The following is a 56,557-nucleotide window of genomic DNA, read 5'->3' as shown; positions in this document are numbered from 1 at the left end:
GGACGTGGACGTCCGCCGCTATACCGGTCTCTATGACCACCTGCGGGCCGCGGCGCTGAGCGTCGTCGAGTCCCGGGCGTTGATAGTCAACTATGCGGAGGCGTACCAGAGATGAGCACCAAGACCCTGACCGTCGACCCGGCCTGGCGCAAGAGCAGCCACAGTGGCGGCAACGGCGCTTGCGTGGAGGTCGCGGTCCCGGCGTCCAGCACGGTCGCGGTCCGCGACTCAAAGGACCCTGAGGGTCCGCAGTTGCGCTTCTCGCCCACCGCCTGGGCCGCCTTCGCGATCGCCGCGGGCGCCGGGGAGTTCGGGGCGGCTTGAGTCCGGAGGCCACCCGTCCGGCCCGGGGGCGGGCCCGGCGGGTGGCCTCCGGCACCGCAACTAATTCAACAGCACGGCCGGCAAGGACCGCACCGGCTGGGCCAGTGCGGTCCTGCTCACCGCGCTCGGCCTGCCGCGGGACACCGTCATGGCCGACTACCTGGCCAGCAACACCTACCGGGCCGCTCAGAACGCGGCCACCCTGGCCCAGCTGCCCCCGGCTACCAGGCCGTCTACAAGCCGCTGCTGGCCGCCGACCCGGCGTACCTGAGCGCCGGCTTCGCGCAGGTGCGGCAGAGCTTCGACTCCTTCGACAGCTACCTGGAGCAGGGCCTCGGCCTGGACCTGCGCGACCTGCGCGACCTGCGCGACCTGCGCGACCTGCGCAGCCAGCTGCTGGTCGGCTGACCCCGGACTCGGGGCGGGGACCGGCGAATCCGGTCGGCCCCCGCCCGCACCGGCTCACACCACGTCGGCGAGGTCCCGCAGCAGCCGGGCCTTGGCCCGCGCCCCCACCATCGACTTCACCGGCTCGCCGCCGCGGAACACCATCAGGGTCGGCATCGACAGCACCCCGTAGGCCGCCTGGGTCTCCGGGTTGCGGTCCACGTCCAACGTCACCACCTTGAGCCGCCCCGCCTCCTCCTCCGCCAGCTCGGCCAGCACCGGCGCGATCATCCGGCACGGCGCGCACCAGTCCGCCGTGAAGTCCACCAGGACCGGCCCGTCCGCCGCCAGCACCTCCGCCGCGAAGGTCCGGTCGGTCACCTCTGCCACGTTCCCCGCCATCGCCGTACGTCCTCTCACTCGCCCTCGGGTGTCAGCTCGCACCGGGGCCCGGCGGTGCCGGCCGCCAGCTCCGCGCTGGCCCGCTCGGCGCTGGCCAGCTGGGCGGCGACCCGCTCGCGGACCTCGCCCAGCCGGGCCAGGCAGGCGTCCAGCTCGGCCAGCTTGCGGCGGTAGACCACCAGCGAGGCCGGGCAGGAGTCGCCGGCCGGGTAGCCGGCCCGCAGGCACTCCACGAACGGGCGGGTGTCCTCCAGCTCGAAGCCGAAGTCCTGCAGCAGCCTGATCTGCCGCAGCAGGTCGAGGTCCGCCTCGTCGTAGCTGCGGTAGCCGTTCCCGGTGCGCCGAGCGGTCAGCAGGCCGCGCGACTCGTAGTAGCGCAGCGTGCGGGTGGTCGTCCCGGCCCGCTCGGCCAGCTCTCCGATCCGCATGGCGTCCTCCCTCTGCTCGGTGCTCCGACGCTAGACCTTGCCGTCGGCGTCAACGCCAGCGCGCGGCGGATCAGTCCAGTACCGGCAGCAGCTTCGGCAGGTGGCCGTCCGAGGCGAGGGCGGCGGCCCGGCGCTCGGGCGGGACCTCCCCGTAGAGGGTGGTGCGCTGGCGGGACGGGCGCCCGGCGGCGGTCGCGATCGCCTCCAGGTCGCGGACCGACTTGTAGCTGCCGTAGGCCGAGCCGGCCATCCGCGAGATGGTCTCCTCCATCAGCGTGCCGCCCAGGTCGTTGGCGCCGCTGCGGAGCATCTCGGCGGCGCCCTCCGCGCCCAGCTTCACCCAGCTGGTCTGGATGTTGCGGATGTGCGGGTGCAGCAGCAGCCGGGCCATCGCCACCACCACCCGGTTGTCGCGCGCGGTCGGGCCGGGCCGGGCGATCCCGGCCAGGTAGACCGGCGCGTTGGTGTGGATGAACGGCAGCGTGACGAACTCGGTGAAGCCCCCGGTGCGCTGCTGGATCCCGGCCAGCAGGCGCAGGTGACCGAGCCAGTGCGCGGGGGTGTCCACGTGGCCGTACATCATCGTCGAGGAGGAGCGCAGGCCCAGCTCGTGGGCGGTGCTGACGACCTCGACCCAGGTGGCGGCCGGCAGCTTGCCCTTGGTGAGCACCCAGCGGACCTCGTCGTCCAGGATCTCGGCGGCGGTGCCCGGGATGCTGTCCAGGCCGGCCTCCTTGGCCCGCTGCAGCCAGTCCCGGATCGACAGGCCGGTCCGGGTGGCGCCGTTGACCACCTCCATCGGCGAGAAGGCGTGCACGTGCATGCCGGGCACCCGCTCCTTCACCGCGCGGGCGATGTCGAAGTAGGCGGTGCCGGGCAGGTCCGGGTGGATCCCGCCCTGCATGCACACCTCGGTGGCACCGACCTCCCAGGCCTGCGCGGCCCGGTCGGCCACCTGGTCGAGCGACAGGGTGTAGGCGTCGGCGTCGGTGCGGCGCTGGGCGAAGGCGCAGAACCGGCAGCCGGTGTAACAGACGTTGGTGAAGTTGATGTTCCGGGTGACGCAGTAGGTGACGGTGTCGCCGACGGCGTCGCGGCGGACCGCGTCGGCGATCGCGCAGAGCGCGTCCAGCGCCGGGCCGTCGGCGTGCAGCAGGGCCAGCGCCTGCTGGTCGGTCAGCCGGGTGGGGTCGTCCGCGGCCGTCGCGAGGGCGGACCGGAGGTCACCGTCGATCCGCTCCGGCGCCATCGCCCGGACCTGCTCGCGCAGCGCCTCCCAGTCGCCGTAGACCTCCTCGAAGTCGGCCCGGCGGTCGGCGGATCTGCCCTCGGTGTCGATGGTCCGGTGCAGGTCGGTACGGCCGGCGGCGGCCGGCAGCTGCTCCGGCTCCTGCCAGCGCAGGCCGACCGGCCGGGCCTCCTCCCGGGCCAGCAGGGTCTCCGGGTCGACCAGCGCCTCGACGTGCGGCCGCAGCCGCGGGTCCAGCCAGGGCTCGCCGCGCTTCAGGAACTCCGGATAGATGGTCAGCCGCTCGCGCAGCTGGAAGCCCTGGGCCGCGGTCAGCTCGGCCAGTCGCTCGATCTGCGGCCAGGGGCGCTCCGGGTTGACGTGGTCGGGGGTGAGCGGGGAGACACCGCCCCAGTCGTCGATGCCGGCGCCGATGATCAGCGGGTACTGGTCGTCCACCAGGTTCGGCGGCGCCTGCACCCGGGCGGACGGGCCGAGCACCACCCGGGTGACCGCGATCGTCGCGGCCAGCTCCTCGAGTTCGGCGTCCGGCACGTCGCGCATCGCGGTGTCCGGCTTGGCCCGGAAGTTCTGGATGATCACTTCCTGGACGCCCTGGTACTGCCGGGCGATCCGGCGGATCGCGAAGATCGACTCGGCGCGCTCCAGGTGGGTCTCGCCGATGCCGATCAGCAGCCCGGTGGTGTACGGGACGGCGCTGCGCCCGGCGTCCTCCAGCGCCCGGAGCCGGACGGCCGGCTCCTTGTCCGGGGAGCCGTGGTGCGGGCCGGAGGGCTCGGACCAGAGCCGGGTCGCGGTGGTCTCCAGCATCATCCCCATCGAGGGCGAGACCGGCTTCAGGCGCTGGAAGTCGGTCCAGCTCAACACGCCCGGGTTGAGGTGCGGCAGCAGGCCGGTCTCCTCCAGGATCCGCACCGAGATCGCCCGGACGTAGGCGATGGTGTCGTCGTAACCGTGCGCGTCCAGCCACTCGCGGGCCTCCGACCAGCGGTCCTCGGGCCGGTCGCCGAGCGTGAACAGGGCCTCCTTGCAGCCCAGTTCAGCGCCCCGGCGGGCGATGTCCAGCACCTCGTCGGGGGACATGTAGAGCCCGTGGCCGTCCCGCCGCAGCTTGCCGGGCACGGTGACGAAGGTGCAGTAGTGACAGCGGTTGCGGCAGAGCCGGGTGAGCGGGACGAACACCTTCTTGGAGTAGGTGATGATCCCTGACCGGCCGACCGCCGCCAGGCCCGCGTCGCGCAGCCGGGAGGCGGTCGCGCAGAGGTCGCCCAGGTCGTCCCCCCGGGCCTGCAGCAGCACGGCGGCCTCGGCGGTGTCCAGCGCGACCCCGTCGCGGGCCCGGCGCAGGGCCCGGCGCATGGCGGTGGCGGTCGGCGGGGCGGGGCGGGTGGAGTCCATGGCCAGACCCTAGCCCAGCGGGAGGACGCCCGTACGCCGGGAGGAGGACCCCTCCCCCACCGCGACCCTGAGACCGGGTCAGGGTCGGATGCCCCCGGAGATGTACCGAGTCTTGGACCCGTGGGGCGATGCCGTGAACGGGCGGCTGCCATCTAATGGAGTGAGATCAGCGGAATGCCGACGGAGGGCGGGACATGACGCAGTACGCGGGGTTCGAGGACTTCGAGGACGCGGAGACCGGCCAGGTCTTCCACGCCCGGCGGCGTACGGCCGTCCGGGTGCTGGTGCCGGTGGCCATCGCGGCGGTGGCGGCGACCGGCATCGGTCTGGTACCGGCGCTGGCCGACTCCGGCGCACCAGCGCTGCCGCAGCTGACGGCCCAGCAGCTGGTGGCCAAGGCACTGAGCGGCGGTGCCCAGCAGCTGAGCGGGACGGTCCAGGTCTCCGCCGACCTCGGCATCCCCGCCGAGCTGCTGGACGCGGCGGGCCACGGTGGCGCGGCGGCCGCCGTGACGGGCACCGCGGGCGCGGCCGGCGGCAGCGGCCAGGCCCAGCAGGGCGACAACGCGGCCGCCGCCTCACCGGAGTCCCGGCTGACCACCCTGTTGGCCGGCGACCACACCCTGCGGGTCTCGGCGGACGGCCCGGACCGGCAGCGGGTGGCCCTGGTCGAGAGCCTGGCCGAGTACGACCTGATCCACAACGGCGACCAGCTCTGGGCCTGGGACAGCGCGAGCGACCAGGCGGTGCACCTGACGGCCCCGCAGGACCACACCGCGCGGGACCACCGGCCGCAGCTCCCGACCAACCTGCCGACCACGCCCGCGCAGGCCGCCCAGCAGCTCCTCGCCGACTCCGCGAGCACCAGCACGGTCACCGTGGCCGCCACCACCACGGTGGCCGGGCGCAGCGCGTACCAGCTGAGCGTGAAGCCCAGGCAGGCCGGTTCCACCATCGGCGAGGTGCGGATCGCGGTGGACGCCGCCAACGGCACGCCGCTGGCCGTGGTGGCCACCTCGACCGGCGGCTCGACCGTGCTGGACGTCCACTTCAGCGACGTCTCGTTCACCGCGCCGGCCGCCAGTACCTTCACCTTCACGCCCCCGAAGGGCGCCAAGGTGACCGAGCAGCCGGCCGGTCCCGAGAAGCCGAGGACCGGTGGGAAGGCCGGGACCGGCGGCCACGGCGTGTCGGTCACCGGGACCGGCTGGACCACCGTGCTCTCGCTCCAGCTGCCCACCGACCAGACCGCCGAGGCGGTCACCGGCAACGACCGGGCCGGCCGGGCCAAGGGCCGTCACCAGGGCGTCCCGAGCGCCTCCGCGCTGGTCAAGTCGTTCGGCAAGCCGGTCGACGGCGGCACGCTGATCAGCACCAACGTGGTCAACGTGCTGATCACCAACGACGACCACGTGTACGCCGGCGCGGTCACCCTGCCGGTCCTCCAGGCCGCGGCCGGGGTGAAGTAGTGACCGGAGCTCCGCCGCTGGAGACCACGACGGGGGGCCGGGCGGCCGAGGCCGGCCCGGCCCCCGCCGGGGGTGCTCCGGTGATCCGTACCCGGGGGCTGACCAAGCGTTTCGCCGGCGGCCAGCTCGCCGTGGACGGGCTGGACCTGACGGTCCCGCGGGGCAGCGTCTTCGGCTTCCTGGGCCCCAACGGCTCGGGCAAGACCACCACCATCCGGATGCTGATGGGCCTGATCGCCCCGACCTCGGGCGTGGCGACGGTGCTCGGCGCCTCGATGCCGCAGTCGGTGGGCAGCGTGCTGCCCCGGGTGGGCGCGCTGATCGAGGGCCCGGCGCTGTACGGCTTCCTCTCCGGGCGGGACAACCTCGCCCGGTACGACGCCGCCGACCCGACCGCCGACCCGCGCACCCGGGGGCGCCGGATCGCCGAGGCGCTCGACCGGGTCGGCCTGACCGCGGCGGCCGGCAAGAAGGCCCGGGCCTACTCGCTCGGCATGAAACAGCGGCTCGGTCTCGCCTCGGCGCTGCTCCAGCCGCGCGAGCTGCTGGTGCTGGACGAGCCGACCAACGGCCTCGACCCGCAGGGCATGCGGGAGATCCGGGCGCTGGTCCGCGAGGTGGCGGCGGAGGGCACCACGGTCTTCCTCTCCTCGCACCTGTTGGACGAGATCGAGCAGGTGTGCACGCACGCCGCCGTGATGTCCAAGGGCCGGCTGGTGGTGCAGGGCACGGTCGCCGAGCTGGCCGCCCGGGCCAAGGGCCGGCTGGTGGTGCGCACCCCGGACACCGAGCGGGCCACCGAGGTGCTGGCCGCCCACCGGGTGACCGACCTGCGGGCCGGCGAGGGCCGGGTGGACGGCGAGGCGGCCGGCCCGGACGAGACCCTGCTGCCCGGGCTCTGCGCCGCACTGGTCGAGGCCGGGGTGCGGGTGCACGGCTTCGGCCTGGAGCGGGGCACGTTGGAGGACGCCTTCGTGGCGCTGACCGGGGAGGGTTTCGATGTCGCAGGTTGAGGCCGCGCCGACCGGGGCGGCCGAGCCGACCGCCGCCGCGCCGCCGGCCGGCCCTCGGCCGCAGACGGCGGCCGGGTTCCTGGCGCTGTTCGCCAGCGAGCTGCGGCTGACCTTCCGACGGACCAGGACGCTGGTCCTGCTGGGCTTCCTGGCCGCGCTGCCGGTGCTGATCGGCGTCGTGGTGAAGATGGAGACCGGCGGCACGCACGGCGGCGACGGCGGCCCGGCGTTCCTCGCCCAGGTCACCCAGAACGGCGTCTTCCTGACCTTCACCGCGCTGGCCGTCTCGCTGCCGGTCTTCCTGCCGATGACGGTGGGCGTGGTGGCCGGTGACGCGGTGGCCGGCGAGGCCGCCACCGGGACGCTGCGCTACCTGCTGGTGGCGCCGGCCGGGCGGAACCGGCTGCTGGCGGCCAAGTTCACCGCCGTACTGACGTTCTGCGCGGCGGCCACGGCGACGGTCTCGCTCGCCGCGCTGGCCACCGGCGCCGCGCTCTTCCCGGTGGGGCGGGTGACACTGCTCTCCGGCGACACCATCGGTCTGGGCCAGGCGCTGCTGCGGGCCCTGCTGATCGCCGTGGTGGTGGCGCTCTCGTTGTCCGGGCTGGCCGCGATCGGGCTCTTCGTCTCCACCCTGACCGGCAGCGGGATCGCCGCGATGGCGACCACGGTCGGCCTGGTGGTGATCGTCCAGGTGCTGGACAGCTTCCCGCAGCTGGCCGCGATCCAGCCCTGGCTCTTCACCCACCAGTGGCTGAGCTTCGCCGACCTGCTGCGACAGCCGATGTACTGGGACGGGGTACTGCGCGACCTCGGACTGCAGGCGCTCTACGTGGCCGTCTTCGGCTCGGCCGCCTGGGCCCGCTTCACCACCCGGGACATCACCGCCTAGGGGGCTGGTCCGGGGCCCTCAGCGGGTGACCGCCGGGGCGGCCCCGGCACCCTCGGCGGGCACCGCGCGGGCCGTCGCGCGCTCCGCCCTCACCCGGCGCAGCGCGTCCCAGCTGAGCACCGCCAGCGCGACCCAGACCAGGCCGAACCCGGCCCAGCGCTCCGGCGGCATCGACTCGTGGAAGTACGCGACCCCGATCGCGAACTGGAACACCGGCGCCAGGTACTGCAACAGCCCCATGGTGGAGAGCGGCACCCGGATCGCCGAGGCGCCGAAGCAGAGCAGCGGGATCGCGGTGATCAGACCGCTGAGCATCAGCAACGCGGTGTGGCCGGCACCGTGCCCGAAGGTGGTGTGACCGGTGCCGCCCAGGTAGAGCAGGTAGCCGAGCGCGAAGGGGAAGATGAAGGCGGTCTCCAGCGCGAAGCTCTCCGCGCCGCCCAGCCCGACCTGCTTCTTGAACAGGCCGTAGAGCGCGAAGGAGAACGCCAGGGTGAGCGCGATCCAGGGCAGCCGGCCGTAGCCCAGGGTCAGCACCACCACGGCGAGCCCGCCGATCCCGACGGCGACCCACTGCACCCGGCGCAGCCGCTCCTTCAGCACCAGCACGCCCAAGGCGATGGTGACCAGCGGGTTGATGAAGTAGCCCAGGCTGGTCTCGACGACGTGGCCGGAGTTCACGCCCCAGATGTAGGTGCCCCAGTTGATCGAGATCACCGCGGCGGCCGCGGCCGACATGGCGAGCCGGCGGGGCTGGCGCAGCATCGGCCGCAGCCAGGCCCAGCGCCGCTGGACGGTGAGGATCAGCAGCGCGACGACCAGCGACCAGACCATTCGATGGGCCAGGATCTCGCCGGAACCGCTGGGCTCCAGCAGCGGCCAGTAGAGCGGGAAGAGGCCCCACATCCCGTACGCGGCGGCGCCGAGCCAGAGGCCGCGGCCCTGCTCGTCACCGTCACGGGAGCGGCCGGGCGGCCGTCGGGACTCCTGCGTCGACATCGTGTCCCTCCCTGCTGACCGGCGCTGATCCGTGCCGACGGTAGCGGCCGCGAGCCACCGCTGTCATCTCCATAACCAGAGTTTGGTCATGACAGTGACGCCGGGTGACGGAGCGTGGCGACCCGGCCCCCGCTCATCCGGCCGACGGGCGCAGGCCCGCCAGCTTCTCCGGATTGAGCTGGGCCCGCAGCGCCTGGATCCGGCCGTCCACCAGGTCGAGGGTGAGCGCGCCGGCCGGCGCACCGCCGTACGAGAAGACCACGCCCAGCTGCCCGTTGACCTCGGCCGGCTCGGCCACGATCCCCTGCGCGGCGGGCTTGGCCAGCACCCCGAGCAGCCAGCGGGCCACGTGGTCGGGGCCGTACAGCGGGCGGCGGGCCGCGCTGACGATGCCGCCGCCGTCCGACCAGGCCACCACGTCCGGCGCGAGCAGCTCCAGGACGGCGGACAGGTCGCCGCCCGCGCAGGCGGCCATGAACCGTTCGGTGACCCGGCGGCGCTGCTCGGGATCGGTGTCGTAGCGCGGGCGCCGGTCCCGGACGTGCGCCTTGGCCCGGTGCGCGATCTGCCGCACCGCCGGCTCCGGACGACCCAGCACCTCGGCGATCTCGGCGTGCGCGTAACCGAACACCTCGCGCAGCACGAAGACCGCCCGCTCGACCGGCCCGAGCGTCTCCAGCACCACCAGCAGCGCGGTCGAGACCGAGTCGGCCCGCACCGCCTCCTCGGCGGTGTCCGGTGCGGTCAGCAGCGGCTCGGGCAGCCACGGCCCGACGTACGCCTCGCGGCGCAGCTGCGCCGACCGCAGCCGGTTGATCGCCAGGTTGGTCACCGCCTTGACCAGGTACGCCTTCGGGTTGGCGACCGACGCCCGGTCCACCGCGGACCACCTGAGCCAGGTGTCCTGGAGGATGTCCTCCGCCTCGGCCACGCTGCCGAGCATCCGGTAGGCCGTGCCGAAGAGCAGCCGGCGGTGCTGGAGGAACGGGTCGGTGGCGTCCTGAGCGGTCGCGGAGTCGATCACCCGTTCAGGCTGCCAGTCGACCCGGTGCCCGGCAAGCGGCTGCCGGGCACCGGGGCGAGGACCGTCAGTCGACCGTCCAGGTGTCGCTGCCGGCCAGCAGCGCGGCCAGATCGCCCGGCCCGCTCCGGTCCACCGCGGCGGCCAGCTGATCGGCCATCAACGAGTCGTAGACCGGGCGTTCGACGCTGCGCAGCACCCCGATCGGGGTGTGGTCCAGGGTGTGCGCGTCGGCGAGGCGGGAGAGCGCGAAGGCGGTGGCCGGATCGGCGGCGTGCGCGTCGTGCACCAGCACCTCGCCCTCGTTGGCCGCCGTCACCTCCGCGGTGAACAGCGTGCCGCTGGCCGGGTCACGGAAGACGCCCTGGTCGGCGAAGCGGATCGGCTGGCCGTGCTCCAGCCGGATCAGCGCCCGCTCCGCGGTGCTGGCGTCCTTGAGCACCTCGAACGCGCCGTCGTTGAAGATGTTGCAGTTCTGGTAGATCTCCACGAACGCGGTGCCCTCGTGCTCGGCCGCCGCGCGCAGCACCGACTGCAGGTGCTTGCGGTCGGAGTCGATGGTCCGGGCGACGAAGCCGGCCTCCGCACCGATCGCCAGCGAGAGCGGGTTGAACGGCGCGTCCAGCGACCCCATCGGCGTGGACTTGGTGATCTTGCCGAGCTCCGAGGTCGGCGAGTACTGGCCCTTGGTCAGCCCGTAGATCCGGTTGTTGAAGAGCAGGATCTTCAGGTTGACGTTCCGGCGCAGCGCGTGGATCAGGTGGTTGCCACCGATCGAGAGCGCGTCGCCGTCCCCGGTGACCACCCAGACACTGAGGTCGGTGCGCGAGGTGGCCAGCCCGGTCGCGATGGCCGGCGCGCGGCCGTGGATCGAGTGCATCCCGTAGGTGTTCATGTAGTACGGGAACCGCGACGAGCAGCCGATCCCGGAGACGAAGACGGTGTTCTCCCGGCGGATGCCCAGCTCGGGCATGAAGGCCTGCACGGCGGCCAGGATCGCGTAGTCCCCGCAGCCGGGGCACCAGCGGACCTCCTGGTCGGTCTTGAAGTCCTTGGCGCTCTGCGGCGATTCGGCCTTCGGGACCAGCTTGAGCGAACGGTAAGGCGTCTCGGTCATGGCGGTCACTCCCCTTCCAGCGCGCCAAGGGCGGCCCACAGCACATCGGCCAACTGGGCTGCCTTGAAGGGCAGTCCGCGGACCTGGTTGTAGGACTGCGCGTCCACCAGGTACTTGGCGCGCAACAGCAGGGCGAGTTGCCCCAGGTTCATCTCCGGCACGACCACCTTGTCGTAACCGGCCAGCACCGTACCGAGGTTGGCCGGGAAGGGGTTGAGGTGGCGCAGGTGCGCCTGGGCGACCTTCCCGCCGTCCGTCCGGACCCGGCGCACCGCGGCGGTGATCGGCCCGTAGGTCGAGCCCCACCCCAGCACCAGCACCCGGGAGTCGCCGTCCGGATCGTCAACGGTCAGCTCCGGCACGGTGATGCCGTCCACCTTGGCCTGCCGGGTGCGGACCATCAGGTCGTGGTTGGCCGGGTCGTAGGAGATGTTCCCGGTGCCGTCCTGCTTCTCGATGCCGCCCACCCGGTGCTCCAGGCCGGGGGTCCCGGGGATCGCCCACGGCCGGGCCAGCGTGCGCGGGTCGCGCTGGTAGGGCCGGAAGACCTCGCTGCCGTCCTCCAGCACGTGGTTCGGCCCGGTGGCGAACCCGGGCTCGATGGCCGGCAGTTCGTCCGTCTCGGGGATCCGCCACGGCTCCGAGCCGTTGGCCAGGTAGCCGTCCGAGAGCAGCATCACCGGGGTGCGGTAGGTGACCGCGATCCGGGCCGCCTCCAGCGCGGCCGTGAAGCACTCGGCCGGGGTGGCCGGGGCCACGATCGGCACCGGCGCCTCACCGTTGCGCCCGAACATCGCCTGCAACAGGTCGGCCTGCTCGGTCTTGGTCGGCAGCCCGGTGGACGGCCCGCCGCGCTGGATGTCCACCACCAGCAACGGCAGTTCGAGCGAGACCGCCAGGCCGATGGTCTCCGACTTCAGCGCCACGCCCGGCCCGGACGTGGTGGTCACACCCAGCGAACCGCCGAAGGCCGCACCGAGCGCGGCGCCGATGCCGGCGATCTCGTCCTCGGCCTGGAAGGTCCGCACGCCGAAGTTCTTGTGCTTGGACAGCTCGTGCAGGATGTCCGAGGCCGGCGTGATCGGGTACGAGCCGAGGAAGAGCGGCAGCCCCGACCGCTCGGAGGCGGCCACCAGCCCGTACGCCAACGCCAGGTTGCCGGAGATGTTGCGGTACCGCCCGGGCGCCAGCTTGGCCGGCGGCACCTCGTAGGAGACCGCGAACTCCTCCGTCGTCTCCCCGAAGTTCCAACCCGCCCGGAACGCCGTGATGTTCGCCTCGGCGACCAGCGGCTTCTTGGCGAACTTCTTCCGCAGGAAGCTTTCGGTGCTCTTGGTCGGCCGGTGGTACATCCACGACAGCAACCCGAGCGCGAACATGTTCTTCGCCCGCTCGGCGTCCCTGCGGGCCAGCCCGCTGTCCTTGAGCGCCTCCAGGGTCAGCGTGGTCAGCGGCACCTTGTGCAGCCGGTAGGCACTCAGCGAGTCGTCACCCAGCGGGTCGGCGGCGTACCCGACCTTGGCCAGTGCCCGCTTGGTGAACTCGTCGGTGTTGACGATGATCCCGGCGCCGCGCGGCAGGTCCCCCAGGTTCGCCTTGAGCGCCGCCGGGTTCATCGCGACCAGCACGTCGGGAGCGTCACCAGGGGTCAGGATGTCGTGGTCGGCGAAGTGCAACTGGAAACTGGAGACGCCCGGCAGGGTGCCGGCGGGCGCCCGGATCTCGGCCGGGAAGTTCGGCAGGGTGGACAGGTCGTTGCCGAACGAGGCGGTCTCCGAGGTGAACCGGTCACCGGTGAGCTGCATTCCGTCGCCGCTGTCCCCGGCGAACCGGATGATCACCCGGTCCAGCCGGCGGATCGGCTTGCCGCGCACCGCCGCATCCGGCTCCGCACGGCCCTTCGGGCCGCCCGGACCACCGCTCGCTGTCTCTGCCTGATCGACCTCGCTGGTCACTGCCGCGGACCTCCCTCAGGGGCACCAGCCGCGGGCGTGAGCCGTGTGCCCCGTCCGCCTGGTGCACCGAATCGCATCCTATGCGGCTAGAGATTTCCTGGGTTGTATCTAAAACCCTGCGTCCTCAACCTGCGTTCGGTGTCAACAATCCGTGCCGCAAAGGCATTCCCGCGGGAGCCTGGCCCCTCAGGAGTCGAGGTACCTGAGCACCGCCAGCACCCGGCGGTGGTCCTCCGGGCTCTGCGCCAGCCCGAGCTTGAGGAAGATGTTGCTGACGTGCTTCTCCACCGCGCCGTCCGAGACCACCAGCTGCCTGGCCACCGCGGCGTTGGTGCGCCCCTCGGCCATCAGCCCCAGCACCTCGCGCTCCCGCGGGGTGAGCCCGGCCAACGCGTCGCCGCGCCGGCTGCGGATCAGCAGCTGCTGCACCACCTCCGGGTCCAGCGCGGTGCCGCCGCCGGCCACCCGGACCACCGCGTCGACGAACTCGCGCACCTCGGCCACCCGGTCCTTGAGCAGGTAGCCGATCCCCCGGGTGGAGCCGGCCAGCAGCTCCGAGGCGTAACTCTGCTCGACGTACTGCGAGAGCACCAGCACCCCCAGCTCCGGGTACCACCCGCGGAGCGCCACGCAGGCCCGGACGCCCTCGTCGGTGTGGGTCGGCGGCATCCGGACGTCCGCCACCACCACGTCGGGCAGCGCGCCGGCCGCCGCCAGCTCGCCGACCACCCGCAGCAGCGACTCGCCGTCGCCGACCCCGGCCACCACCTCCAGGCCGCGGTCGCTGAGCAGCCGGGTCAGGCCCTCCCGGAGCAGGACCGAGTCCTCGGCGATGACGACGCGCAGCATGGGTGGCCTTCCCCCGTGAGTGGTTGAACGCTCACATGGTACGGATCGCCACGGTGTCGCAGAGGCCCTGCAACGCCGCCTTGGCCGGCCCCTCCGGCAGCGGGTCGAGCAGCGCGCGGGCCTCCTCCGCGTAGCGCAGCGTCTCCCGACGGGCCCGCTCCAGCGCCGGGTGGCGGCGCAGCAGGCGCAGCGCCTCGGCGTGCCGCCGGTCGTCGGTGAGGTCCTGCCGGAGCAGCTCGCGCAGCCGGGCGTCCTCCGGGTCGCTCCCGTCCACCGGCATCGACTCCAGCAGCAGCACGGGCAGCGTCGGCACGCCCTCGCGCAGGTCGGTGCCGGGGGTCTTGCCGGACTCGTGGCCGTCGCTGGCGATGTCCAGCACGTCGTCGGCCAGCTGGAAGGCGGTGCCCATCCGCTCGCCGTACTGGGTGAGGATGTCCACCACCCACGGCTCGGCGCCGGCCATCAGCGCGCCGAACCGGCCGGAGACGGCGATCAGCGAGCCGGTCTTGCCGGCGATCACGTCCAGGTAGTGGGTGAGCGGGTCGTCGCCGGGGCGCGGGCCGGCGGTCTCCAGGATCTGGCCGGTGACCAGACGCTCGAAGGCGTCGGCCTGGATCCGGACCGCCTCCGGGCCGAGGTCGGCCAGCACCTGGGAGGCGCGCGAGAAGAGGAAGTCGCCGGTGAGGATGGCCACCGAGTTGTCCCAGCGGGCGTTGGCGCTGGGCGCGCCGCGCCGGACCGGGGCCTCGTCCATCACGTCGTCGTGGTACAGCGTGGCCAGGTGGGTCAGCTCGACCACCACGGCGGCCGGCACCACGCCGGGCGCGTACGGGTCGCCGAACTGGGCGGCCAGCATCACCAGCAGCGGACGGAAGCGCTTGCCGCCGGCCTCGATGAGGTGGCTGGCGGTGATGGTGATGAACGGCACGTCGCTCTTCACCGCCTCGCTGAGCGCCGCCTCCACCGCCGCCATCCCGGCCTGGACGTCACGGGTCAGATCGCGGTCCTGCACGCTGAGCCCGAAGGGTCCCACGACGGTCACGAAGACCACTCCTGTCGCCGGTCGATCATGCGGTCCGGTCCCTGATGCCGCCGCTGCCGTTCCCCAGCAGCGTATCCGGTCGTGAGTGGATCACTGCACGGGCGTGCGGGTACGGGGGCGAAGAACGGTCCGGGCCAGGGGCCTGACGCCCCGGACCCGGACCGTGCGACACGCGCTACCTGACGAACAGGGCGGCCTTGGAGGCGAGATCCAGGAAGTACTGCGGGAGCACTCCCAGACCCACTGTCACCAGCACACCGAGCGTGATGGCCGCGGCCGTGAAACCGCTCGGGATCACCACCGCCGGGCCGTTCGGCTGCGGGTCGGAGAAGAACATCAACACGATCACCCGGATGTAGAAGAACGCCGCCACCGCGGAACTCAGCACACCCACGATGACCAGCGGGGTCGCCCCGCCCGCCGCCGCGGCCTGGAACACCGCGAACTTCCCGGTGAATCCGCTGGTCAGTGGGATCCCGGCGAAGGCCAGCAGGAAGAGCGCGAAGACCGCCGCGACCAGCGGCGAGCGCCGGCCCAGCCCGGCCCAGCTGGACAGGTGGGTGGCCTCGCCCCGGGAGTCGCGCACCAGGGTGACCACGGCGAACGCGCCGAGCGTCACGAAGGAGTACGCCAGCAGGTAGAAGAGCACCGCGCCCAGGCCCTGCCGGTTGGTGGCGATCACGCCGGTCAGGATGAACCCGGCGTGCGCGATCGAGGAGTACGCCAGCAGCCGCTTGACGTCCTGCTGGGTGACCGCGAGCAGCGCCCCGGCCACCATGGTCAGGATCGCCACGCCCCACATGACCGGTCGCCAGTCCCAGCGCAGGCCGGGGAAGGCGACGTAGAACAGCCGCAGCAGCGCACCGAAGGCGGCCACCTTGGTGGCGGCGGCCATGAACCCGGTGACCGGGGTCGGGGCGCCCTGGTAGACGTCCGGGGTCCAGGCCTGGAACGGGACGGCGCCGACCTTGAAGAGCAGGCCCACCGCGACCATCGCCAGCCCGATCAGCAGCAGCGCGTCGTTCTGCGTGGTGTTCGCCAGCGCCGGGGTGACCGGGGCGACCCCGGAGATCACGTCCGCGATGTCCGGCAGCCGGAAGCTGCCCGCGTAGCCGTACAGCAGCGCGCTGCCGAACAGGAAGAACGCCGAGGCGAAGGCGCCCAGCAGGAAGTACTTGACGGCCGCCTCCTGGGAGAGCAGCCGGCGCCGCCGGGCCAGCGCGCAGAGCAGGTAGAGCGGCAGCGAGAGGACCTCCAGCGCCACGAACATGGTCAGCAGGTCGTTGGCGGCCGGGAAGAGCAGCATCCCGCCGACCGCGAACAGGGTCAGCGGGTACACCTCGGTGGTGCGGAAGCCGGCCCTGGTCGCCTCCCGTTCCTGCTCGCCGCCCGGGGTGGCCGCGCCCTGGGCGGTGAAGGCGTCGGCGGCCGCGCCCTCGGTCCGCGGGTCGAGCGCGCGCTCCGCGTAGGTCAGCACGGCGACCACCGAGACCAGCAGGATCACGCCCTGCAGGAAGAGCGCCGGGCCGTCCAGCGCCACCGAACCCATCGCCAGCAGACCGCTCTTGGTGCCCGCGTAGCCCTGCGTGGCCAGCACGACCACCATGGCGAAGGCGGCCAGCAGCCCGGCCAGCGCCAGCGGGATCTGCACGGCGCGGCGGGCCCGGCGCGGCACGAAGGCCTCCACCAGGACGCCCGCCACCGCGGTGCCGAAGACGATCAGCATCGGGGACAACTGGTGGTACTCGATCTGCGGCGCCGGGATGCTCACGGTGCTGCCGGGCCCGGCGGCCATCCACAGGCTGTGGACGGTGGCCGTGGGGGCTGCGCTCACTTCTGCTCACCTCCTGCGGTGATGGCCACCGGGTGGGCCGGGGCCGGGTCGGTGCGGTGGACCTGCGAGAGCGTGGCGGCCACCGCCGGGTTCACCAGGTCGGTGAGCGGCTTCGGGTAGACGCCGAGCGCCACGGTCAGCGCCACCAGCGGTGCCACCACGAGGAGTTCGCGCGCCCTGAGGTCCGGCATGGCGCGCACCGCGGGCCGCACCGGACCGGTCATGGTGCGCTGGTAGAGCACCAGCACGTACAGCGCTGCCAGCACGATGCCCAGGGTGGCGATGATGCCGAGCGCCGGGTAGCGGGTGAAGGTGCCGACCAGCACCAGGAACTCACTGACGAACGGCCCGAGTCCGGGCAGCGACAGGGTGGCCAGGCCGCCGATCAGGAAGGTCCCGGCCAGCACCGGGGCGACCTTCTGCACGCCGCCGTAGTCGGCGATCAGCCGCGAGCCGCGGCGGGAGATCAGGAACCCGGCGATCAGCATCAACAGCGCGGTGGAGATGCCGTGGTTGACCATGTAGAGGGTGGCGCCGCTCTGGCCCTGGCTGGTCATCGCGAAGATGCCCATGATGATGAAGCCGAAGTGCGAGATCGAGGCGTAGGCGACCAGTCGCTTGATGTCCTTCTGGCCGACCGCGAGCAGCGCGCCGTAGATGATCCCGACCACCGCGAGCACCAGGATCGCCGGCGCGAAGAACTTCGAGGCGGCGGGGAAGAGGCCCAGGCAGAACCGGAGCATCGCGAAGGTGCCGACCTTGTCGACCACCGCGGTGATCAGTACGGCCGTGCCGGGGGTCGACTCGCCCATCGCGTTCGGCAGCCAGGTGTGCAGCGGCCAGAGCGGGGCCTTCACCGCGAAGGCGAAGAAGAAGCCCAGGAAGAGCGCCCGTTCGGCGGTCGGGTCGAGGGTGAGCTTTCCGTCCGCGACCGCCGTGGTCAGGCTCTGCAGGTCGAAGGTGCCGACCCCCTGGTTCTGCGCCAGCACGTACAGCCCGATCACCGCGGCCAGCATGACCAGCCCGCCGAGCAGGTTGTAGAGCAGGAACTTGACGGCGGCGTACGAGCGTTGGCGCGCGGCCTCGGCGCCGCCGATCCGGTCGCCGAAGCCGCCGATCAGGAAGTACATCGGGATCAGCATGGCTTCGAAGAAGACGTAGAACAGGAAGACGTCGGTGGCCAGGAACGAGACGATGACCATCGCCTCCACGGCCAGGATCAGCGCGAAGAAGCCCTGGGTGCGGCGCCTGTTCTCGAACGAGCCGTCGGGGCTCGGTTTGGGCCCCTGCTGCCCGGAGGCGGGCGGATCCGCGTCGTGCCAGGAGGCCAGCATCACGAAGGGCACCAGCACCGCGGTGAGCAGCACCAGCACCACGCCGATGCCGTCCACCCCGAGCGAGAAGGTGATCCCGAACGAGCGGATCCAGCTGTGGGACTCGGTGAGTTGGAACCGCGCGCCGCCCGGCTTGAACTCGGCGGCCACCGCGGCGGCCAGGCCCAGGGTCAGCACGGAGACGCCGAGCGCGATCGACTTGGTGGTCCGCCGCCGGGCGTCCGTGGTGCCCGCCGGCAGGGCCGCGGTCAGGATCGCCCCGGCGGCCGGCACGGCGCAGGTGGCGGTCAGCAGTTGGCTCATACCGACCTCATCAGGAGAGTGGTGGCGACCAGCACCAGCGTGCCGCCGAACATGGAGAGGGCGTAGGAGCGGACGTAGCCGGTCTGCACCCGGCGCAGCCGGCTGGAGACCCCGCCGATGGTGGCGGCCAGTCCGTTGACGAAGCCGTCCAGGCCCTTGCTGTCGAAGTAGACCAGCGCGGCGGTGAGCCCCGAGCCCGGCCGGACCAGCACGGCGTGGTTGAACTCGTCCTGCAGCAGGTCGCGACGGGCGGCCCGGGTGAGTGCCGAGCCGACCGGCGGGGCGACCGGCACCGGGTCGCGCCCGTACACCAGGTAGGCGACCCCGACGCCGGCCAGCATGCAGACCGTGGCGATCAGCGAGACCGCGATCGACGACAGCGGCGAGTGGCCCTCGCTGTGCCCGGTGACCGGCTCCAGCCAGTGCAGGAAGGAGCTGTTGAGGGCGAACAGACCGCCGGCGAAGACCGAGCCGAAGGCCAGCAGGATCATCGGCAGCGTCATGACGCTCGGCGACTCGTGCGGGTGCGGCTCCTCGCCGGTGACCGGGTCGGGCTGCCAGCGCTTCTCGCCGAAGAAGGTCAGGATCATCACCCGGGTCATGTAGAACGCGGTGATCGCGGCGCCCAGCAGGGTGACCGTGCCGAGGATCCAGCCCTCGGTGCCGCCCGTCGCGAAGGCCGCCTCGATGATCTTGTCCTTGGAGAAGAAGCCGGACAACCCGGGGAACCCGATGATCGCCAGGTAGCCGAGGCCGAAGGTGACGAAGGTGATCGGCATCGACTTCCGCAGGCCGCCGTAGTGCCGCATGTTCACCTCGTCGTTCATGCCGTGCATGACCGACCCGGCGCCGAGGAACAGCCCGGCCTTGAAGAAGCCGTGGGTGACCAGGTGCATGATCGCGAAGACGTAGCCGACCGGGCCGAGACCGGCCGCCAGCACCATGTAGCCGATCTGCGACATGGTCGAGCCGGCCAGCGCCTTCTTGATGTCGTCCTTGGCGCAACCGACGATCGCACCGAAGAGCAGCGTCACCGCACCGACGCAGACCACCGCGGTCCGGGCGTCCGGCGCGAGGTCGAAGATCACGTTAGAGCGGGTGATCAGGTAGACGCCGGCGGTCACCATGGTCGCCGCGTGGATCAGCGCGGAGACCGGGGTCGGGCCCTCCATCGCGTCCCCGAGCCAGGACTGCAGCGGCACCTGGGCCGACTTGCCGCAGGCCGCCAGCAGCAGCATCAGCGCGATCGCGGTCAGCCGGCCCTGGCTGGCCTGGCCCGCCGTGGCGAAGACCGGGCCGAACGCGAAGCTGCCGAACTGGGCGAACATCAGCATGATCGCGATCGACAGTCCCATGTCGCCGACCCGGTTGACGATGAAGGCCTTCTTGGCCGCGGTGGCCGCGCTGGGCTTGTGCTGCCAGAACCCGATCAGCAGGTACGAGGCGAGCCCGACACCCTCCCAACCGACGTACAACAGCAGGTAGTTGTCGGCCAGCACGAGCAGCAGCATGGCGGCCAGGAAGAGGTTGAGGTAGCCGAAGAACCGGCGCCTGCGCTCGTCGTGCGCCATGTAACCCACCGAGTAGAGGTGGATCAGGGTGCCGACACCGGTGATCAGCAGCACGAAGGTCATCGACAGCTGGTCGAGCTGGAAGGCCACGTCGGCCCGGAACCCGGCGACCGGCACCCAGCTGAACAGGTGGACGTGGACCGGGCGTTGGCCGGTGCTTCGGCCCAGCATGCTCGCGAAGAGGGCCAGCCCGAAGCCGAACGAGAGCGCGGCGGCCAGCGTGCCCAGCCAGGGTCCGACCCGGTCCAGCGCACGGCCGCCGAGCAGCAGCAGGGCGGCACCGAGCAGCGGCGCCGCGACCAGCAGCGGAATGAGAGAGTTCACCGTGGGCCCTCCGCCTACAGCTTCATCAGGTTGCTGTCGTCGACCGAGGACGAGTGCCTGGTCCGGAAGATGCTCACGATGATGGCCAGCCCGACCACGACCTCGGCCGCCGCGACCACCATGGTGAAGAAGGCGAAGACCTGGCCGTCCAGGTTGCCGTGCAGCCGGGAGAAGGTGACCAGGGCGAGGTTCGAGGCGTTGAGCATCAGCTCGACGCACATGAAGAGCACGATGGCGTTCCGTCGGATCAGCACCCCGCTGGCCCCGATCGTGAACAACAGGGCCGCCAGGTACAGGTAGTTGACCGGATTCACTCCGACTCCTCCTCGGCTCCCGGCACCAGCTCGCGGCGGGACTCCGGCGCCCGTTCGACGCCCGGCCGCGGCCGGGCGGACGGCGGGCGGCCCAACCAGTCGGCCGTGCTGCTCTCCAGCTCCGCCATCCGGCCGAGCATGTCCTGGCTGACGTCACGGATCTGACCGCGCTCGCGCAGCGTGCCCATCACCGAGTCCTCGGCGATGGTGCCGTCCGGCAGCAGCCCGGCGATGTCCACCGCGTTGTGCCGGGCGTAGACGCCGGGCGCGGGCAGCGGCGGCACCTGCTTGTTCTCCCGCACCCGCTGGGCGGCCAACTCCCGCTGGCTGCTTGGGGCCTTGACGTGCTCGCGGTGGGTGAGCACCATCGCGCCGACCGCCGCGGTGATCAGCAGCGCGCCGGTGACCTCGAAGGCCCAGACGTACTTGGTGAAGATCAGCCGGGCCAGGCCCTGCACGTTGCCCTCGGCGTTCGCGTCGGCCAGACCGGTGAAGGCGTGCAGCCTGGCGTTGGCCAGGCCGGCGATCAGCAGCACGCCGAAGCCGAGCCCGCAGAGCACCGCGGCGACCCGCTGGCCCTTCAGTTGCTCCTTCAGCGAGTCGGCGCTGCTGACGCCGACCAGCATCACCACGAAGAGGAAGAGCATCATGATCGCGCCGGTGTAGACCACGATCTGCACCACGCCCAGGAAGACCGCGCCCTCGGCCAGGTAGCAGACCGCCAACGCCAGCATGGTGGCGGCCAGGCAGAGCGCGCTGTGCACGGCCTTGCGCATGGTCAGCATGCCCAGCGCGCCGCCGACCGCGATCACCGCCAACACCCAGAACTGGACCGCCTCGCCGGTGGAGGTCATGAGGTCACCTCGCGTTCGTGCTTCGGCTGGGTCACCGTGCCGGGCGCCGCGTGGGTGACCTCACCCCGGTAGTAGGCGCCCTCGTCGGTCCCCGGGTACATCACGTGCGGCGGCTCGACCATGCCCTCGGTGAGGCCGACCAGCAGCTGCTCCTTGGTGTAGATCAGGTTCTCCCGGGAGGAGTCGGCCAGCTCGTAGTCGTTGGTCATGGTGAGCGCCCGGGTCGGGCAGGCCTCGATGCAGAGCCCGCAGAGGATGCACCGGGCGTAGTTGATCTGGTAGACCACGCCGTAGCGCTCGCCCGGGGAGTAACGCTCCTCCTCGGTGTTGTCGGCGCCCTCGACGTAGATCGCGTCGGCCGGGCAGGCCCACGCGCACAGCTCGCAGCCGACGCACTTCTCCAGGCCGTCCGGATGCCGGTTGAGCTGGTGGCGGCCGTGGAAGCGGGGCGCGGTGGGCTTCTTCTGCTCCGGGTACTGCTCGGTCAGCCGCTTCTTGAACATGGCCTTGAAGGTCACGCCGAAGCCTGCGGCCGGTCCCAGGATTGACGGCTTCTCGTCCGGTTCTGGCATCTCGGTTCAGCTCCCCTCGGAATGGTCGGCGCCGTTCAGCGCGTCCTGGAGTTGGCGCGCCCGGCTGCGGCGGCGCGGCACCGGCGGCAACTGCTGCCCGGGCAGCGGCGGGACGGGGTAGCCACCCGCCATCGGGTCGAACTCGGCCGCGGGGCCCGCTTCCTCCTGCCTGCCGGGCTCGGCCCGGAAGGCGTCCCAGATCAGCGAGAGCAGCAGCACCGCGCCGACCGGCGCGCCCACGTAGAGCACCACCTGGCCGAAGCCGTGACCCTCGTTGCGCAGCGCCCGGACGCTGGCCACCATCACCAGCCAGACCAGCGAGACCGGGATCAGCACCTTCCACCCGAGCTTCATGAACTGGTCGTAGCGCAGCCGGGGCAGCGTGCCGCGCAGCCAGATGAAGAAGAACAGCAGCAGCTGGATCTTGATCACGATCCAGAGCAGTGGCCACCAGCCGTGGTTGGCGCCGGCCCAGAACAGCGAGATCGGGTACGGCGCCCGCCAGCCGCCCAGGAAGAGCGTGCTGGCGACCGCCGAGACGGTGACCATGTTGATGTACTCGGCCAGCATGAACATCGCGAACTTCAGCGAGCTGTACTCGGTGTTGAAGCCGCCCACCAGCTCGCCCTCGGCCTCCGGCAGGTCGAACGGCGCACGGTTGGTCTCGCCGACCATCGAGACGATGTAGACCATGAACGAGACCGGCAGCAACACCGCGAACCAGGTGGGCTGTTGGGCCGCGACGATCTCCGAGGTGGACATCGAGCCGGAGTAGATGAAGACCGCGGCGAAGGAGAGACCCATCGCGATCTCGTAGGAGATCATCTGCGCCGAGGAGCGCAGCCCGCCGAGCAGCGGGTAGGTCGAGCCGGAGGACCAGCCGGCCAGCACGATCCCGTAGATCCCGATCGAGGCGGTGGCCAGGATGTAGAGCAGCGCCACCGGCAGGTCGGTGAGCTGCATCGGGGTACGGGTGCCGAAGATCGAGATCTCGTTGTCGGCCGGACCGAACGGGATCACCGCGATCGCCATGAAGGCCGGGATCGCGCAGATCACCGGCGCCAGGACGTAGACCACCTTGTCGGCGCCGCGGACCACCAGGTCCTCCTTGAGCGCCAGCTTCACGCCGTCGGCCAGCGACTGCAGCATGCCCCACGGCCCGTGCCGGTTGGGGCCGATCCGCAGCTGCATCCAGGCGACGACCTTGCGCTCCCAGACGATCGCGATCAGCACGGTGAGCACCAGGAAGGCGAAGCAGAACACCGCCTTGAGCAGGATCAGCCACCACGGGTCCCGGCCGAAGAATCCGAGCGTCTCGTAGGCGGCGAGGTTCGCGTAGCCCATCACTCCTCCTCCCCTGCCGGGGCGATGGTCACCAGGTGGCCGACCGTGGTGCCGAGGGTGCGGTGGGCACCGCCCTCGGTGCTGTTCAGCGGGATCCAGACCGTGCGGTCCGGCAGCTCGGGGGTGATCTCCAGCGGCAGGCGCAGCGAGCCGGCCGGCCCGGTGACCCGCAGCAGCCCGGTGGCGCCGATCTCCGCCGCGGTGGTCGGCGAGAGCCGGGCGACGGCCGGGTGCCGGGTGCCCGCCAGGTGCGGGTCGCCCTCCTGCAGCACGCCGCGGTCCAGCAGCAGCCGCCAGCCGGCCAGCACCGCCTGGCCGGTGGCCGGCCGGGGCAGCGGGGCCGGGTGGCCGGCCGGTGCGGCCGGGCGGTCGCCGGTCCACGGCGGCAGGGCGTCCAGCTCCAGCCGCGCGGTCCGGACGTCGGGCAGGCCGAGCCGGTGGCCCAGCGCGTCCGCCAGCATGCTCAACACCCGGACGTCCGGGGCGAGATGGCCACCCATCCGCTGGTCGGGCTTGAGCGCGGCCTCGAACATCCGGACCCGGCCCTCCCAGTCCAGGAAGGTGCCGGCCTTCTCGGGCACCGCGGCGACCGGCAGCACCACGTCGGCGTGCGCGGTGACGGCGGAGGGGCGCAGCTCCAGCGAGATCACGAAGCCCACCCGGGTCAGCGCCTCCTCGGCCAGCGCCGGGTCCGGCAGGTCGTCCAGGTCGACGCCGCCGACCAGCAGCGCGTCCAGGTCACCGTGCGCGGCGGCGGCCAGGATCTGGCCGGTGTCCCGACCGAGCCTGGCCGGCAGCTCGGCGACGCCCCAGGCGGCGGCGACCTCGGCCCGGGCGGCCGGCACGGTGACCGGACGGCCTCCGGGCAGCAGTCCGGGCAGCGCGCCGGCCTCCAGCGCGCCACGCTCGCCGGCCCGTCGCGGCACCCAGGCCAGCGCGGCTCCGGTGGCGTGCGCGAGCCGCAGCGCCGCGGTGAGCGCGCCGGAGACGGTGGCCAGCCGCTCGCCGACCAGGATCACCGCGCCCGGTCGGCGGAGCAGCTCGGCGGCCCGGCCGGCGTCGTCGCTGAGCGGCTCCTCGGCGGCCAGCGCGCCCAGCCACTCGGCCTCGGTGCCGGGCGCGGCGGGCAGCAGCGTGCCGCCGAGCTTGGCCAGCCCGCGCGAGCGGTGGCTGGCCACCGAGAAAACCGGCAGGCCGGCCCGGTTGGCCTTGCGCAGCCGCAGGAAGACGATCGGCGACTCCTCCTCCGGCTCGAAGCCGGCCAGCAGCACCACCGGCGCGCTCTCCAGCGCCCGGTAGGTCACTCCGTACCCGGTGAGGTCGACCCCGCGGCCGGCCACCGCGGCGGCCAGGAAGTCGGCCTCCTCGGCGCTGTGCGGCCGGGCCCGGAAGTCCACGTCATTGGTGCCGAGCACCACCCGGGCGAACTTGGCGTAGCCGTAGGCGTCCTCGACGGTGACCCGGCCACCGGTGAGCACGGCGGTGCGCGAGCCGGTCAGCCCCTCCGCGGCGGCGGCCAGCGCCTGGGGCCAGGAGGCCTCGACCAGCTCACCGCTGGCCCGGTCGCGGACCAGCGGGGTGGCGAGCCGGTCGCGCTGCTGCGCGTAGCGGAAGGCGAACCGGCCCTTGTCGCAGTTCCACTCCTCGTTCACCTCGGGCTCCTCGCCGGCCAGCCGGCGCAGCACCTTGCCGCGCCGGTGGTCGGTGCGCTGCGCGCAGCCGGAGGCACAGTGCTCGCAGACGCCGGGCGAGGAGACCAGGTCGAACGGGCGGGAGCGGAACCGGTAGGCGGCCGAGGTGAGCGCGCCGACCGGGCAGATCTGGATGGTGTTGCCGGAGAAGTACGACCGGAAGTCGTCCCCCTCGCCGATCCCGACCTGCTCCAGCGCGCCGCGTTCCAGCAGCTCGATGAAGGGGTCGCCGGCGACCTGCTGGGAGAACCGGGTGCAGCGGGCGCAGAGCACGCAGCGCTCGCGGTCCAGCAGCACCTGGCTGCTGATCGGGACCGGCTTCTGGTACGTCCGCTTGAGGCCCTCGAAGCGCGAGTCCGCCTGGCCGTTGGACATCGCCTGGTTCTGCAGCGGGCACTCGCCGCCCTTGTCGCAGATCGGGCAGTCCAGCGGGTGGTTGATCAGCAGCAGCTCCATCACGCCGCGCTGGGCCTTCTCCGCCACCGGCGAGGTCACCTGGGTGCGGACCACCATGCCCTCGGCGACCGGGATGGTGCAGGAGGCGACCGGCTTGCGCTGGCCCTCGATCTCCACGATGCACTGCCGGCAGGCGCCGGCCGGTTCGAGCAGCGGGTGGTCGCAGAACCGGGGGATCTGGACGCCGATCCGCTCGGCCGCGCGGATCACCAGGGTTCCCTTGGGGACCTGGAGTTCGACGCCGTCGATGGTGAGCGTGACGAGGTCGGTGGCGACCTTCGCGGTCGGCTCGGTCATCGTCATGCGTGCACCTCCCTCTCGGTGGCGGGCTGGGGGGTGGGGCCGCGGTCGGTGTCCGCCCAGACGGTGGCGGCGGCCGGGTCGAACGGGCAACGCCGCTCGGTCAGATGCCGCTCGTACTCGGCGCGGAAGTACTGCAGCGAGGAGGCGATCGGGCTGGCCGCGCCGTCGCCGAGCGCGCAGAACGACTTGCCGTTGATGTTGTCGGCGATGTCGAGCAGCTGCTCCAGATCACCGTCGACGCCCTCACCGGCCTCGATCCGCCGCAGCAACTGCACCAGCCAGTACGTTCCCTCCCGGCACGGGGTGCACTTGCCGCAGGACTCGTGGGCGTAGAACTCGGTCCACCGGGTGACCGCGCGGACCACGCAGGTGGTCTCGTCGAAGATCTGCAGCGCCTTGGTGCCGAGCATCGAGCCGGCCGCGCCGACGCCCTCGTAGTCAAGTGGCACGTCGAGGTGCTCGTCGGTCAGCATCGGCGTCGAACTGCCGCCGGGGGTCCAGAACTTGAGCTGATGGCCGGAGCGGACCCCGCCGCTGACGTCGAGCAGCTGACGTAGCGTCACCCCGAGTGGTGCCTCGTACTGGCCGGGGTTGGTGACGTGCCCGGAGAGCGAGTAGAGCGTGAAGCCCGGGGACTTCTCGGTGCCGAGCGAGGTGAACCACTCCTTGCCGCGGGCCAGGATGGCCGGCACCGAGGCGATCGACTCGACGTTGTTCACCACGGTCGGGCAGGCGTACAGGCCCGCGATGGCCGGGAAGGGCGGGCGCAGCCTGGGCTGGCCGCGGCGGCCCTCCAGGGAGTCGAGCAGCGCGGTCTCCTCGCCGCAGATGTACGCCCCGGCGCCGGCGTGCACGGTGACGTCCAGGTTCAGGCCGGAGCCGAGGATGTCCCTGCCGAGGTAGCCCGCCGCGTACGCCTCGGCGACCGCCGCGTGCAGCCGACGCAGCACCGGGACCACCTCGCCACGCAGGTAGACGAAGGCGTGGTCGCAGCGGATCGCGTAGGAGGCGATCACCATGCCCTCGATCAGCGCGTGCGGGTTGGCGAAGAGCAGCGGGATGTCCTTGCAGGTGCCCGGCTCGCTCTCGTCCGCGTTGACCACCAGGTAGTGCGGCTTGCCGTCGCCCTGCGGGATGAACTGCCACTTCATCCCGGTCGGGAACCCGGCGCCGCCGCGCCCGCGCAGCCCGGACTCCTTGACCAGGGCGATCAGCGCGTCCGGCTCCATCGCCAGGGCGTTGCGCAGCCCCTGGTAGCCGTCGTGGCGCAGGTAGCTCTCCAGGGTCCACGGCCGGTGGTCGTCCCAGTGGGCGGAGAGCACCGGGGTGAGCAGCTTCTCGGCGGGTTCGGTGGCGTTCATCGCTGCTCCGTCCCCTCGTTGCGCGGCGAGACCACCCGGGCGCCGGCGGTGCCGGGCAGGCTCTCGCCCTTGGCGAGGCGCAGGCCGGCCAGCGAGGGCGCGCCGCCCGCGCCGGAGGCGTCCACCACGCCGGGGCGCTCGTCCGGGAAACCGGCCAGGATCCGGGCGGTCTGCCTGAAGGTGCAGAGCGCGGCGCCACGGGTGGGCTGCACCTCGGCACCCGCCCGCAGGTCGTCCACCAGCTGCGTGGCGCTCTGCGGGGTCTGGTTGTCGAAGAACTCCCAGTTGACCATCACCACCGGGGCGTAGTCGCAGGCCGCGTTGCACTCGATGTGCTCGATCGAGATCCGGCCGTCCTCGGTGGTCTCGTTGTTGCGGATGCCCAGGTGCTGCTGGAGTTCGGCGAAGATCTGGTCGCCGCCGAGCACCGCGCAGAGCGTGTTGGTGCACACCCCGACGTGGTACTCACCGGCCGGGTGGCGCCGGTACATGGTGTAGAAGGTCGCGACCGCGGTCACCTCGGCCGTGGTGAGGCCGACCTGTTCGGCGCAGAACCGGATCCCGGTGGCGCTGACGTACCCCTCCTCGGCCTGCACCAGGTGCAGCAGCGGCAGCAGCGCGGAGCGGGCCTGCGGGTAGCGGGCGATCAGCTCCGCGGCGTCCGCCGCCAGCCGCTCGTGCACCTCCGGCGGATACGGTTCGGCCGGCATCGCCGGCAGGCCGAGTTCGACATTGCTCACCGGTCCACGCCTCCCATCACCGGGTCGATCCCGGCCACCGCCACGATCACGTCGGCCACCTGGCCGCCCTCGCACATCGCCGCCATCGTCTGCAGGTTGGTGAACGACGGGTCGCGGAAGTGCACCCGGTAGGGGCGGGTCCCGCCGTCGCTCACCACGTGCACGCCGAGCTCGCCCTTGGGCGACTCGACCGCCGCGTACGCCTGCCCGACCGGCACCCGGAACCCCTCGGTGACCAGCTTGAAGTGGTGGATCAGGGCCTCCATCGAGGTGCCCATGATCTTCCGGATGTGGTCCAGCGAGTTGCCCATGCCGTCCGGCCCGATGGCGAGTTGGGCCGGCCAGGCGATCTTCTTGTCGGCCACCATGACCGGTCCGGGCCGCAGCCGGTCCAGACACTGCTCGACGATCCGCAGGGACTGCCGGATCTCCTCCAGCCGGATCAGGAACCGCCCGTAGGAGTCCGCGGTGTCGGCCACCGCCACCTCGAAGTCGTAGTCCTCGTAGCCGCAGTAGGGATCGGACCTGCGCAGGTCGTGCGGCAGGCCGGTGGCCCGCAGGATCGGGCCGGTGGCACCCAGCGCCAGGCAGCCGGCCAGGTCGAGGTGGCCGACGTCGACCAGCCGGGCCTTGAACACCGGGTTGCCGGTGGCGAGTTTGTCGTACTCGTGCATCCGCGAGCGGAGCAGCTTGACCGCCTCGCGGACCTGGTCCACCGCGCCGGGCGGCAGGTCCTGGGCCAGCCCGCCGGGCCGCACGTACGCGTGGTTCATCCGCAGGCCGGTGACCAACTCGAAGACGTCCAGGATGACTTCGCGATCCCGGAAGCCGTAGATCATCAGCGTGGTGGAGCCGATCTCCATGCCGCCGGTGGCCAGGCAGACCAGGTGCGAGGCGATCCGGTTGAGCTCCATCATCAGCACCCGGATCACGCTGGCGCGCTCCGGGATCTGCTCGGTGATGCCGAGCAGCTTCTCGACCGCCAGGCAGTAGGCGGTCTCGTTGAACAGCGGGGTCAGGTAGTCCATCCGGGTCACGAAGGTGGTGCCCTGGACCCAGTTGCGGAACTCCAGGTTCTTCTCGATGCCGGTGTGCAGGTAGCCGATGCCGCAGCGGGCCTCCTTCACCGTCTCGCCGTCGATCTCCAGGATCAGCCGCAACACCCCGTGGGTGGAGGGGTGCTGGGGACCCATGTTGACGATGATGCGCTCGTCGTCGGCCCGGGCGACGGCCTCCACGACCTCGCCCCAGTCGCCGCCGGTCACGGTGAAAACCCGGCCCTCGGTGGTCTCGCGCGAGGCCGCTGCCTCCGCTTCGTGGTGGGTGCTGCTCATCAGGAGTACGACCTCCGCTGGTCGGGCGCCGGGATCTGGGCGCCCTTGTACTCGACGGGGATGCCGCCGAGCGGGTAGTCCTTGCGCTGCGGGTGGCCCAGCCAGTCGTCCGGCATCATGATCCGGGTGAGCGCCGGGTGGCCGTCGAAGACGATGCCGAAGAAGTCGTAGGTCTCCCGCTCGTGCCAGTCGTTGGTCGGGTAGACGCCGACCACCGACGGGATGTGCGGATCGGCGTCCGGCGCGGTGACCTCCAGCCGGAGCAGCCGCCCGTGGGTGATCGAGCGCAGCTGGTAGACGGCGTGCAGCTCGCGGCCCTTGTCGGCCGGGTAGTGCACGCCGCTCACCCCGAGGCAGAGCTCGAAGCGGAGCGCCGGGTCGTCGCGCAGCGTGCGTACGGTCCGCAGCAGGTACTCGCGGTCGATGTGGAAGGTCAGCTCGTCGCGGTCGACCACGGTCTTCTCGATCACGTCGAACGGGTCGAGGCCCTGCTCCTCCAGGGCGCCCTCCAGCTCGTCGGCGACCTCGTCGAACCAACCGCCGTACGGGCGCTCGCTCGGCCCGGGCAGCACCACGGGGGCGGACAGGCCGCCGAAGCCGGAGGTGTCGCCGGTGCCCTGGGCACCGAACATGCCCTGCCGGCGGCCGACCACCTCGACCGGGATCTCCCGGCGGGTGGTCGGCACGGCCGTGGTCCCGGGGTCCGGAGTACGGGGTTCGTCGCTCATCGCAGCAGCCCCATCTCGCTGGTCGGGACGGCCCGCAGGGCCTGCTGCTCGGCCTCCTCCTGGGCCCGGCGCCTGTTCACCCCGAGCGGCTCGTGCTGGATCTTGTCGTGCAGCTTGAGGATGGCGTCCATCAGCATCTCCGGGCGCGGTGGGCACCCCGGCAGGTAGATGTCCACGGGCACGATGTGGTCGACGCCCTGGACGATCGCGTAGTTGTTGAACATCCCGCCCGAGGACGCGCAGACGCCCATCGAGATGACCCACTTCGGGTTGGCCATCTGGTCGTAGACCTGGCGGAGCACCGGCGCCATCTTCTGGCTCACCCGGCCGGCCACGATCATCAGGTCGGCCTGCCGGGGCGAGCCCCGGAAGACCTCCATGCCGAACCGGGCCAGGTCGTAGCGGCCGGCGCCGGTCGTCATCATCTCGATGGCGCAGCAGGCCAGCCCGAAGGTGGCCGGGAAGAGCGAGGCCTTTCTCACCCACCCCGCCGCGGTCTCCACGGTGGTGAGCAGAAAGCCGCTCGGCAGCTTCTCCTCGATTCCCATCTACCCATCCCTCTCAGTGGCCTCAAATCCCGCTGGCTGCACGGCCGGTACGACCGGCCGGTGACGCTCGCCGGTGCCCGTGCTCACGAGTCCCGGCTCGCTACTCCCACTGCTCGCTAGTCCCACTCCAGGCCGCCGCGCCGCCAGACGTAGGCGTAGGCGACGAAGACGGTGGCGATGAAGAGGAGCATCTCGACCAGCCCGAAGATCCCCAGGGCGTCGAAGCTGACCGCCCACGGGTAGAGGAAGACGATCTCGATGTCGAAGACGATGAAGAGCATCGCCGTCAGGTAGTACTTGATGGGGAACCGACCGCCGCCCACCGGCTGCGGGGTCGGCTCGATGCCACACTCGTACGCCTCCAACTTGGCCCGGTTGTAGCGCTTCGGGCCGGTCAGGGCGGCCATCGTGACGGAGCCGACCGCGAAGGCCGCCGCGATGGCACCGAGTACGAGGATCGGCACGTAGGCATTCATTGCCGCCGCTCCCTCCGTCCAGTCCAGTCGTCCTTGACTGCAGATCGGAACTGCCGGGTCACTGTGCGGTGAACCGGCGATCCGGTTCCCGAGATCCACCTCATGTGAGGCAGTTCACAAAGCCCGGATCGAGCGCATCCTATGCCTGTCTGCTTGTGATCTGCGACACGCAGTCGGAGCGGATCTTTGTGATCTACACCACCTCGCGAACCGGTCGCAATGGCGGCTTGTCGCGAGATATGAACACAACGAACGCAAATGGTCGCAAAGCGTCACTTTTTTTGGCGAACCGGCTGGTCAGAACCGTGCTCCCATATCAACTATGCGCCGCTCTTAGCAAATTTCTGGGCTTCATGTTGACGTGCTAATGAGCCTCACCCGCACGAGTGGACAACCCACGCCACGCGCTTGACCGTGCGTTCACAAATGCACAAGGCGCGGGCCGGGGCGGGGCCTTGGGTCAGGCCGCGACGGGCCCCCCGACCGGCTCCGCCGACGCCCCGGGCAGGGCCCGGCGCCCCCACTCGGTGCCCGCCAGCACCAGTGCGCCGCCCAGCAACCCGAGCGCGTCCAGCCGGTCGCCGCCCAGCACGATGCCGCACACCGCCGCCCAGAACGGCTCGGTGCCCAGCAGCAGGCTCACCCGGGACGGCGAGGTCGCCCGCACCGCCCACATCTGCGTGAAGAAGGCCAGCAGGGTGCAGAACAGCGCCAGGTAGCCCAGGTCCGCCCACTGGGCCGGCCGCCAGGAGGCCGCCAGCGGCCAGGGGGCCGGCCCGGCGAACGGCGTCACCGCCGCGAACACCACGGTGGCGGCGGCGAGTTGGACCCAGGTGAGGGCGAGCGGGTCGGTCGTCCGGAGCGCCCGCACCCGGGACATCGCCAGCACGTGCACGGTCCGGACCAGCGCCGCGCCGAGCACCAGCAGGTCACCGGGCGAGGGCGCGCGCAGGCCGCCGCCCTCGGTGAGCAGCCCAACGCCGAGCATCGAGAGGCCGGCCGCGGCCAGGAAAGCGCGCAGCGGCAGGCTCCGGGTCAGCGCGCTCTCCCCGAGCGGGGTGAGCACCATGGTCAGGCTGATGATCAGCCCGGCGTTGGTCGCCGAGGTGCGGACCACCCCGTAGCTCTCCAGCAGGAAGACCGTGCCGAGGATCCCGCCCAGCAGCGCGCCGCCCAGCCACTCGGCCCGCCGCAGCCCGGCCAGCCCGCGCCGGGCCGCCACCCCGAGCAGCGGCAGAACGGCGGCGAAGCGCAGCACCAGCATCGGCACCACGGTCTCCGGCGTGACCAGCCGCTTCACCGCGAGGTAGCTGGATCCCCAGACCACGGCGACCAGCAGTACCGGCAGGTCCTGGACGATCCCGCGGGCCGCGGCTTGTGAAGACGTTCGCATGGGCCATCGTTCCGCGCCACCGTCGAACGGATCAACGCCGTTTCACCCCGTGGACACTGGGCACGATGGAGTGAACATGTCACGCACCGTCAATTCCCGCCCCCCTGCCCCGGAGGTCACCCCGTGCCCCGCAGAAGAAGACTCGCCACCGCCGCGGCCGCCGCCACCCTGGTGCTCGCCGCCACCAGCGCCGCCTCGGCCGCCACCGTCACGCCGAACGCCCAGCCCGCCCCGGCCCCGCCGACCACCACCAGCTGCGGGTACAAGGCCGCGGTACCGGCCGACGACTTCAAGGGCATCCCGGTCTTCGACGCCAAGAAGGCAGCCAGGCCGTACCACGCCACGCTGCGCACCAGCCAGGGCGCGATCACCTTCCAGGCGCTGACCGCCCAGGCGCCGTGCACCACCTACTCGTTCCGCTTCCTCGCCGAGCGCGGCTACTTCAACGGCACCCACTGCCACCGGCTCACCACCAAGGGCATCTACGTACTGCAGTGCGGCGACCCGACCGGCACCGGCAGCGGCGGCCCCGGCTACTCCTTCAACGACGAGAACCTCACCGGCGCCACCTACCCCGCCGGCACCGTCGCGATGGCCAACGCCGGCCCGAACACCAACGGCAGCCAGTTCTTCTTCGTCTGGAAGGACACCCAACTCCCCCCGGCCTACACACCGTTCGGCCGCGTGACGGCGGGCCTGGGGGTCCTCCAGAAGATCGCCGCCGGCGGCGAGGACGACCAGAACGGCCCCGGCGACGGCTACCCGACCCTCCCGGTGAACATCAACCACGTCCGCATCGGCGGCCGTTGACCCGAGCCTGACGCCCGGCACCCAGCCGGGCGTCAGGCGTTCGGAGCGATCTTGGCCAGTCCGTTGATGATGCGGTCCATGGCGTCGCCGCCCTGCGGGTCGGTGAGGTTGGCGAGCATCTTCAGGACGAAGCGCATCAGCAGCGGGTGGGTGAGGCCGCGCTGGGTGGCGAGCTGCATGATCCTGGGGTTGCCGATCAGCTTCACGAAGCCCCGGCCGAGCGTGTAGTAGCCGCCGTAGACGTCCTTGAGCACCGCGGGGTAGGCCTGCAGGGCCCGCTCCCGGCCGCCGGCGGTGACCCGGGCGTGGGCCTGGATGATGGTGCGGGCGGCGATCTGGCCGGACTCCATGGCGTAGGCGATGCCCTCGCCGTTGAACGGGTTGACCATGCCGCCGGCGTCGCCGACCAGCAACAGGCCGCGGGTGTAGTGCGGTTGGCGGTTGAAGGCCATCGGCAGCGCGGCGCCGCGGATCGGGTCGGTCATGTTCTCCGGCGTGTAGCCCCACTCCGCCGGCATGCTCGCGCACCACGACTTGAGCACCTCGCGCCAGTCCAGCTCGCCGAAGGCGGGCGAGGAGTCGAGGATGCCCAGGCCGACGTTGGAGGTGCCGTCGCCCATCCCGAAGATCCAGCCGTAGCCGGGCAGCAGCTTCTTCTCGCCACCGCGGGTGTCCCAGAGCTCCAGCCAGGACTCCAGGTAGTCGTCCTCGTGCCGGGGCGAGGTGAAGTAGGTGCGGTAGGCGACGCCCATCGGGCGGTCCTCGCGGCGGTGCAGGCCCATCGCGATCGAGAGCCGGGTCGAGTTGCCGTCCGCGGCGACCACCAGCGGGGCTCGGAAGGTCACTTCGCGCTTGTCCGCGCCGAGCCGCGCGGTGACGCCGGTGATCCGGCCGGTCCGGTCGTCCAGCACCGGACCGCTGACGTTGCACCGCTCGTACAGCCGGGCGCCGGCCTTCTCGGCCTGCCGGGCCAGCAGTTCGTCGAAGTCGGCGCGCTTGCGGACCAGGCCGTAGTCGGGGAACGAGGACAGCTCGGGCCAGTCCAGCTCCAGCCGGACGCCGCCGCCGATGATCCGCAGGCCCTTGTTGTGCAGCCAGCCGTTCTTGGTCGAGACGTCGATGCCCATGTCCACCAGCTGCTTGGTGGCGCGCGGGGTCAGCCCGTCACCGCAGACCTTCTCCCGGGGGAACTCGGTCTTCTCCAGCAGCAGCACGTCCAGGCCCGCCTGGGCGAGGTAGTACGCGGTGGCCGAGCCCGCCGGACCGGCCCCGACCACGATGACGTCAGCGCTGCTCTCGACGGCGGTCTCGGTCACGGGGGCAGTCACGAGGGCACACTCCTGAGCACTGCGGGGGGTACGGAACCCGAGCAGTCTACGGGGTGCCCACGACGGCGGTTCGCGACGTGTCAGACCCGGGTCGCGCGGTGCAGCGCGACGATGCCGCCGGTGAGGTTGCGCCAGGCCACCTTGGACCAACCGGCCTGCTGCAGCCGCGCGGCCAGCCCGGCCTGGTCCGGCCAGGCCCGGATCGACTCGGCCAGGTACACGTACGCCTCGGGGTTGCTGCTGACCCGGGTGGCCACCGGCGGCAGCGCGCGCATCAGGTACTCGGTGTAGACGGTCCGCAGCGGGGTCCAGGTCGGCGTGGAGAACTCGCAGATCACCACCCGGCCGCCGGGCTTGGTGACCCGGTACAGCTCGCTCAGCGCCGCGTCGGTGTCGTGCACGTTGCGCAGCGCGAAGGAGATGGTGACGGCGTCGAACGAGGCGTCGGCGAACGGCAGCCGGGTCGCGTCGCCGGCGGTCAGCGGCAGTTCGGGGTGCCGCTTCTTGCCCTCGGTCAGCATGCCGATCGAGAAGTCGCACGGGACGACCCGCGCGCCCGCCGCCGCGAACGGGAGCGAGGAGGTGCCCGTGCCCGCGCCGAGGTCGAGCACCAGGTCGCCCTCCCCCGCGCCGACCGCGTCGGCCACCGCGCGTCGCCAGGCCCGGGCCTGGCCGAGCGAGAGCACGTCGTTGGTCAGGTCGTACTTGGCCGCGACGTCGTCGAACATGGCGGCGACTTCGTGGGGCTGCTTGTCCAGAGAGGCTCGGGTCACGGACCCCATTCTTCACCCTGTGCCGCGCACCCCGGCGCGCGGGCTCGGCGAGCGCCCCGGAGCACCCCACCCGCAGCCCGAGCACCCGGCTCAGCGCAGTGCCCGCCGGCCGCCCTTCCTGCGGCGCCGGGAACGCTTGCCGTGGGTGATCGCCGGCATGCCCTCGGCCAGCGCCTCGGCGGCCAGCGCCACCGTGGTCCGTACCCGGGGCCGCTTGAACCGGCTGCCGGCCGGCGCGTACTGCTGCCGGTGGCGCAGGATCCGCCCGACGCAGAGCAGGCAGAGCAGCAGCGCGACGGGCACGCTGATCTGCGCCAGGCGCACGCCGACGGCCTGTGGGTAGTGCTGGTCACAGACCCGGACCGCCCCCGGGTCGTCGGCGGCGCGCTCCAGGCAGATCGGGTCGCCGACCTTGGCTCCGTCCGGCAGGGTCAGGTCGGCCGCGGTGCGCTGCTGCCCGTCCGCCGGGTAGCTGACCGAGCTGTAGGTCGCGCTGCCGCCGGAGAGCTGGGTGATGGTGCCCTGGACCCGGACCGGGTCCGCGGCGATCTTGTCCGCGAGGTCGGCCTGCCGCCAGCCGAGCAGGCACATGCCCAGCGCCAGCACAGCGCTGAGCACCGCTCCGAGGTACCAACCTCGGCCGATCCTGGGTGCCACGGACGACGATCGCATGCTCTCGGGGGACCTGGCTTCCGGGTCGGGACCTGGGGGCAATTGGGGATCGTAACCGCTGGTGGGCCCTCAGGTCACGGCGAGACCGATTCAGAATATCGACCAGGGAAGGGAGTTCGGGTGCGGATGGTCTTTCGGACCGGCGGCTCAGCGGCGCCGGAAAAGCAGCCGGCCGGCCAGCACGGTACCGAGGCAACCCGCGCCGAAGACCGCGAAGTCGGCCCGACCGCCCACCTCCAGCACCCCGTACGGCACCGCCGCCTCGAACCCCGGCAGGTCGTCGCCCGTGGGCTCCCCCGCGAACGGCGGTCCGAACGGCGGCACCACCAGCAGCCCCGAGCGGCTCACCGCGGTCCGCACCGCCGGCTGCTCGAAAGGCCCGGCCAGCGCCGTCGTGCCGTGCGCCAGCATCCGCTGCAGGCCGCGCCGGGCGCTGCCGCCGAGCGCCGCCCGGTCCAGGCCCGGCGGCAGCGGGAGCGGCTCCTCGCCCAGCCCCTCGCGCGGGTCCGGGTGGTAGCGGTGCTCCAGCAGCGGGCCGCCGTACGGGTGTGCCAGGCCCGGCGTCAGCCGCCCGTCCCACTCCCGCACCCGGGCCCGTGGGTGCGCCGCGGCCAGCTCCTCGTACCGGCCGAGCGCGGCCACCTCGTCTCCCCGCACCAGCACCGCCCCGTCGGGGATCGACGGGGCGGTGGCGGCGGGCCGCAGCTCGGCGGCCCGGTGCAGGGTCAACATCGGCGGACCGGGCTCAGTTGAGGATCTTCAGCTCGGGGTGCGCGGTGCCGCCCTCGATCGCGGTGGAGGCGATGTGCGAGGCGACCCGCGGGTCGACCGGGTCGTTGGCCGGGTCGTCCAGCACCCGCAGGTGCTGGTACGTGGTGGAGCGCTGGGCGGGCACCCGGCCGGCGGTACGGATCAGGTGGATCAGCTCGGTGAGGTTGGAGCGGTGCTTGGCACCGGCGGCCGAGACCACGTTCTCCTCCAGCATGACCGAGCCCAGGTCGTCCGCGCCGTAGTGCAGCGAGAGCTGGCCGGCCTCCTTGCCGGTGGTCAGCCAGGAGCCCTGGATGTGCGCCACGTTGTCCAGGAAGAGCCGGCTGATCGCGATCATCCGCAGGTACTCGAAGACGGTCGCCTGGGTGGAGCCCTTGAGGTGGTTGTTCTGCGGCTGGTAGGTGTACGGGATGAACGCCCGGAACCCGCCGGTCCGGTCCTGCACGTCGCGGATCATCCGCAGGTGCTCGATCCGTTCGGCGTTGGTCTCGCCGGTGCCCATCAGCATGGTGGAGGTGGACTCCACGCCCAGCCGGTGCGCGGTCTCCATGATCTCCAGCCAGCGCTCGCCGGACTCCTTGAGCGGCGCGATCGCCTTGCGCGGCCGCTCCGGCAGCAGCTCGGCGCCGGCGCCCGCGAAGGAGTCCAGGCCGGCCCGGTGGATCCGGGTGATGGCCTCCTCGATCGACACGCCCGAGATCCGGGCCATGTGCTCGACCTCGGAGGCACCCAGCGAGTGGATCACCAGCTGCGGGAAGTCGGCCTTGATCGCCGAGAAGGCGCGCTCGTAGTACTCCACCCCGTAGTCGGGGTGGTGGCCGCCCTGGAACATCACCTGGGTGCCGCCCAGCTCCACCGTCTCGGCGCAGCGCCGCAGGATCTCGTCGAGGTCCCGGGACCAGCCCTTGTCGCTCTTCGGCGGCACGTAGAAGGCGCAGAACTTGCACGCCGTCACGCAGACGTTGGTGTAGTTGATGTTGCGCTCGATGATGTACGTCGCGATGTGCTCGGTCCCGGCGTACCGGCGGCGGCGCACCGCGTCGGCCGCCGCCCCGAGCGCGTGCAGCGGCGCGGAGCGGTAGAGCTCCAGGGCCTCCTCGGCGGAGATCCGACCCCCGGCGGCGGCCCGGTCGAGGACGGCCTGCAGGTCGGTGGCGGGCACGTCGAGGGGCGCTGCGAGCTCGGTCACCTGGCGGCCTTCTTTCTGTCCAGGGGGCCGGGACGGCCCGGCGGCATGACCGAACCAGCCTACGCCAGCCCTTCCGCGCCGCCGGGCGCCCCTGCCCGCTCAGCCCGCGGTGGCCACCGGCTCCAGCAGCCGGACCGTCACGTCCGGGGCGAAGCCACTGTCGTGCGCGATCCGGCGGGCGAACTCGGCGATGCCCGCCAGCTGCCGCTCGCCGAGCGCGAAGTCCAGCGCCTCGCTGAAGTACCGCTCCAGCAGCTCGGCGTCGAAGTCCTCCCAGCGCGCCGCCTGCTCGGCCACCCGGTCGGCCTCGGCGAGCGACAGGTCACGCGAGGCCAGGAAGGCCTGGTGCACGGCGGCCACCGCCGCCGGCCGCCGCTCGACGAACTCCCGTCGGGCCGCCCAGACCGCGAAGACGAACGGCAGGCCGGTCCAGTCCTTCCACATCTGCCCGAGGTCGTGCACGGTGCAGCCGCGGTCCGCCGCGCCCTGCAGGCCGGCCTTGAGCGCCGGGTCGCCGATCAGCACCGCCGCGTCGGCCTCGGCCAGCATCGCGTCCAGGTCCGGCGGGCAGCTGAAGTACTCGGCCCGGACGCCCTCGCGCTCCTCCAGCAGCAGCCGCGCCAGCCGGACGGACGTGCGGCTGGTCGAACCCAGCGCGACCCGCTTACCGTCCAGCTCGCGGAGCGGAAGTTTGCTGACGATCACACAGGACATCACCGGCCCGTCGCTGCCGACCGCAATGTCCGGGAGCACCACCAGTTCGTCCGCGTGGCGCAGGTACTCCACGCAGGTGATCGGGCCGATGTCGAGTCGGCCGTCCACCAGCTGGTCGCTGAGCTTCTCGGGGGTGTCCTTGGTCAGATCCAGGTCCAGCAGGCTGCCGGTGCGCGCCAGCCCCCAGTAGAGGGGCACGCAGTTCAGGAACTCGATGTGCCCGACCCGCGGCCGCACCGGCCGCGCCGCGCCGGAACCGCCCGCGCCGTCCGTCAGCACAGCACCTTCCACCAGACCAGCCACCGCTTGCTCCCTCGACCGTTCGTCCTGTCGTCGCAGCGTATGCCCGCCCGGTCGACGGTCCTGCCACCACCCCGCCGGACACTCTCCTCGCACCCCGCGCAGCACCCTCCCACCACCCCGCGCAGCGTTCCCCAACACCCGCCCCGACACACCCTCGCGACTCGTCAAGTCACCCCTGGTCGAGCCCGCGCCCCCGTGCTACCGTTCCATCCAGTTGCAGTTTGATTCCCCTTGCAGTACTTGAAGCCTGCGGAGCATGTAACCGCGGGCTTTTTGTAGTTTTTCAGCTTTATCGAAAAACTCCGGCCCCGTCCGGAGGCAGGGCGATCAGCGCAGCGGACCGGATGCCACACGGTGTGGCCTCCAATACGTCCCTCGCAAGGAGAACGGCATGGCCACGGGAACCGTCAAGTGGTTCAACGCTGAGAAGGGCTTCGGCTTCATCGCCCAGGAGGGCGGCGGCCCCGACGTCTTCGTCCACTACTCCGCCATCAACGCGAACGGCTTCCGTTCGCTGGAGGAGAACCAGCAGGTGACCTTCGACGTTACCCAGGGCCCGAAGGGCCCGCAGGCGGAGAACGTCACCGCTATCTGATCATCCTCCCGATGACCTGATCGCTCTGGCCCAGCCCCGCGCCGGGTCACCGGCGGCCCGATCCCGGGTCGTGGAGCACGACTTGTCCCACCAAGGGGGCCCCCGGTCACCAGACCGGCGGGCCCCCTGCCGTTCCCGGGCCCGGCCGCCCGGACCGCACGACGGGCCCTGCCCCCTCCTGGAGGGGCAGGGCCCGTCGTGCTGTCCGGGTCGCTCAGACCGCCGCGGTCACCCGGTCGGCGGCACCGGCCCGGACCGGTGCGGCGGCCGGAGCCGCGGCCAGGTCACCCGTCGGATGGTCGTACGCGGCGCGGTCGAGGATCCCCTCCCGGGCCGAGACGATCAACGTGGTCACGACCTGTCCGGCCACGTTGGTCGCGGTCCGCATCATGTCGAGGATCGGGTCGATCGCCAGCAGCAGCCCGACACCCTCCAGCGGCAGGCCCAGGGTGGAGAGGGTCAGCGTCAGCATCACGATGGCGCCGGTGAGCCCCGCCGTGGCGGCCGAGCCGATCACCGAGACGAAGGCGATCAGCAGGTAGTCACCCACCCCGAGGTGGATGCCGTAGACCTGCGCCACGAAGATCGCGGCGATCGACGGGTAGACCGCGGCGCAGCCGTCCATCTTGGTGGTCGCCGCGAACGGGACGGCGAACGAGCTGTACTCGCTCGGCACCCCGAGCCGCTCGGCGACCCGGCGGGTGACCGGGAGCGTGCCGACCGAGGAGCGCGAGACGAAGGCCAGCTGGATCGCGGGCCAGGCGCCCTTGAAGAAGTTGACCGGGTTGAGTCCGGCGGCGAAGCGCAGCAGCAGCGAGTAGACGACGAACAGCACCAGCGCGCAACCGACGTAGATGTCGGCGGTGAAGGTGGCCATCGGCCGGAGCAGGTTCCAGCCGTACTCCGCCACCGACTTGCCGATCAGGCCCAGCGTGCCGAGCGGTGCCAGCCGGATGACCCACCAGAGCGCGGTCTGCACCAGCTCCAGCAGCGACTCGCTGAGCTTCAGCACCGGGGCCGCCTTCTCGCCCGCCTTGAGGATGGCCACACCGGCCACCACCGCGAGGAAGACGATCTGCAGCACGTTCACCTTGAGGAAGGCGTCCACCACGTTGGTCGGGATGATCCCGGTCAGGAAGTCGACCCAGGAACCGGACTCCTGAGGAGCCTTCAGCCCGCTGGTGGAGAGGTTGCTGCCGTGGCCGGGATCGGTGAGCAAACCGATCGCCAGGCCGATCGAGACCGCGATGAGAGAGGTGATCAGAAACCAGAGCAGTGTTCTCGCCGCCAGCCGGGCGGCGTTGGTGACGTTGCGCAGGTTGGCGATGCTCACCACGATCGCGGTGAAGACCAGCGGCGGGACGGCCAGCTTGAGCAGCTGGACGAAGAGCTTGCCGATGGTGTCCAGGGTGCTGGTCAGCCAGCCGACGTCACCCTGTCGGGCGACGAAGCCCAGCGCGACGCCGAGCACGAGGCCGCCGACGATCTGGGCCCAGAACGGGGTCCTGCGGACCGTGGCGAGGAGTGAGGGGCCCGTCGGGGCGGGGGCGGTGGACATGGGAGTGCGGCTCCGGGGTGGCACGAAAACGGGCGGGAGGGGGGAATCGGGCAGCACGGGCCGGCCGGGGAGAGGCCGGGCCGGGCCGTCAGGCGGACGCGGGAGCCGTGCTGCCTAGCTACAGCCGGAGCGGCGACAGCCGTCCACCACACCGATCAGGCGGCACGGCCTCGACGGCAGCGCGCACGGCACGGGCGAGCTGCCCATGTCCTGCTGCCGGAGTGCGCCTGAGGTGGTCATGGCCCACACGTTAGCAGTAAAGCTTTGAGATGTTCAAAGTTGTTGTTTGAGATGCGCCCACGAACGGCCCGCCCCCGCGCCTGCCGACCTCCGCCCGCACAGCTTGACCGACCATCGGTTATACGTATAACTTGAGGAGCCTCGCCGCCCCCTGCCGCCCGGGAGTTCCCCCGTGGGCTACCTCGCCCTGCTCCGTGCCCCGCACGTCACCCGGCTGCTGGCCGGCACCCTGCTCGGACGCCTCCCGGCCGGCATGACCGCACTGGTCATCGCCCTGGCCCTGCGCCAGGCCGGCGCGCCCTACAGCCGGATCGGGCTGGCCACCGCCGCCTACGCGATCGCCGCCGCGATCGGCGGCCCGGTGCTCGGGCGGATCGTCGACCGGACCGGTCAGCCCCGGGTGCTGCTCTGCTCCGCGGTGGTCGCCGGCCTCGGCTACGCGCTGCTCGCGCTCGCGCCCGGCAGCCCGACCGGTGCGCTGGTCGGCGCCGCGATCGCCGGGCTCGCCATGCCGCCGCTCGAACCCTGCCTGCGCTCGCTCTGGCCGGCCGTGGTCAGCGAGGAACAGCTGGACACCGCCTACGCGTTCGACTCCGCCTCGCAGCAGATCCTCTACGTCGCCGGCCCGCTGGCGGTCGCCGCCATCGCGGCCGGCCCCGGCCCGGTCGCCGCGCTCTGGACGGCCGCCGGCCTCGGCCTGGCCGGCGCGCTGGTGGTGGCCACCGCCGCCCCGGCCCGCGCCTGGCAGGCCCCACCGCGCGGCCACGGCTCCGGTCTGCTCGGCCCGCTGCGCTCGCCCGGCCTGGTGCTGCTGCTGGTCGGCCTGGCCGGTGCGGGCTGGACGGTGGGCTCGCAGAACGTCCTCTTCATCGCCTACGCCGAACACCACTCGCACCAACTCCCCGGTGGCGCCGGCACCCTGCTCGCGCTGGCCGCGCTCGGCGGGCTGTTCGGCGCGCTCGGCTACGGCACGGTGGACTGGCGCAGCAGCACGGCGACCCGCACCTGGCTGCTCGCGCTCGGGATGGCCGTCTCGTACCTCCCGTTGCTGCTGCTCCCCGGCCCCTGGCCGATGGCCGCTCTGGCGCTGCTCTCCGGGCTGGGGCTGGCGCCGCTGCTGGCCGCCGCGTTCGTGCTGGTCGCCGAGCTGGCGCCGGTGGGCACGGTGACCGAGGCGTTCGCCTGGCTGGTCACCCTGTTCGCCACCGGCAACGCGCTGGGCTACGCGGTCTCCGGCTCGCTGGTCGCCACCTCGCTGCGGGCGGTCGCCTGGTGCGCGGTGGGCGGGATCACGCTCGGCGGCCTGCTGCTCCTCGCCACCCGCGACCGACTGCGGCCGCCCGCCCCAGCGCCGGCCGTGGCCGAGCCGGTCGAGCTGCTGGTCTGACCGCTCAGGCCCGGGTGGTGGACGCCCGGACCACCAGCGCGGTGGGCAGCGGCGCCACCGCCGGCACCGCCGCGCCCGCCAGTACCCCGGCCAGCGCGGCCACCCCGGCCCGACCCAGCTCCTCACCCGGCAGGTCGACCGTGGTCAGCGGCGGGGTCAGCAGGGCGGCCACCGCGACGTTGTCGATGCCGACCACCGAGACGTCCGCCGGGATCCGCAACCCCAGCTCGGCGGCCGCCTGGTAGAGCCCGGAGGCCACCACGTCGTCGTCGCAGACCACCGCGCGCGGCCGGTCCGGACGGCCGAGCAGCTCCGTGGCGGCGGCCCGGGCGGCGGACTCGCCGAGGTTCAGGCTGACCCCGAGCTCCAGCACCTCGAGACCGCGCGCGGCCTGCTCGAAGGCGGCCTGCCGGACCCGGAAGGTGTGGGCCGAGTGGATCGACCGCAGCCGACCGAGCCGCCGGTGGCCGAGCCCGGTCAGGTGCTCCACCGCCGCCCGCATGCCGCCCGCCAGGTCGAGTTCGACGGTGGGCGCGCCGCCCGCGTCGGCCGGATCGGCGTCCAGGAAGACCGCGGGCGTGCCCGGCGGCAGCGGGCCGAGCTGGCTGTCGTCCGGGGAGCAGATCAGCAGGCCGTCGAAGCGGCTGGTGGTGGCCGCCTCGGCCAGCGTCTCGGCGTTCCAGCCGGAGCTGACCACCACGTCCAGCCCGTGCCGGGCGGCCTCCTCGTGCACCCCGGCCAGCACCCGTCCGAAGAACGGCCCCTGCAGGTTGGGCACCGCCAGCAGCGCCATCCCGCTGCGGCCCAGCCGCAGCTGTCGGCCGGCCGCCTGCGGGCGGTAGCCCAGGTCGCGGGCGGCCTCCAGCACCCGCTGCCGGGTCGCCGCGGAGACCCGGTGGCCCGCCTCGGTGCCGGAGAACACCAGCGACACGGTGGCCTGCGAGACCCCGGCCACCCGTGCCACGTCCCGCCCGGTCGGGCGGCGCGACCGCTCACCGGCGCGACCGCTGCCCCCAGCCGCCGCTGCCGTCCCGGCCGGGTCGGTCCCGGACACCGCTGCCACGACGCGACCGGTTACTGCGCGGCCCGCGCGGCCTCGTCGGCCGCGTCCTCCTCGGCGTTCTGCTCCGCGATCCGCTGGGCGGTGCGCGACTTCATGCCGGAGACCTTGTTGACGATCTGCTCCGACATCTCGTCGCGCTGCTTGCTCAGCACCACGTAGCTGATCGGCGCCGAGACCAGGGCCGCCAGCATCACCAGGAAGACGAAGCCGGTGGTGCCGGTCACCGGAATGATCCCGAAGTGCCCGAGCAGGGTGGTGATCAGCAGACAGCCGAGGAAGATGCTGGCCCGCAGGGAGGTGTATCGGAGCGTGGCGTGCGACTTGCTGCTCACGGGTGGCGTCCTTCTCGGCCGGTTCGAACGGGGGCGGTCTCCCAGTGAAGCATGCCAAAGTCGGCGATCTCGGACGGGGTACGGGCCCGGGTCAGCGCAGCTCCAGCCAGAAGGTGATGTCGTCCCGGTCGTCCCCCGGCGCGACCCGGATCGCCCCGGGCACCCGCCCGGCCTCCTGGTAGCCGCAGCGCTTGTAGAACGTCTCCAGGCCCATCCCACCGCGCGCGGTCAGCCGCAGCCCGGCCAGCCCCCAGGCCCGGGCGATCCGCTCGGCCTCCGCCATCAGCGCCGCGCCGCAGCCGCGCCCCTGCAGCCGGGGGTCGACCATGACCCGGGAGAGCAGCCGCCAGTGACTCATCAGCCCGAACCGCGGGTGTTCGAAGAAGAGCACCGCGACCAGCCGGCCGGAGTCGGGATCGCGGGCGACCAGCAGCCGGTCGGACCACGGCTCGGCCCCCTGGTCGGCCCCGGGCACCGCGTCCAGCCGCGCGAACTGCCGCTCGGCCGTGCCGCGGACGTCCTCCTCGGTGACCGGCGGGACGAAGCCCACCGACCCGCCCGCGTTGCTGACGTCGGTCCACAGGGTGAGGATCCCGGCCCGCAGCTCGGGCGTGACCACCGGATCCAACTCGAACTCAAGGTGCATGTCCGGATCCTACGGACCGGGTCCTTCACGGCCGCCGGCCCGGTCAGCCCGCGACGCCCGCCGGGTGACGGCCGTTCCCGGCCGGCCGCGCCGGGCACGGGCCGGCGCGGCCACCAGGTACGGGCCCTGACCCGCACGGCGGCGCTCCGCACTCGCCAAGGAGCTGCGGCCCGCGCGGCGGCGACTCCGCTCCCCCTGACCAGCGACCCCTTGGCGTCCCCTCGCAACGGAGAGCTGACCCAAGGGTGATCAGGTGGATACGACACGTCAATGGTTCGTCCGAAATTCGGAATGGTTGCGTTGGCTTTCAGCCGGTGAACGACGGTGGACCGGCCACGTGACGTCGTTTTTTGTCGGATGATCCGTCAAATCGCCAGCGCCGTCGCGCCAACGGCCACACCGATCGGCTCCTCGGCCCGGGCGATCTCGCACCAGACCCGCTTCCCCGAGTCCTCCGGATACCACCCCCAGCGCGCGCAGAGCAGTTCGACCAGTTCCAGCCCGCGCCCGTTGCACGCGTCCTGCCCGGCGCAGCGCGGCGCGGGCGGCGTGTCGCTGGCGTCCGCCACCTCCACCCGCAGCGGCCCGGCACCGGGCGGCCAGACCAGCCGCAGCACGGCCGGCCGCCCGGTGTGCACCACGGCGTTGGTCACCAGCTCCGACACCACCAGCACCAGCGTCTCGACGTACGGCTCCCCGGGGTCGACGTCGAGCGCCAGCAACCGGGAACGGACCCAGCGCCGGGCCCGGCCGACCTCCGCTGGGTCGGCCGCCACTGCCAGCTGCACCTGAAGCACCTGCACCGCTCCACCACCTGCGTGACGATCTGGTCGGACTGTCCATGACTTCGGCACGAATACGGCTCAGGATGATCCGGCGGAACCGGAGCAGCAAGCGCTTCGGGCATATTCCAGCGATCGGGGGACAAGCCGGTGCATACTGTCCCGCTCGCTTGGGCGAGCGTCGCGCTGACGAGCGCCGCCCCGCCGACCGGCGCCCCGGGGGCGGCGCGCCGACGGTCGGTGCGACGGACTGCGCCGGCCGGCACGAACCTACCGCCCGGCCCGCGCGCCCCTGCGCTGGGCGCGCGACGAACCACCCGTGCGACATATGTCCGAGTCTGTTCGAACAGACCACCACTCTCTTCGAGGAATCGTCCCGCCGCCGCACGCCCCGGAGATACCGTGGTCGCATGACCGCCCCCGACTGGGACCAGCAGATGCGCTCGCGGCTGGACCGGGGTGAGGAGACGGCCCTCGGCGAGCTGTACGACCAGCTGTCACCCCTGGTGCACGGCCTGGCCGGTCGGATCCTGGCCGACGAGGCCGCCGCCGCCCAGCTCACCCGCGAGGTCTTCGCCCATGTCTGGGCGCACCCCGAGGAGTTCGACCCGGGCGCCCGCTCGCTGCGCTCCTGGATCGGCGAACTCACCCACCGTCGGGCGGTCGAACGACTCCGCCGGAGTTCCCTGGCCGCGGCGGAGATCCGGGCCCGGGCGGCCGCCGCCCGGGCGCAGTACGTGGTCGCCGCGCTACCGCCGTCGCTGCGGGAGACCATAGAGACCACCGCGTCCGAGTGCCGGACCTACCAGGAGACCGCCCGCCGGCTCGGCATCAGCGAGCAGGCGGCCAAGCAGCGGCTCCGGCTCGGCCTGCAACTGCTCTCCGCCGAGCTGGAGTTCGGATCGTGAACGGCGGACGTCTGGCGAGCGCACCGGTGCTGGGCGAATCGCGGCACGAGGAGCTGCGCGGCCTGCTCGGCGCCTGGGCGCTGCGGGCCTGCCCCGCCGCCGAGGCGGCCGAACTCGAACAGCACCTGGACCGCTGCCCGGACTGCGCCGAGGAGGCCGCCCGGTTGCGGCAGGCCGCCATCCGGCTGGGCCCCGACGACCCGCTGGACCACCCGGACAACCTGCGCCGCCAGGTACTCGACTTCTGCCTCGCCAAACGCCCGGCCGCGGTGCCGCTCGCGCCATGGGCCGGCCCGTACGCCGCGGAGACCGCGAAGTTGGACGCCCTGCTGCGCGACCTGGGCCGCGGCGAGTGGCTGGAGGTGGCCGAACTGCCCTGGCACGGCGGGGTGCTGCGGCGCCGGCCGGCCGAGGTGCTGTGCCATCTGGCGGCGGTGGACGGCCTGGTCGCGGTCGCCCTCGGGCTGCCCGACCCGGTCGGCGCCGCCTGTCCCCGGCTGCCCGGCCGCAGCGCGCCGGCCGCCCCGCCCTGGGACGTACTGGTCGAGCGGACCGAGCGGCTGACCGACGAGCAGGGCGACCGGCCGCCGGACGCGGTCCGCGGCTTCTGGCGCCGGCAGAGCCTCGACCTGATCCGCACCGTCGCCCCGGGCACCGAGGCCGAGGTCGACTACGGCGTGGCGACCCTGCCGGTCCGGGACGCCTTCATCGACCGCGCCTTCGAGTGCTGGATCCACGGTGAGGACGTGGCCCGCGCGGTCGACTACCCGTACGCCGCGCCCGCCCCGCAGCACCTGCGCCAGATGGTCGACCTGGCCGCCCGGATGCTGCCCGCCGCGCTGGCCGGTCAGCGCGGTGCGGCGGAGCCGGCGGACCGGGCGGCCGGCCGGGTGGTGCGGCTGGTGATCGAGGGCCCGGCGGCCGGCGAGTGGCTGATCCCGCTGGACCCCACGGCGGACCCGGCGGACCCGGCCCCGGCTGATCCGGTGGCCGAACTGGTGGTGGACGGCGTGGAGTTCTGCCAGCTCGCCGCCGCGCACCGGGAGCCGGACCGGCTGCCGGTCGGCGAGTTCGGCGACCGGGCGGCGATCCGCGAGGTGCTCACCGCCCTGCCACTGCTCTCCCGTCCGTGACCACCGCGTCCGTGACTACGGGAAGACGACCGTCCGGGTCCCGTTGAGCAGCACCCGGTGCTCGCAGTGCCACTTCACCGCGCGGGCCAGCGCCTGGCACTCGACGTCCCGGCCGAGCGCGACCAGCTGCTCCGGCGTCACGCCGTGGCCCACCCGGGCCACCTCCTGCTCGATGATCGGCCCCTCGTCCAGGTCCGCCGTGACGTAGTGCGCGGTCGCACCGATCAACTTCACGCCCCGGGCGTGCGCCTGGTGGTACGGCCTGGCGCCCTTGAAGCTCGGCAGGAAGGAGTGGTGGATGTTGATCACCCGGCCGGAGAGCGCCTTGCAGAGGTCGTCCGAGAGCACCTGCATGTAGCGGGCCAGTACCACCAGGTCGACCCGCTCGGCCTCGACCAGGTCCAGCAGCTGCTGTTCGGCCTGCGCCTTGGTCTCCCGGGCCACCGGGATGTGCACGAACGGGATCCCGTACGAGGCGGTGAGCTCGGCGAAGTCGGTGTGGTTGGAGACCACCGCGACGATCTCCACCGGCAGCGCGCCGATCCGGCTGCGGAACAGCAGGTCGTTCAGGCAGTGCCCGAACTTGCTGACCATCAGCACCACGCGCATCTTCTCGTCCACCGAGTGGATCGACCAGTCCATCCGGAACGAGTCGGCGATCGCCGCGAAGCTGGCCCGCAGCTTCTCAGCGCCGACCGGCGCGTCGGCGGTGAAGTGCACCCGCATGAAGAAACGCCCGCTGTCCGGGTCCCGGTCACCGAACTGCTGGCTGTCGATGATGTTGCAGCCGGTCATGAAGAGGTAGCTGGAGACCGCGTGCACGATCCCCCGCTTGTCCGGGCAGGAGAGGGTCAGCACATACTGGGCCGGCTCCACTGCGCTCTGCTGCTCCTGCACGCTCTGTTCCGTCCTCACGTCGCTACGTCACTTGGGGTTGCGGTAACTTCCCAGCCTGGCACAGCCGACGGCCGTTCACCCGACCCGGGTGAGAATCCTCAGCACTTCGAGCGAGCGCGGCGGGGTGGCCGGGTCCTCCCCGTCGTTGACGCAGAGCAGCACGTGCGCCTCGCGCGCCGCCGCAGCCGCCTCCGGCCAGCCGGGGTGGCCCAGGTAGGCGGCGGCCGGGGCGTCCGCGCCGACCTCGTGCAGGATCCGCAGCACCCGCAGCACCGCCGCGTCCACCAGCGCGGCCTCGGCCGCGTCCCGGACGATGGTGCCGATGTACTTCTCGGCCGACCAGCGGTCCAGCCAGCTGTCCTCGACCAACCGGTAGACGGCGTCGGTCACGTCGCCGAAGCCGTCCCGGCCGGCGGCCCAGTAGTCCTGCTGGAACTGTGGGTCGCCGAGCATGTGCAGGGCGGAGCGGATCCGGGCGCGCCAGCGCCACCAGGGCAGATCGTTGAGCGGCATGCCGCCCATCGTGCTGGAGCGACGCCCCGCCCGAGAAGAGTTTCGCGCAGAGCTGTCCGAGGAATCTGTGCTGTCCGCCATGGGAGACGATCGTACGTTCCTGATGTGTCGGCCATCTACACGCGTCCACACACGGTGTTCGCCCCCGGGTCACCGGATGTTCGCCCAGCTGCCCGCTGAGCTTGCCGCACCGCGTCAAGGCTGGTTCGCGCTGCCGACGTTACCGGAGGGGGAACCCGAGATGACCGAGCCCGCACGACATCCGCACAGACGCACCGCCGCCCGCCGGGCGGCCCTCGCCCTCCTGCCCGTGCTGCTCGCCGCGTCGGCCTGCGGGGGGCCGGCCGACGCCGGCAGCGGCGCCGGGATCACCGTGATGACCTGGGCGCCGACCGACTCCGGCTCCGCCGCCGCCCACCCCGGGATGACCGCGCTGGCCCAGGCGATCGGGCGGCAGCTCGACGGCCAGGGTGGCCTGGCCGATCACCGGCTGCGGGTGCTGACCTGCGACGAACACAACACCGCGGACGGCGCGACGGCCTGCGCGGAGCAGGCGGTGAACGCCGGCGCGGTCGCGGTGATCGGCTCCTACAGCCAGTTCGGCGACAGCTTCATGCCGGTGCTCGAGAACGCCGGGATCCCCTACCTCGGCGGCTACGGCCTCTCCGACCCGGAGTTCACCAGCCCGCTCTCCTACCCGGTGAACGGCGGCATGCCCGCACTGCTCGCCGGCAGCGGACGCCAGTTGGTCGCCGCGGGCTGCCGGACGGTCGCGCTGATCCGGCCGGACACCCCGGTCGGCGACCAGCTCGCCGACGAACTGGCCGGCGCGCTCAACCCGTCGAACGTCCGGCTGGTGGACGTCCCGGCCCAGCAGGACTCCACCGACTACACCGCCACCGTGCAGCAGGCGATCGGCGACGACGCGCCCGGCGACTGCGTGACCACCGTGCTCGACCCGGTGCCGACCCTCAACCTGCTGGACTCCTACCGGCGGTCGGACCACCACGACATCCGGCTGGCCTCGGTGATCGGCAGCGTCCAGCAGTCCGTGCTGGACTCCACCGGCGGCGACAGCGGGCCGCTCGGCGGCGCCTACGCGACCGGCTGGTACCCGCCGGAGGCGGCGACGGTCTGGGACCCCCTGCGCGCCACCATCCAGGCGGACGGGGACGGCAACCCGGCGCTGGACGACTCCGACCCCGGGGTGCAGACCACCTGGGTCGCCTACCAGGTCTTCCAGCAGGCCGTCCGGCTGCTCACCGGCAAGCCGGTGACCGCGAGGAACCTGCGCGACGTGCTGGACAGCGGCACCCCGATCACCACCGGTGGCGCCACCCCACCGCTGTCCTGGGGGCTGACCGACATGCTGGCCAGCGCGGACTGGCCCCGGCTGGTGAACACCTCGGTCACCTTCCAGCAGGTCCAGGGCGGTCGTCTGGTCGAACAGCGCCCCGGCTTCGTCGACACCCGCTGGGTCCTCACCGGCGGGAAGCCCCCCGCCGGTTCCTGACCGCCCGCCCTCACGGCCCCCGCCGGACGCCCGCCGGACGCCCGCCCGGGCCGCGTCCGGCGCGGTCCGGGCGGCGGCCCCTACAACTGCTGGTCGCTCAGGGTCGACAGGCCGGCCTGCTGGGCGATGGCGTTCCAGAGGGTGGCGGCCTGCTTCTTGGCCGTGCTCGCGGCGGCGCTGGACTGGTCGCCCGCCGTGTGGTTGGCGTTGGACTGGGACTTGCTCGGGTCGCAGCCGCCCTGCAGGTCGCCCGCCCAGGCCGCGTACGACTGGTCCGCCGCCTCCGAGGCCTGCCAGGCCGAGGTCAGCTGGGTCACCAGCTGCGGTCCGGTGGCCAGCTGGTCCACCTTGAGCGCGGCCAGCGAGGTGATCAACTGCTGGCGGCTGGCGGCGGCCTGGGTGAGCGCGGTCTGGGAGGCCGGCAGGTTGCTGCAGCTCTTGATCGAGGAGACCGCGCCGATCACCGCCTGCCGGCTGGCGTTCGCGGTGCCGAGCAGGGTGGAGAGCGCCTGGGCCTGGCTCTGCGCCGCCGCGCTCAGCGGCCCGCCGCTCACCGGGGCACTGGCCGCGCCGGAGGCCCTGCCGGCGGTGGACTCCGGGCTGCCCTGGGCCACCGGGGTCCTGGCCGTGCTGCTGCCGCCACCGCCGCCGGTCAGCACGGCGACCAGGACCCCGCCCACCACGCAGGCGCCCACCACACCGGCGATCAGCTTGGTCCGCGAGCCGCGCCCGCCGCCGGACGAGCCCTGCGCCCGGCTGCCCGAGCCGCCCTGCGCGCCGTAGTCCGCCTGGCGTTGCCCGTACTCCGGCTGCTGCCCGAACGACTGCTGCCCGCCGTACGACGGCTGCTGCCCGCCGAAGGACTGCCGGGCCCCGAAGCTCTGCCCGCCGAACGACGGCCCGCCGCCGTATTCCGGCTGCTGCCCGTACTCCGCCTGGTGTTGCCCGTACTCCGGCTGCTGCCCGAACGACTGCTGCCCGCCGTACGACGGCTGCTGCCCGCCGAAGGACTGCTGGGCCCCGAAGCTCTGCCCGCCGAACGAGGGCTGCTCGCCGCCCCCCGCCGAGGGATCACTGGTCGGGTACGGCGGCAGGTACTGCGTCGCCGGTGCCGGGTCCACCTCCGGGAAGCCGGCCGGCACGCTCGGCATGTACGCCGTCGCCTCCTCGCCCCAGGCCTGCCCGGCCTGCGGCTGCGGCCCGGGGAACGACGGCACCGCGGCGCCGGGACCCAGGTACTCCGGAGCGCCGGTGACGGCCTGGCCACCGGGCCCGCCCTGGACCGGCGGTGCCTGGTACTCCCCGGCCGCGGGCTCCGGACGGAACAGATCGTCCAGATTGAAGTCACCGGAGTTGGGGTACGAGCGGCGCTGGCTCAACGCGATTCCTCACCTGTGCACGGCTCCGGGCACGCCGGGACAGCCAGGGGCGACCGGGCGGCATCCGGCCACCCGCCCTGTCTCTCCGGTCTGAGCACCCGGGCCTTCCTCGGTTCTTCCGCGCGCTCGCTGACGGCGGACCACGTCTGGGGGTTCTACGGAACGTCCCGCCCACGCTACCCGTTCACCGCCACGGGTGACTACGCGGGCAGACGTCCCAGCCTTTCACCCTTCCGACGCGCGGGGGCGCCGCCCCGTTCCGCCACGGCCATGCCGGCCGCGTCACAGCCGGGCCCGGCAGCCGCTCGCCGGACCCGACCCTCCGTCACGCCGCTTCCACCTCCGCGCGCTGTTGGAACTCGCGCACCACCCGGTAGTCCCGGTACGGCTCCAGGCGGCGCCGGAAGTCGTCCAGGTACTCCACCCCGCGGTTCGAGCGCAGGCCGTTCAGCAGCCGCATCGCCTGTGCCCCGGTCTCGCAGGCCCGTTCCACCTCGCGCTGCTGCAACTGCGCGGTGGCGAGCAGCACCAGGTCCACCGCCCGCCGCCGGACCCGGGTCGGCGGGTGCAGGTCGAGCGCGATCCGGGCCTGCCGCTCGGCCTGCTTGGCCTGTTCCAGGTCCCGGTAGCAGTGCGCCAACTCGTCGGCCAGGTAGGCCTCGTCGAAGTGCGCGATCCAGTCCGGGTCGTCCTCCGGGTTGCGCTGCTCCATCGCCGCGACCGCCCGGGCCGCCACCAGGTCGCAGGACCGGGCGTCGCCGAGCAGCGCGTGGCCGCGCGCCTCGGCGGCGTAGAACATCGCCATCGCGGTGGGGGTGGCCACCGATCGGGCGCCCTCCTGGGCGGCGCGGGCGAGTTGGGCGATCTCCCGCGGGTTGCCCAGGGTGGCCGCCAGGTGGCTCATCGAGGCGGCCAGCACGTAGCCGCCGTAGCCGCGGTCGTCGGCGGCCTGGGCGAGCCGCAGCGCCTGGATGTAGTAGCGCTGGGCCAGCCCCGGTTGCCCGGTGTCCACCGCCATGTATCCGGCGAGCTCGGTCAGCCTGGCCACCGCCGCGAACAGTTGACGCCCGGTCTCCTCCCGGTAGCCGCCGCTGAGCAGGCCGGAGACCACGCTGTTCAGGTAGTGCACCACCACCGGTCGGACGTGGCCGCTGCCGAAGCGGTGGTCCAGGTCGACCAGCATCTCGGTGGTGGCCCGGATCGCCGCGACGTCGGACGGACCGACCCGGGGGCCGCCGCTGCGCGCCACCACCGGGTCGGGCGGAGTGATCAGCCAGTCCCGGCTGGGCTCGACCAGTGCCGAGGCCGCCACCGAGGCGCCGTTCAGGAAGTCGCGCCGGCCGACGTCGCTGCGCCACAGCTCGCAGACCTGCTCCAGCGCCCCGCTCAGGGTCGCGGCGAACTGCAGCCCGACGCCCGAGGTGAGGTTCTTGCCGTCGGCCATGCCGATCTCGTCGACGGTCACCCCCCGGCCGAGTTTGCGGCCGAGCGCCTCGGCGATCACCGCCGGTGCCTGGCCGCGCGGTTGCTGGCCGCGCAGCCAGCGGGCGACCGAGGTCTTGTCGTAGCGCAGGTCCAGCCCGTGCTCGGCCCCGCAGAGGTTGACCCGGCGGGCCAGCCCCGCGTTGGAGCAGCTCGCCTCCTGGATCAGCGACTGCAGGCGCTCGTTGGGCTGTCGTGCGACGAGTGGTCTCGCGGCCATGGGCTTCGCCTCCCCAGCGCCCTCCGGTTCCGGCCGGCGGGCGTCGACTCTGCTGCTCTGGTACCTGCGGCCGACCGAGCCCGTCGGACTCATGGCGCGCCGACTACCCGGCCAGTGAAGGAACTTGAGGCCAGGTTAGCGATCAACGACACCATCGGGATACCCATGCGGACGACCCGTTCCTCATACGCGCCCGGCAAAATGCTCCCGTGCGCCCCCGTTGCGCCCGGCCGGACCCAAACGTCCGACGCGGGCCCGACGCCACCCCGATCGCCGCTCAACGCCACTCCGTACGCCGGGCTCCGGCAGGCTCGGCGGTGGGTTCGACGCCAACCACGCACCCACGACGCGCCCTTCACGCGCCATGGCTCGCGCCACGGTCCACGCCACCGCACGCGCGGACCGCCGGCGGCGGGCCCGACGGCGCACGGCCCCGTGCGCCACCCCCGGCCGGGTGTCCACCTCCGACCGCCGCTCACCGGTTCGGGTGACATTACCGACTCCCGGCCGGCCACCCCGCACCCGCCCGTAACCCGCTCCACGCAAGCCAGTTGAGCAGCACGTGGAACAGACCCCAGGAACCCCGGAGCAGGGCAGTGACGGCACGATCCCCCCATTGCTGATCGAGGCGGTCAGATACGCGGAGGACCGGCACTGGGAGGTCGCACCCGGCACCTGGCTGGTCGAGGACGACGGGCCGGCCCGCTGCTCGTGCGGCGACCCGCGCTGCCCGATGCCGGGCGCGCACCCCACCGGCCAGGACTGGCGGCGGCGGGCCAGCGCCGGCCCGGGCGTGGTCCGCCGCTGGTGGACCGAGCACCCGCAGGCCTCGATCCTGCTGCCGACCGGCCGTTCCTTCGACGCGCTGGACGTGCCGGAGCGGGCCGGCTGCCTGGCGCTGGCCCGGATGGAGCGGATGGAGCTCCAGCTCGGCCCGGTGGTGGCGGCCCCCCCGGCGCCCGGGCAGCACGGTCGCCGGCTGCTCTTCCTGGTGCTGCCCGGGGTGCAGGCCAAGCTGCCGGAGATGCTGCGCAAGCTCGGCTGGGCGCCCGGCCGGCTCGACCTGGTGACCCGCGGCGAGGGCGACTGGATCGTCGCCCCGCCGTCCCGGGTCGGCCCGTACCGGTTCGCCCAGTGGGCCCTGCCGCCGTCCGCGCTGAACCGCTGGCTGCCGGACGCCGCCGAGCTGATCAATCCGCTGGCGTACGCCTGCGGGCGCGAGGCCTCTCCCCCGCGCCCGGTTCAGCCCCCGCAACCGGCGGCGGTGCGCTGACTCGGCGTCATCTCCGTCCTGCCATGGCGGGCCTGGGCTCCAGGTCCGCCATCGGCGTGCCCGGATAAGACACCGGTGTACCCGTTGATCGGCTCCGGAAGCCGCTCGGACGAGTGACAGCGCTCAAGGATTGGCGCGATCTGCCGAGGGGATGAATCCCTCCGAGCGCGGATGGCCACAAAGCATCAGGAAAGGGGCAACTCGGGGATTCTGGACCGGGGGAGCCGGAGGGGACGCCTGGACGGGGAAGCCGGGCGTGGCACGGAGGGGAAACGGGAGGGAACGGGGGGTAGGGAGGGAAACGGGTGGGGAGCGGGGTGGGACCGTGGGGGGGGGGGGGGGGGGGGGGGGGGGGGGGGGAGGGGAGGGGGGGGGGGGGGGGGGGGGGGGGGGGGGGGCCGGGGGGGGGGGGGGGGACCCCCCCCCCCCCCCCCGACGCACGTGCTCCTCGGCTACAGCTGGGCGGCCACGAAGACGTGCGCCGCGATGTCCTTGCCCAGCTCGGCCGCGTTCTCGCCACTGCCCACCAGCACGCCGCCGAGCGCCGGCGCCACCTGCACGGTCGCCCCCGGCCGGATCCCGGCCCGGCGCAGCGTGCGCATCAGGTCCTCGTCGGTCTGGATCGGCTCGCCGATCCGGCGCACCACCACGCTGGCGCCGTCATCCCCCGGGCGCAGCGAGTCCAGGGTGACCAGGGCGGCGTCGAAGCCCTCGCCCTCGGCCTTGGTGTCGCCCAGCTCGTCCAGCCCCGGGATCGGGTTGCCGTACGGCGACTGGGTCGGGTGCCCGAGCATCGCCAGCACCTTGCGCTCGACCGTCTCACTCATCACGTGCTCCCAGCGGCAGGCCTCCTCGTGCACCTCCTCCCACTCCAGGCCGATCACGTCGACCAGCAGGCACTCGGCGATCCGGTGCTTGCGCATCACCCGGACGGCGAGCCGGCGGCCCTCCTCGGTCAGCTCCAGATGACGGTCCCCGGCGACCTGGAGCAGCCCGTCGCGCTCCATCCGCCCGACCGTCTGGCTCACCGTGGGGCCGCTCTGCTCCAGCCGCTCGGCGATCCGGGCCCGCATCGGGGTGATGCCCTCTTCCTCCAGCTCCAGGATGGTGCGAAGGTACATCTCAGTCGTATCGATCAGCCCAGACATCGCCGCCGGCTCCGTTCCCTCGGTGTCCTCACCGCCAATTCTGACGTACCGGACCGACAACCGAGGCCGCGCGACCGCCCGGGGGAGACGTTTTCGTCCCTGTTGACAGCGGGATGCTCCAGGCCGCACGGTGCTCGCCGTAGCTTTCTCCACTGGTGGCAGGGAAGATCTCATGGACGACCTGGTCGGGCAGTACTTCGACACCGCGGTGGCCCACCTCCAGCGGGTGCGGACCGAGGAGACCGGGAACGTCGACCGGGCCGCCCGGCTGCTGGCCGACGCGGTGACCGAGCGGCGCCGGGTCTTCACCTTCGGTGCCGGCCACTCCGCGCTGGCCGCCCAGGACGTGGTGTACCGGGCCGGCGGCCTGGTCCCGGTCAACCTGCTGAACGTCCCCGGGATGGCCGGCGTCACCGTGATGCCCGCGCCGCTCGGCAGTGCCCTGGAGCGGGTCTCCGGCCTGGCCACCGCCGCCCTGGACCTCACCCCGGCCCGGGCCGGCGACCTGCTCTTCGTGGTCTCGCTCTCCGGCCGGCAGGTCATGCCGGTCGAGCTGGCCGCGCACGCCCGGGCTCGTGGCCTGCACGTGGTCGGGCTCACCTCGCTGGCCTATCCGGGGCGGGTCAGCTCCCAGCACCCGTCCGGCAGCTTCCTGAAGGACCACTGTGACGTGGTGCTGGACAGCAAGATCGCGGTCGGCGACGCCGAGCTCGGCCACCCCGGCACGGACACCGCCTTCGGCTCGGTCTCCACCATCGTCACCAGCGCCCTGATGCAGGCCGTGGTGGTGGCCGCGATCGGCCTGCTCGCGGACGCCGGGCACACTCCGCCGCTGTTCCGCTCCGGCAACGTGGACGGCGGCACGGAATGGAACGCCAAGCTGATGGCCGAGCACGCCGACCG

General features: G+C 72.5%; 55 protein-coding genes (2 of these 55 cut by a window edge). 15 read left to right on the top strand and 40 right to left on the bottom strand.

Going from position 1 to position 56,557, the window contains the following annotated elements:
* From ACZ38L_RS08400 to ACZ38L_RS08385, 4 genes are all read left to right on the top strand, one after another.
* Positions 1–115, top strand: partial view of a helix-turn-helix domain-containing protein gene (locus tag ACZ38L_RS08400; RefSeq protein ID WP_465690486.1) — the end only. Its footprint begins 743 nt before the window's first position; 115 of the gene's 858 nt are visible here — the last part of the coding sequence; the start codon falls outside the window, past its left edge; its stop codon occupies positions 113–115.
* Entirely contained in the window at positions 112–324 is a 213-nt protein-coding gene (locus ACZ38L_RS08395; protein ID WP_396558205.1) for a DUF397 domain-containing protein, read from the top strand. The genes ACZ38L_RS08400 and ACZ38L_RS08395 overlap by 4 nt, the downstream gene beginning before the upstream one ends.
* Before the next feature lie 112 nt (positions 325–436).
* Positions 437–595 (top strand): tyrosine-protein phosphatase, encoded by a 159-nt coding sequence (locus ACZ38L_RS08390; RefSeq protein WP_465690610.1) that lies wholly within the window; start codon positions 437–439, stop codon positions 593–595.
* Positions 568–732 (top strand): tyrosine-protein phosphatase, encoded by a 165-nt coding sequence (locus ACZ38L_RS08385; RefSeq protein ID WP_465690608.1) that lies wholly within the window; start codon positions 568–570, stop codon positions 730–732. The genes ACZ38L_RS08390 and ACZ38L_RS08385 overlap by 28 nt, the downstream gene beginning before the upstream one ends.
* A gap of 54 nt (positions 733–786) precedes the next feature.
* Here the strand turns inward: ACZ38L_RS08385 and trxA are convergent, their stop codons facing one another.
* The 3 genes from trxA to ACZ38L_RS08370 form a co-directional block, all read right to left on the bottom strand.
* A complete protein-coding gene (gene trxA / locus ACZ38L_RS08380; protein WP_465690483.1) occupies positions 787–1,113 on the bottom strand; it encodes a thioredoxin in 327 nt (108 codons plus the stop codon).
* Between the two features lie 14 nt (positions 1,114–1,127).
* Entirely contained in the window at positions 1,128–1,541 is a 414-nt protein-coding gene (locus tag ACZ38L_RS08375) for a MerR family transcriptional regulator (protein ID WP_465690481.1), read from the bottom strand.
* A 70-nt stretch (positions 1,542–1,611) separates the two neighbouring features.
* Complete coding sequence (locus tag ACZ38L_RS08370; protein ID WP_465690479.1) at positions 1,612–4,188, bottom strand: bifunctional FO biosynthesis protein CofGH; 2,577 nt, start codon at positions 4,186–4,188, stop codon at positions 1,612–1,614.
* A gap of 194 nt (positions 4,189–4,382) precedes the next feature.
* Between ACZ38L_RS08370 and ACZ38L_RS08365 the strand changes: the two genes are divergently transcribed.
* Genes ACZ38L_RS08365 through ACZ38L_RS08355 form a run of 3 tightly spaced genes read left to right on the top strand, consistent with a single transcriptional unit; the run spans position 4,383 to position 7,562 of the window.
* Positions 4,383–5,657 carry a LolA family protein gene (locus ACZ38L_RS08365; RefSeq protein ID WP_465690477.1) on the top strand — a complete coding sequence of 425 codons (1,275 nt, stop codon included), beginning with the start codon at positions 4,383–4,385 and terminating at the stop codon, positions 5,655–5,657.
* Between the two features lie 17 nt (positions 5,658–5,674).
* On the top strand, positions 5,675–6,670 hold the full coding sequence (locus ACZ38L_RS08360; protein WP_465690606.1) for an ABC transporter ATP-binding protein: 996 nt from the start codon (positions 5,675–5,677) through the stop codon (positions 6,668–6,670).
* Positions 6,657–7,562, top strand: a complete 906-nt coding sequence (locus ACZ38L_RS08355) for an ABC transporter permease (RefSeq protein ID WP_465690475.1) — start codon at positions 6,657–6,659, stop codon at positions 7,560–7,562. The genes ACZ38L_RS08360 and ACZ38L_RS08355 overlap by 14 nt, the downstream gene beginning before the upstream one ends.
* Before the next feature lie 18 nt (positions 7,563–7,580).
* Here ACZ38L_RS08355 and rarD read toward each other — a convergent pair whose 3' ends face one another.
* From rarD to ACZ38L_RS08250, 21 genes are all read right to left on the bottom strand, one after another.
* Positions 7,581–8,561 carry an EamA family transporter RarD gene (gene rarD / locus ACZ38L_RS08350; protein ID WP_465690472.1) on the bottom strand — a complete coding sequence of 327 codons (981 nt, stop codon included), beginning with the start codon at positions 8,559–8,561 and terminating at the stop codon, positions 7,581–7,583.
* A 133-nt stretch (positions 8,562–8,694) separates the two neighbouring features.
* Positions 8,695–9,585: an RNA polymerase sigma-70 factor gene (locus ACZ38L_RS08345; RefSeq protein WP_465690470.1), complete on the bottom strand. Its 891-nt coding sequence runs from the start codon at positions 9,583–9,585 to the stop codon at positions 8,695–8,697.
* Positions 9,586–9,649: 64 nt separating this feature from the next.
* Positions 9,650–10,699: a 2-oxoacid:ferredoxin oxidoreductase subunit beta gene (locus ACZ38L_RS08340; protein WP_465690468.1), complete on the bottom strand. Its 1,050-nt coding sequence runs from the start codon at positions 10,697–10,699 to the stop codon at positions 9,650–9,652.
* A gap of 5 nt (positions 10,700–10,704) precedes the next feature.
* A complete protein-coding gene (locus ACZ38L_RS08335) occupies positions 10,705–12,654 on the bottom strand; it encodes a 2-oxoacid:acceptor oxidoreductase subunit alpha (RefSeq protein ID WP_465690466.1) in 1,950 nt (649 codons plus the stop codon).
* A gap of 186 nt (positions 12,655–12,840) precedes the next feature.
* Positions 12,841–13,500, bottom strand: coding sequence for a LuxR C-terminal-related transcriptional regulator (locus tag ACZ38L_RS08330; RefSeq protein WP_465690604.1), 660 nt, complete (start codon positions 13,498–13,500; stop codon positions 12,841–12,843).
* A 34-nt stretch (positions 13,501–13,534) separates the two neighbouring features.
* A complete protein-coding gene (locus tag ACZ38L_RS08325; RefSeq protein ID WP_465690464.1) occupies positions 13,535–14,545 on the bottom strand; it encodes a polyprenyl synthetase family protein in 1,011 nt (336 codons plus the stop codon).
* 175 nt (positions 14,546–14,720) lie between these two features.
* A complete protein-coding gene (gene nuoN, locus ACZ38L_RS08320; protein ID WP_465690602.1) occupies positions 14,721–16,340 on the bottom strand; it encodes an NADH-quinone oxidoreductase subunit NuoN in 1,620 nt (539 codons plus the stop codon).
* Positions 16,341–16,375: 35 nt separating this feature from the next.
* The gene (locus ACZ38L_RS08315; protein WP_465690462.1) at positions 16,376–18,016 is read right to left on the bottom strand and encodes an NADH-quinone oxidoreductase subunit M; all 1,641 of its coding nucleotides are present in this window, start codon (positions 18,014–18,016) and stop codon (positions 16,376–16,378) included.
* A complete protein-coding gene (gene nuoL / locus ACZ38L_RS08310) occupies positions 18,013–19,911 on the bottom strand; it encodes an NADH-quinone oxidoreductase subunit L (protein WP_465690460.1) in 1,899 nt (632 codons plus the stop codon). The genes ACZ38L_RS08315 and nuoL overlap by 4 nt, the downstream gene beginning before the upstream one ends.
* Positions 19,912–19,925: 14 nt before the next feature.
* On the bottom strand, positions 19,926–20,225 hold the full coding sequence (gene nuoK / locus ACZ38L_RS08305; RefSeq protein ID WP_396558231.1) for an NADH-quinone oxidoreductase subunit NuoK: 300 nt from the start codon (positions 20,223–20,225) through the stop codon (positions 19,926–19,928).
* On the bottom strand, positions 20,222–21,079 hold the full coding sequence (locus ACZ38L_RS08300) for an NADH-quinone oxidoreductase subunit J (RefSeq protein ID WP_465690457.1): 858 nt from the start codon (positions 21,077–21,079) through the stop codon (positions 20,222–20,224). The genes nuoK and ACZ38L_RS08300 overlap by 4 nt, the downstream gene beginning before the upstream one ends.
* Positions 21,076–21,651: an NADH-quinone oxidoreductase subunit NuoI gene (gene nuoI, locus ACZ38L_RS08295; RefSeq protein ID WP_465690455.1), complete on the bottom strand. Its 576-nt coding sequence runs from the start codon at positions 21,649–21,651 to the stop codon at positions 21,076–21,078. The genes ACZ38L_RS08300 and nuoI overlap by 4 nt, the downstream gene beginning before the upstream one ends.
* Before the next feature lie 6 nt (positions 21,652–21,657).
* The gene (gene nuoH, locus ACZ38L_RS08290) at positions 21,658–22,995 is read right to left on the bottom strand and encodes an NADH-quinone oxidoreductase subunit NuoH (protein ID WP_465690453.1); all 1,338 of its coding nucleotides are present in this window, start codon (positions 22,993–22,995) and stop codon (positions 21,658–21,660) included.
* The gene (locus ACZ38L_RS08285; RefSeq protein ID WP_465690451.1) at positions 22,995–25,445 is read right to left on the bottom strand and encodes an NADH-quinone oxidoreductase subunit G; all 2,451 of its coding nucleotides are present in this window, start codon (positions 25,443–25,445) and stop codon (positions 22,995–22,997) included. Before ACZ38L_RS08285 ends, nuoH begins: the two co-directional genes overlap by 1 nt.
* The gene (gene nuoF, locus ACZ38L_RS08280; RefSeq protein WP_465690449.1) at positions 25,442–26,806 is read right to left on the bottom strand and encodes an NADH-quinone oxidoreductase subunit NuoF; all 1,365 of its coding nucleotides are present in this window, start codon (positions 26,804–26,806) and stop codon (positions 25,442–25,444) included. The genes ACZ38L_RS08285 and nuoF overlap by 4 nt, the downstream gene beginning before the upstream one ends.
* The gene (nuoE, locus tag ACZ38L_RS08275) at positions 26,803–27,546 is read right to left on the bottom strand and encodes an NADH-quinone oxidoreductase subunit NuoE (protein ID WP_465690447.1); all 744 of its coding nucleotides are present in this window, start codon (positions 27,544–27,546) and stop codon (positions 26,803–26,805) included. Before nuoE ends, nuoF begins: the two co-directional genes overlap by 4 nt.
* Positions 27,543–28,880, bottom strand: coding sequence for an NADH-quinone oxidoreductase subunit D (locus ACZ38L_RS08270; RefSeq protein WP_465690445.1), 1,338 nt, complete (start codon positions 28,878–28,880; stop codon positions 27,543–27,545). Before ACZ38L_RS08270 ends, nuoE begins: the two co-directional genes overlap by 4 nt.
* Positions 28,880–29,608, bottom strand: coding sequence for an NADH-quinone oxidoreductase subunit C (locus ACZ38L_RS08265; RefSeq protein ID WP_465690443.1), 729 nt, complete (start codon positions 29,606–29,608; stop codon positions 28,880–28,882). The genes ACZ38L_RS08270 and ACZ38L_RS08265 overlap by 1 nt, the downstream gene beginning before the upstream one ends.
* On the bottom strand, positions 29,605–30,156 hold the full coding sequence (locus ACZ38L_RS08260) for a NuoB/complex I 20 kDa subunit family protein (RefSeq protein WP_465690441.1): 552 nt from the start codon (positions 30,154–30,156) through the stop codon (positions 29,605–29,607). The genes ACZ38L_RS08265 and ACZ38L_RS08260 overlap by 4 nt, the downstream gene beginning before the upstream one ends.
* Positions 30,157–30,272: 116 nt before the next feature.
* The gene (locus ACZ38L_RS08255; RefSeq protein ID WP_396558248.1) at positions 30,273–30,632 is read right to left on the bottom strand and encodes an NADH-quinone oxidoreductase subunit A; all 360 of its coding nucleotides are present in this window, start codon (positions 30,630–30,632) and stop codon (positions 30,273–30,275) included.
* Positions 30,633–31,092: 460 nt separating this feature from the next.
* Positions 31,093–32,025, bottom strand: a complete 933-nt coding sequence (locus tag ACZ38L_RS08250) for a DMT family transporter (protein WP_465690438.1) — start codon at positions 32,023–32,025, stop codon at positions 31,093–31,095.
* Positions 32,026–32,148: 123 nt separating this feature from the next.
* On the opposite strand from ACZ38L_RS08250, the gene ACZ38L_RS08245 reads away from it, so the two are divergent.
* Positions 32,149–32,835, top strand: a complete 687-nt coding sequence (locus tag ACZ38L_RS08245; protein ID WP_465690436.1) for a peptidylprolyl isomerase — start codon at positions 32,149–32,151, stop codon at positions 32,833–32,835.
* 32 nt (positions 32,836–32,867) lie between these two features.
* Here ACZ38L_RS08245 and ACZ38L_RS08240 read toward each other — a convergent pair whose 3' ends face one another.
* From ACZ38L_RS08240 to ACZ38L_RS08215, 6 genes are all read right to left on the bottom strand, one after another.
* Entirely contained in the window at positions 32,868–34,298 is a 1,431-nt protein-coding gene (locus ACZ38L_RS08240; RefSeq protein ID WP_465690601.1) for a geranylgeranyl reductase family protein, read from the bottom strand.
* Entirely contained in the window at positions 34,244–34,936 is a 693-nt protein-coding gene (locus ACZ38L_RS08235) for a demethylmenaquinone methyltransferase (RefSeq protein ID WP_465690434.1), read from the bottom strand. The genes ACZ38L_RS08240 and ACZ38L_RS08235 overlap by 55 nt, the downstream gene beginning before the upstream one ends.
* Positions 34,937–35,026: 90 nt before the next feature.
* Positions 35,027–35,554, bottom strand: coding sequence for a hypothetical protein (locus tag ACZ38L_RS08230; RefSeq protein ID WP_465690432.1), 528 nt, complete (start codon positions 35,552–35,554; stop codon positions 35,027–35,029).
* Positions 35,555–35,755: 201 nt separating this feature from the next.
* Positions 35,756–36,340: an imidazolonepropionase-like domain-containing protein gene (locus ACZ38L_RS08225; protein ID WP_465690430.1), complete on the bottom strand. Its 585-nt coding sequence runs from the start codon at positions 36,338–36,340 to the stop codon at positions 35,756–35,758.
* A 13-nt stretch (positions 36,341–36,353) separates the two neighbouring features.
* Positions 36,354–37,541: a cyclic dehypoxanthinyl futalosine synthase gene (gene mqnC / locus ACZ38L_RS08220; RefSeq protein WP_465690599.1), complete on the bottom strand. Its 1,188-nt coding sequence runs from the start codon at positions 37,539–37,541 to the stop codon at positions 36,354–36,356.
* A 126-nt stretch (positions 37,542–37,667) separates the two neighbouring features.
* A complete protein-coding gene (locus tag ACZ38L_RS08215; protein WP_465690597.1) occupies positions 37,668–38,576 on the bottom strand; it encodes a menaquinone biosynthetic enzyme MqnA/MqnD family protein in 909 nt (302 codons plus the stop codon).
* Positions 38,577–38,976: 400 nt separating this feature from the next.
* Here ACZ38L_RS08215 and ACZ38L_RS08210 point away from each other — a divergent pair, with 400 nt between their 5' ends.
* Positions 38,977–39,180 (top strand): cold-shock protein, encoded by a 204-nt coding sequence (locus ACZ38L_RS08210; protein WP_324786388.1) that lies wholly within the window; start codon positions 38,977–38,979, stop codon positions 39,178–39,180.
* Positions 39,181–39,394: 214 nt separating this feature from the next.
* Here ACZ38L_RS08210 and ACZ38L_RS08205 read toward each other — a convergent pair whose 3' ends face one another.
* Positions 39,395–40,738, bottom strand: a complete 1,344-nt coding sequence (locus tag ACZ38L_RS08205) for a dicarboxylate/amino acid:cation symporter (RefSeq protein WP_465690428.1) — start codon at positions 40,736–40,738, stop codon at positions 39,395–39,397.
* Between the two features lie 412 nt (positions 40,739–41,150).
* Here ACZ38L_RS08205 and ACZ38L_RS08200 point away from each other — a divergent pair, with 412 nt between their 5' ends.
* Complete coding sequence (locus ACZ38L_RS08200) at positions 41,151–42,365, top strand: MFS transporter (RefSeq protein ID WP_465690425.1); 1,215 nt, start codon at positions 41,151–41,153, stop codon at positions 42,363–42,365.
* A 4-nt stretch (positions 42,366–42,369) separates the two neighbouring features.
* Here ACZ38L_RS08200 and ACZ38L_RS08195 read toward each other — a convergent pair whose 3' ends face one another.
* From ACZ38L_RS08195 to ACZ38L_RS08180, 4 genes are all read right to left on the bottom strand, one after another.
* Positions 42,370–43,428 carry a LacI family DNA-binding transcriptional regulator gene (locus tag ACZ38L_RS08195; RefSeq protein WP_465690423.1) on the bottom strand — a complete coding sequence of 353 codons (1,059 nt, stop codon included), beginning with the start codon at positions 43,426–43,428 and terminating at the stop codon, positions 42,370–42,372.
* Positions 43,429–43,439: 11 nt separating this feature from the next.
* Positions 43,440–43,760 (bottom strand): DUF4229 domain-containing protein, encoded by a 321-nt coding sequence (locus tag ACZ38L_RS08190; protein ID WP_465690421.1) that lies wholly within the window; start codon positions 43,758–43,760, stop codon positions 43,440–43,442.
* A 91-nt stretch (positions 43,761–43,851) separates the two neighbouring features.
* Positions 43,852–44,406, bottom strand: a complete 555-nt coding sequence (locus ACZ38L_RS08185) for a GNAT family N-acetyltransferase (RefSeq protein WP_465690419.1) — start codon at positions 44,404–44,406, stop codon at positions 43,852–43,854.
* Between the two features lie 365 nt (positions 44,407–44,771).
* A complete protein-coding gene (locus tag ACZ38L_RS08180) occupies positions 44,772–45,194 on the bottom strand; it encodes an ATP-binding protein (RefSeq protein WP_465690417.1) in 423 nt (140 codons plus the stop codon).
* 404 nt (positions 45,195–45,598) lie between these two features.
* Here ACZ38L_RS08180 and ACZ38L_RS08175 point away from each other — a divergent pair, with 404 nt between their 5' ends.
* Both ACZ38L_RS08175 and ACZ38L_RS08170 read left to right on the top strand, forming a co-directional pair.
* Entirely contained in the window at positions 45,599–46,096 is a 498-nt protein-coding gene (locus ACZ38L_RS08175; RefSeq protein WP_465690415.1) for a sigma-70 family RNA polymerase sigma factor, read from the top strand.
* Complete coding sequence (locus tag ACZ38L_RS08170; protein WP_465690413.1) at positions 46,093–47,229, top strand: anti-sigma factor family protein; 1,137 nt, start codon at positions 46,093–46,095, stop codon at positions 47,227–47,229. Before ACZ38L_RS08175 ends, ACZ38L_RS08170 begins: the two co-directional genes overlap by 4 nt.
* 15 nt (positions 47,230–47,244) lie before the next feature.
* Here the strand turns inward: ACZ38L_RS08170 and purU are convergent, their stop codons facing one another.
* Complete coding sequence (purU, locus tag ACZ38L_RS08165; RefSeq protein ID WP_465690411.1) at positions 47,245–48,126, bottom strand: formyltetrahydrofolate deformylase; 882 nt, start codon at positions 48,124–48,126, stop codon at positions 47,245–47,247.
* Between the two features lie 75 nt (positions 48,127–48,201).
* A complete protein-coding gene (locus tag ACZ38L_RS08160; protein ID WP_465690409.1) occupies positions 48,202–48,639 on the bottom strand; it encodes an SCO4402 family protein in 438 nt (145 codons plus the stop codon).
* A gap of 241 nt (positions 48,640–48,880) precedes the next feature.
* Here ACZ38L_RS08160 and ACZ38L_RS08155 point away from each other — a divergent pair, with 241 nt between their 5' ends.
* On the top strand, positions 48,881–50,152 hold the full coding sequence (locus ACZ38L_RS08155) for an ABC transporter substrate-binding protein (protein ID WP_465690407.1): 1,272 nt from the start codon (positions 48,881–48,883) through the stop codon (positions 50,150–50,152).
* Between the two features lie 80 nt (positions 50,153–50,232).
* Here the strand turns inward: ACZ38L_RS08155 and ACZ38L_RS08150 are convergent, their stop codons facing one another.
* The gene (locus ACZ38L_RS08150; RefSeq protein ID WP_465690405.1) at positions 50,233–51,531 is read right to left on the bottom strand and encodes a hypothetical protein; all 1,299 of its coding nucleotides are present in this window, start codon (positions 51,529–51,531) and stop codon (positions 50,233–50,235) included.
* 325 nt (positions 51,532–51,856) lie between these two features.
* Entirely contained in the window at positions 51,857–53,233 is a 1,377-nt protein-coding gene (locus tag ACZ38L_RS08145; RefSeq protein WP_396558285.1) for a transcriptional regulator, read from the bottom strand.
* Positions 53,234–53,795: 562 nt separating this feature from the next.
* Between ACZ38L_RS08145 and ACZ38L_RS08140 the strand changes: the two genes are divergently transcribed.
* Entirely contained in the window at positions 53,796–54,506 is a 711-nt protein-coding gene (locus ACZ38L_RS08140) for a bifunctional DNA primase/polymerase (RefSeq protein ID WP_465690403.1), read from the top strand.
* Positions 54,507–54,958: 452 nt separating this feature from the next.
* Here ACZ38L_RS08140 and ACZ38L_RS08135 read toward each other — a convergent pair whose 3' ends face one another.
* Positions 54,959–55,654 carry a metal-dependent transcriptional regulator gene (locus ACZ38L_RS08135; protein WP_396558289.1) on the bottom strand — a complete coding sequence of 232 codons (696 nt, stop codon included), beginning with the start codon at positions 55,652–55,654 and terminating at the stop codon, positions 54,959–54,961.
* A 172-nt stretch (positions 55,655–55,826) separates the two neighbouring features.
* Here ACZ38L_RS08135 and ACZ38L_RS08130 point away from each other — a divergent pair, with 172 nt between their 5' ends.
* Positions 55,827–56,557, top strand: the 5' portion of a protein-coding gene (locus tag ACZ38L_RS08130; protein ID WP_465690400.1) for a sugar isomerase domain-containing protein. The gene runs 19 nt beyond the window's last position; 731 of the gene's 750 nt are visible here — the first part of the coding sequence; the start codon lies at positions 55,827–55,829; the stop codon falls past the right edge of the window.

The sequence above is a fragment of the Kitasatospora sp. NPDC024654 genome, assembly GCF_055559155.1.
The sequence above is the reverse complement of the archived record's forward strand: the minus strand, read 5'-3'. Positions and strand labels throughout refer to the sequence as shown.

Bases quoted from the DNA above. Each gene is read 5' to 3' on its own strand.
- nuoF (WP_465690449.1), bottom strand. From the start codon at position 26,806: ATGAACGCCACCGAACCCGCCGAGAAGCTGCTCACCCCGGTGCTCTCC.
- ACZ38L_RS08340 (WP_465690468.1), bottom strand. From the start codon at position 10,699: ATGACCGAGACGCCTTACCGTTCGCTCAAGCTGGTCCCGAAGGCCGAA.
- ACZ38L_RS08375 (WP_465690481.1), bottom strand. From the start codon at position 1,541: ATGCGGATCGGAGAGCTGGCCGAGCGGGCCGGGACGACCACCCGCACG.
- rarD (WP_465690472.1), bottom strand. From the start codon at position 8,561: ATGTCGACGCAGGAGTCCCGACGGCCGCCCGGCCGCTCCCGTGACGGT.
- ACZ38L_RS08370 (WP_465690479.1), bottom strand. From the start codon at position 4,188: ATGGACTCCACCCGCCCCGCCCCGCCGACCGCCACCGCCATGCGCCGG.
- ACZ38L_RS08250 (WP_465690438.1), bottom strand. From the start codon at position 32,025: ATGCGAACGTCTTCACAAGCCGCGGCCCGCGGGATCGTCCAGGACCTG.
- ACZ38L_RS08270 (WP_465690445.1), bottom strand. From the start codon at position 28,880: ATGAGCAGCACCCACCACGAAGCGGAGGCAGCGGCCTCGCGCGAGACC.
- ACZ38L_RS08175 (WP_465690415.1), top strand. From the start codon at position 45,599: ATGACCGCCCCCGACTGGGACCAGCAGATGCGCTCGCGGCTGGACCGG.
- ACZ38L_RS08365 (WP_465690477.1), top strand. From the start codon at position 4,383: ATGACGCAGTACGCGGGGTTCGAGGACTTCGAGGACGCGGAGACCGGC.
- ACZ38L_RS08155 (WP_465690407.1), top strand. From the start codon at position 48,881: ATGACCGAGCCCGCACGACATCCGCACAGACGCACCGCCGCCCGCCGG.
- ACZ38L_RS08260 (WP_465690441.1), bottom strand. From the start codon at position 30,156: ATGGGAATCGAGGAGAAGCTGCCGAGCGGCTTTCTGCTCACCACCGTG.
- ACZ38L_RS08135 (WP_396558289.1), bottom strand. From the start codon at position 55,654: ATGTCTGGGCTGATCGATACGACTGAGATGTACCTTCGCACCATCCTG.
- ACZ38L_RS08255 (WP_396558248.1), bottom strand. From the start codon at position 30,632: ATGAATGCCTACGTGCCGATCCTCGTACTCGGTGCCATCGCGGCGGCC.
- ACZ38L_RS08160 (WP_465690409.1), bottom strand. From the start codon at position 48,639: ATGCCGCTCAACGATCTGCCCTGGTGGCGCTGGCGCGCCCGGATCCGC.
- ACZ38L_RS08355 (WP_465690475.1), top strand. From the start codon at position 6,657: ATGTCGCAGGTTGAGGCCGCGCCGACCGGGGCGGCCGAGCCGACCGCC.
- ACZ38L_RS08145 (WP_396558285.1), bottom strand. From the start codon at position 53,233: ATGGCCGCGAGACCACTCGTCGCACGACAGCCCAACGAGCGCCTGCAG.
- ACZ38L_RS08395 (WP_396558205.1), top strand. From the start codon at position 112: ATGAGCACCAAGACCCTGACCGTCGACCCGGCCTGGCGCAAGAGCAGC.
- trxA (WP_465690483.1), bottom strand. From the start codon at position 1,113: ATGGCGGGGAACGTGGCAGAGGTGACCGACCGGACCTTCGCGGCGGAG.
- nuoN (WP_465690602.1), bottom strand. From the start codon at position 16,340: ATGGCCGCCGGGCCCGGCAGCACCGTGAGCATCCCGGCGCCGCAGATC.
- ACZ38L_RS08205 (WP_465690428.1), bottom strand. From the start codon at position 40,738: ATGTCCACCGCCCCCGCCCCGACGGGCCCCTCACTCCTCGCCACGGTC.
- ACZ38L_RS08285 (WP_465690451.1), bottom strand. From the start codon at position 25,445: ATGACGATGACCGAGCCGACCGCGAAGGTCGCCACCGACCTCGTCACG.
- nuoI (WP_465690455.1), bottom strand. From the start codon at position 21,651: ATGCCAGAACCGGACGAGAAGCCGTCAATCCTGGGACCGGCCGCAGGC.
- nuoH (WP_465690453.1), bottom strand. From the start codon at position 22,995: ATGGGCTACGCGAACCTCGCCGCCTACGAGACGCTCGGATTCTTCGGC.
- ACZ38L_RS08185 (WP_465690419.1), bottom strand. From the start codon at position 44,406: ATGCACCTTGAGTTCGAGTTGGATCCGGTGGTCACGCCCGAGCTGCGG.
- ACZ38L_RS08210 (WP_324786388.1), top strand. From the start codon at position 38,977: ATGGCCACGGGAACCGTCAAGTGGTTCAACGCTGAGAAGGGCTTCGGC.
- ACZ38L_RS08265 (WP_465690443.1), bottom strand. From the start codon at position 29,608: ATGAGCGACGAACCCCGTACTCCGGACCCCGGGACCACGGCCGTGCCG.
- ACZ38L_RS08225 (WP_465690430.1), bottom strand. From the start codon at position 36,340: ATGTTGACCCTGCACCGGGCCGCCGAGCTGCGGCCCGCCGCCACCGCC.
- ACZ38L_RS08300 (WP_465690457.1), bottom strand. From the start codon at position 21,079: ATGACCTCCACCGGCGAGGCGGTCCAGTTCTGGGTGTTGGCGGTGATC.
- ACZ38L_RS08315 (WP_465690462.1), bottom strand. From the start codon at position 18,016: ATGAGCCAACTGCTGACCGCCACCTGCGCCGTGCCGGCCGCCGGGGCG.